Origin of the sequence: Neomicrococcus aestuarii (genome assembly GCF_014201135.1) — a bacterium.
Classification (GTDB): Bacteria; Actinomycetota; Actinomycetes; order Actinomycetales; family Micrococcaceae; genus Neomicrococcus; species Neomicrococcus aestuarii.
In genome coordinates this window covers 1,496,494-1,554,164 of the sequence record NZ_JACHDR010000001.1, presented here as the reverse complement: position 1 = coordinate 1,554,164, position 57,671 = coordinate 1,496,494, and the positions used below count along the sequence as shown (strand labels likewise).

The window sequence follows — 57,671 nt, the reverse complement described above, 5'->3', positions numbered from 1 at the left end:
AGTAACGACTTCCCCGCTGTCTCAACCATGAACTCGGCGAAATTGCAGTACGAGTAAAGATGCTCGTTACGCGCAGCAGGACGGAAAGACCCCGAGACCTTCACTATAGTTTGGTATTGGTGTTCGGTGCGGTTTGTGTAGGATAGGTGGGAGACTGTGAAGCGGGCACGCTAGTGCTCGTGGAGTCATCGTTGAAATACCACTCTGACCGTACCGGATTCCTAACTTCGGCCCATCATCTGGGTCAGGGACAGTGCCTGATGGGTAGTTTAACTGGGGCGGTTGCCTCCTAAAGAGTAACGGAGGCGCCCAAAGGTTCCCTCAGCCTGGTTGGCAATCAGGTGTCGAGTGTAAGTGCACAAGGGAGCTTGACTGTGAGAGAGACATCTCGAGCAGGGACGAAAGTCGGGACTAGTGATCCGGCGGCACGTTGTGGAACGGCCGTCGCTCAACGGATAAAAGGTACCTCGGGGATAACAGGCTGATCTTGCCCAAGAGTCCATATCGACGGCATGGTTTGGCACCTCGATGTCGGCTCGTCGCATCCTGGGGCTGGAGTAGGTCCCAAGGGTTGGGCTGTTCGCCCATTAAAGCGGTACGCGAGCTGGGTTTAGAACGTCGTGAGACAGTTCGGTCCCTATCCGCTGCGCGCGTAGGAAATTTGAGAAGAGCTGTCCTTAGTACGAGAGGACCGGGACGGACGAACCTCTGGTGTGTCAGTTGTACTGCCAAGTGCACCGCTGATTAGCTACGTTCGGACAGGATAACCGCTGAAAGCATCTAAGCGGGAAGCCTCCTTCAAGATAAGATTTCCATACACCTAGAGTGTTGAAGGCCCCCAGCTAGACCACTGGGTTGATAGGCAGGATGTGGAAGCGAGAACTAAAGACTCGTGAAGCTGACCTGTACTAATAGGCCAACAACTTACAACACACCCCAAACACCACACACCAGTGTGGACCAAGATTTGGGGGAGAACATTCCAGCAGAAAAGCTGCCGCGTCCACCATACAGCACCGAAACAACAAACCACCCCCACCCCCAAACACACACGTGTGTGTGAACGGGAACCGTGCAAACGATTCAGTGAGGGGTAGACACCACACCATGTGTGAATACTTGAACCCAACACCACAACATGTGGAACGTTGCTGGTTCGCCAAAGTTACGGCGGCCATAGCGTGGGGGAAACGCCCGGACCCATCCCGAACCCGGAAGCTAAGACCCACAGCGCCAATGGTACTGCACCCGGGAGGGTGTGGGAGAGTAGGACACCGCCGGACAACCCTTACAGGAAGACCCCCACAACGACGTGAGGGTCTTCCACACTTTAACAACCAAAACAAGAATCCCGCCGGCCCAACAGCCAGCGGGATTTTTGCGTTCCCAGGATTTCACTGTTCCAGTAGTCCGTCCTCATTCCTCCCTACTGCAGCCCGATGCTGGTAGCCGAATGCGCGCCGTCGTACTGGAAAGTGGGGTTTCTCCTTCAAATCGAGCGGTTCTATAATCTGCCGCAACCCAGACGATCTGGCTCGAAGGTGCGTTTGTTACGAAACTACAATGTTTCTAGTAGGCAAATTTTCGCGGGATTCCAAGGATCTGACCAACTAGGCATTCTGCGGGGTGCCGCATCCTTCATTTGAGACGACAGTTCTTCCCGATGTTCTTCAAACGTATGGAGGATCGGAGGTTCAATGTTGAGGATTCCTCGACATGCCGCGGTTATCGCTAGGTGATCGAACCAGTGTCCATTCTCCACAGTGTTTCTTTCATATCAATCCTCCTGAGTTATCGACGGCGGTTTCGTCCAAGGGGAGTGAAGGAGGGCTTCTTTTTCGGCGCGCAGTGGGGTAGCTGCTGGATAATCAAGCTGGTATTCGGGCTATTGATCGCAGTTTTCGCCAACAAAGCGGTTTTGATGTGATCTTTCTTGCGTAGTATGCACGCACATGGCCATACCCGTGATCGGTGAAAACGTGGTCCTGTCATCGTCAATACCGTCTGTTTCGCTTCACGATTTTGCTTCTCTGGTGCACTCAGGAAGTTTCCGTCGAGTGAACTACGTAAGGAGGGACCACATGAGTCCTATGCAAACCGCGGTTGGTGAATCAACCGACATTCTGGCAGTAGCTAATGCTCCTGTCTTGTGGGCGCTGGCACTGGGCGTTTTCCTGGTGATCATCATCCAGTCTGTGATCTACATCAAGGCTGCTCGCAAAGCTGCGGAGTCGGCTGAGATTACCCAGACTGAACTCAACACCGCTTTCAAGACTGGCGCTATCGCGGCAATCGGCCCTTCTTTGGCCGTTGTTATTGTCGCCATTGCACTTCTAGCACTCTTCGGCACCCCGGCCACGCTCGTGCGCATTGGCCTCATCGGCTCGGTGTCCTATGAAACTGGTGCGGCGAATATCGCCTCGGCCACCATGGGCGCCACCCTTGGCGGTCCCACCTACACTCAGAACGTTTTCGCCGTCGCCTTCTTCGCGATGAGCCTTGGCGGCGCTATGTGGATGCTCGCTACCTTGATCCTGACCCCGCTCCTTCAGCGCGGCGAGCACAAGCTCAAGAAGGTCAACCCGGCCATCATGAGCGTGATCCCGGCCGCAGCGTTGCTTGCTGCCTTCATCTCCCTGGGCATTGCTGAAGTCCCAAAGAGCGCGGTGCACATCGTGACCTTGCTAGCGGCAGGTATCACCATGGGCGTCTGTGTCTTCCTTGCGCAGAAGTTCAAGAAGGATTGGCTCAAGGAATGGGGCCTCGGTATTGCGATTGTGGTGGGCCTCATTGTCGCCTACATCGCGCATTTCTCTTCGATTGGGCCGGCAGCCTAACCGGCGGCTGAGAAAGGACGAATAACTATGGAACAGTCTTCAGCTCCTACGGCTGTCAACGCCGGAATGCAGTAATTCGAGCGCACCACCTCCCGTTGGGGTCGCCTGACGATGATCGCCGGCTTGATTATTTCTCTCGCCGGCCCCATTTACCTCCTCATGTCAGGGTCAATCCAGTTTGAGCAGTCGCAATTGTGGGGCGCGTTCCTCGCAGTTGCCGGCACGTTCTTCTTGATCTGGATCATTGAACCCATCACGTACTTCCCGATTTTGGGCCCTGCGTCCATGTATCAGGCGTTCATGATCGGCAACATCTCCAACAAGTTGCTGCCTGCAGCGATGATCGCGCAGGCCAAGATCGATGCAAAGCCTGGCACCTCGCGCGGTAGCTTGGCGGCAGTCATGGCGATTTCCGGCGCAGCATCCGTTCACTTGGTGTCTTTGCTTTTGTTCGTGGGCTTCTTGGGAACCTGGCTCTTGAGCGTGGTCCCCGCTGAAGTCATCACCGTTGTCCGCTTGTACGTGTTCCCGGCCGTCATCGGCGCCGTGATTGTTCAGGCGATCTTCGCGCTCCGTCAGTACCGTCCAACGATCATCGCGTTCGCGGTGGCTTTGGTAGTGCAGTTCGGCCTGGTTCCGCTCTTCCCGAAGTTGAGCATGGCGACCACCGCTATCTGCGTGATTCTCACGATTCTTGTGGCATGGTTTGCGCGTAAGCGCGCTTAGCGCTTCAGAAGCGAGTCCCGTCCACTGCAGTTGAGTGGGCGGGACTCACTTTTTTGGCGGGGTTTTCAGTACGACGCCGCAGCTCACCACCGGTGGGCAACGTCGATGACCAGCCGGGTTGTGGTGGCATCCTTGATGACGAAGGTTCGGAACGGAAGCCGCGCCCGAACGCCGAGACCAAAGCTGGTCTGTCCCTCGAAGCTGCCCAGATATGCGGCTTGGCGGAACGTGGTGTAGCCGGCCAGATTCACGATGTTGTTCCGGTTGACCGGATTGTAGGTGGAGGCGCCGGTGTTGATGTTGTACGCGGGAGCGTTCACCACAATCTGCAGGTCAGCGGCCCCCAAGAGCGGAACCCGCCGGCCCTCTCCTTCGGTATAGACCGCGGAAACATAGCGGACATCGTATCCACGAAGGTTTCCTCTGATATCGATCACGAGGCGGTCGTAGCACGTGTGTTGTCCGGCGCGGACGTTGCGCACAGTGGCGGAAGAGTAAGCAAAAGTGGTGCGGTCGGCGAGCGAGCCCCACGTGATGCCGCAGTAGGGCGCTGCTTGAGCGCTCGAAGGCACTGCAACGAGCGTCGTGGCAGCCATTGCCACTCCCGCCAGAGCGGTGAGTACCTTTTTCATGGTGGTGTTGCCTTTCGGAGCGTTGCTACGTGGCTCGTAGCAAGCGATGACTCATGGTGCGCCCGCAATCACCCACATACAAGACTTGTTATTCAATCTTGGTGAAATATCCACAGGTGTCTCAATTGGGTCACAGGGTGCACGCCGAGAGCGAATAATGGATATTGCAGATCACCCGAACTGAGACGAACTTTTAGGCTGAAAACATGACGCAATCAATCCGCCCACAAGATGATTTGTTCCGTTCCCTCAATGGCGCCTGGATGAGTTCTGCAACGATCCCCGCTGACAGGGGAACTTACGGATCCTTCGAAGAGCTCCGTGAAAAGGCAGAGGCCAACGTTCACGCCATCATTGAGGAGTCAACGGCCTCCGGAGACCACGCCAATGACCCGAAAGCGCGGCGAATCTCGGATCTTTTTGCATCCTTCATGGACATTGACGGCATTGAAGCCCGTGGCGCCGAACCCATCAAGGCGTACCTCGAAGAGATTGACACGATCTCCACCATTGACGAACTTTTCACCGTCTTGGGGCGTTATCAGCGCGAAGGAATCAGTGGCATCTACGGTGTGGGAGCCTCCAACGATCCGGGCCAGCCGGATCGCAACCTCTTGACCTTCCTGCAATCGGGTCTGGGTCTTCCGGATGAGTCGTACTACCGCGAAGAGCAGTTCGCAGAACTCAAAGGCCAGTATCAGGAGCACCTCGTTCGTCTCTTGAGCCTGGCCGGACGCAACGATGCTGCGGAAGCGAGTGCCGGCGTCGTCGTGCTGGAAGAATCTCTCGCGAGCCACCACTGGGATCGAGTGAAGTCCCGCGACGCCCAAGCCCGCTATAACCTCACTACTGCGGCTGAGCTTTTTGCCTTGCACCCATTGATCGAGAAGTGGCTGGCTGGCGCCGGAATCGAGTCGAAGTACTTCGCTGAAGTGAACCTCTGGCAGCCCAGCTTCCTCGAAGGTGTGGAAAAGGAAGCCCGCGAGCGTCCGCTGGGGCAGTGGAAGAGCTGGCTCATGGTGCAGGTGGTGCGCTCGTTCGCACCGTACCTGTCCGAAGCGTTCGTGAACGAGGGCTTCGAGTTCTACCAAAAGAAGCTCGCCGGCGTGGAGCAGCTCAAGGAACGTTGGAAGCGCGGCGTCGCCTTTGTTGAGGGAGGCGTGGGCGAAGACGTCGGGCAGCTTTACGTTGCCAAGCACTTCCCGCCAAGTGACAAAGCCACCATGGAGGAGCTCGTTGAGCGACTCGTAGACGCCTACCGTGAATCCATTCAGCAATTGCCGTGGATGACGGACGCTACGAAGGAAAAAGCACTCGAAAAGCTGGGATCCTTCCGCACGAAGATCGGCTACCCGGACCAGTGGATCGACTACTCCAGTATCGAAACCACTCCGAACGACGTCATTCAGAACGCCGCGAACGTCAACGAATTCGAATTCAAGCGCGAGCTGCAAAAGATCGACGACGGCGTGGACCGCGAGCTGTGGTTCATGTTCCCGCAGACCGTCAACGCGTACTACCACCCGCTGTTGAACGAGATCGCGTTCCCGGCCGCCATCCTGCAATTGCCGTTCTTCGATGCTGAGCGTGACACCGCCTCCAACTTCGGTTCGATCGGCGCAGTGATTGGCCACGAGATCGGCCACGGCTTCGACGATCAAGGCTCCCAGTTCGATGGCACCGGACAGTTGAATAACTGGTGGACCGATGAGGACCGCGCGGCCTTCGAAGCACTGACAGGCAAGTTGGTGGCGCAGTTCGACGAGCTCGAGCCACCGGAAACCCCTGGCAATAAGGTCAACGGCAAGCTCACTTTGGGTGAAAACATTGGCGACTTGGGCGGCCTGGGCATTGCGTACAAGGCGTACAAGCTGGAGCTTCAAAAGCTTGGTGTTGACGAAGATGAGGTGATTGACGGTCGCACCGGCGATCAGCGTTTCTTCGGTGCCTGGGCGGAGAGCTGGCGCTCGATCACGCGTTCCGAGACAATGCTGACTCGTCTCAAGACGGATCCGCACTCACCCAACGAGTTCCGCTGCAACCAGATCGTCAAGAACCTGGAAGCCTTCCATCAGGCGTACCAGACGCGGCCCGGTGATGGCATGTGGCTTGACCCTGAAGACCGCGTGGTCATCTGGTAGCGACGTCTGATGTCGGCGGCTGATGTCTACGTCTTACATCGACCGCCGGTAGTAAGCGGCTATTACTTGGTGGATTGCCCAGCGGGTTGCTCGGTGAAGTACTCGGCGATGTCGTCAATGAGTTCTTTCATCGCGGCCGGGACCGCTCCGTGCCACAGCTTGGGCGACTCCTCGTAGGTGGATCCTGATACCACCGTGTGGAGTCGCTGCGCTGTCACCCGGAAATACTCGGGGCTGAGAGAGCCAGCCATAAAACGCGTACCCTCGGGGAGGCTTGCGAAATCTTCAGCGTGATCCTCCTCAGTAAGAGCGGCCGAAAGTTCCCCCACGCCTGTTGGTAAAAGAGTCTTGATCCGCTTGCCGAAAGGTGTGGGGCGCGTCAGCAGGACCAGCGCTGCCAGAATTGGTTCGGGCACCTTGGACAACGTGGGCAGAGTCTTCATGTCCCGCTGTACGTGAGCAACCGCGTGATGCCACTTGCCGTCCGCCGCCGCGCTCTGAACCTGAGTCAACCACCCAGAATCGAGCGAACCGTCAATGTTTAACGCCGCGTCGTAGACCGCGAGCTTCGCCGGGATGAGGGTCGGATCCTCGAACGAATCCCCAAAAGCGGCCTTTCCGCCCGGAACCGTCTTCGGCGAGGCCGTCCCGTGGCCGGTAAAGGACTGCACTGCGTTCAGGACCACGGATCCACCGAGCGAATGCCCAAAGAGATTTCGTGCACCGGTCGCCCGCATCATGGTCGCGAGATCTGAGATCTCAAGGTCCAGATTGTAATAAGAGGGCTGCTCGGTAGAACCTCCGCGGCCTCGCCGATCATAGACGTCCACGCCCCATTCCTTACCCAACCGAACGGCTAGCGACTGCGCGAAGGGTCGGTAAATCAAGGCGGTGATGAACGCCCCGCCCACCACTAACACTCGATGATTCCCATCGGCATGCGCATTTCCGTAGCTCGCGAGCGCCAAAACACCTCCATCGGGCGTGACAACGTCGCGTTCAACAACGGGAATACGACGAACGTCTGAAAGGCGCCGAAATACGGTATTGAGGGATTTTCTCATCATGAATAGTTTAGATTTCCCGAAAAGAATTGTGCGTATCGGCGCAACAGCCACCCACCGCCACGAATTGGACCATCGTGCCAATAGCCCGGAGCCACGAGCGTCCGAGTGCTCGGTTCCAGCGCTGAGGCGACCTCGGCACTCCTCCGAAAATACGCCGGACTGAACTGGCCAGTGACCATGAAAACATTGCGTGGAATCGTGAACCTGGGTGCGTCCACAATGGCTTGGACTTCGCGAACCGACGCCGGAACCAGCGCGCGCATGACCTGCCCAGGCGGTGTCTTAGACGTCAACGCCGACAACAGCTCTAGATGACTTTGCGGCGCTTTCGACAGCACGCTCGCGGTCCCCAACCCGCGCACCAGCATGGCCCACGCTTTGCCCGTGTGTCCTTGCGCCGCAACCTCCGGCAAGGTGGGATCCCACAGTTCGTGAAGGCCGGTATCAAAGGGAAGCGCGGCATCGAACGTTGCGATTCTGTTCACGTTGACGCCCGAGTCCTCAGCGATCGCCCCCACCATGAGCGCCACTGAACCGCCAAAACTGTGCCCCAAAATGTTGCGCGCACCCGTTGTCGACAACACTTTGAGCGCATCGCGAGCCTCGGACTCGAGGGACAGCTCGGCGCCTTGTGGGCTCGACCCGCCCCGCCCGCGCCGGTTATAGACGTGCACCGGCGCCTGCAAAAGGTTCGCAAGTCGCAGCGCGGCACGCAGATACACGCGCGCCGTGACCATGGTTCCGTGGATCAGTACGACGCCGCCACTGGGGTCGCGCTGACCAGCTCGCCACCGCTGCCCGCTGGGATGGGCGGTGAAGATCTCAAGGCGAGCTGCGTCGTCGTACTCAAGAACTGACGTAATTCCCCGCATAACTGCCCAATCTAGCGGGGACGTGCGCCAACAGAAGAACGGTAGAATAGCTGATCGTGACTGCCAAAAATTCCACTGCCCCCTCAAATTCCACGATCAACATGAATGATCAGCGTGCCGTTCGCTCAGCGAAACGCGAGGAACTGCTCTCTTCTGGGCGGGAAGCGTACCCCGTTGGCGTGCCACGCACGCACAGCCTCACCGAGATCCGCGCCCAGTACGCGCACCTCGAAGCTGGCGAGGAAACGCAAGACGTTGTCAGCATCGCCGGCCGCATCGTATTCATGCGCAATACCGGCAAGCTCTGCTTCGCAACCCTCCAAGAAGGTGGCCTCAAGGGTGAAGGCGTGCGCTTGCAGGTCATGCTCTCGCTCGCGGAGGTCGGCGAAGAATCGCTCGCTGAGTGGAAGCACCTCGTTGACTTGGGCGATCACGTCTCCATCACCGGTCGCGTGATTTCTTCGCGCCGCGGCGAGCTGTCCATCATGGCGCAGTCCTGGCAGATGGCCTCCAAGGCGCTTCGCCCCTTGCCAGTCCTGCACGCGGACTTGAACGAGGAAACCCGCGTACGCCAGCGCTACGCGGACCTGATTGTGCGCGATGAAGCGCGCGAAATGATCTACAAGCGCGCTGCGATCACGCGCGCTATCCGTCAGACGCTTGAAGCTCACGACTACGTTGAGGCCGAGACGCCAATGCTTCAGCTGGTCCACGGCGGCGCAGCAGCCCGTCCGTTCCACACGCACTTGAACGCGTTCGACCAGCCCATGACCATGCGTATTGCGCTCGAGCTTTACTTGAAGCGTGCTGTGGTGGGTGGCGTTGACCGCGTCTACGAAATTGGACGCATCTTCCGCAACGAAGGCGTGGACTCCACGCACTCGCCAGAATTCACCATGCTGGAGTGCTACGAAGCCTACGCAGACCAGTTTGTGATGGCCGATCGTCTCAAGGAAGTCATCCTGGCCGCGGCCGACGCTGTTGGTGCGAGCCGTCAGATCGAGACGGACAAGGGTGTCATTGACCTCGATGGCGAATGGCGCTGGCTGGGTGTGTACCCGGGATTGTCTGAGGCCGTCGGCGTAGAAATCACGCCGGAGACCCCACTCGAGACGTTGCTCGAGATCGCTGAAAAGCACGAAGTGAAGCTGCAGCCTTCATGGGGCGCCGAGAAGGTCGTCATTGAACTCTTCGGCGAAATTGTCGAGCCGACGCTCTTGAACCCCACGTTCGTTTACGACTACCCGCCGGCAGCTCAGCCGTTGGCCCGTCCGCACCGCTCCGAGCCTGGCCTGATTGAAGCGTGGGACCTCATCATCGGCGGCATGGAACGCGGCACCGCGTTCTCCGAACTCATTGACCCCGTGATTCAGCGCGAGCGTTTGACGGAACAGTCACGTTTGGCCGCCGGAGGAGACGACGAAGCCATGCAGCTCGACGAAGATTTCTTGCGTGCGCTCGAATACGGTGCACCTCCAATGGGTGGCATCGGGCTGGGCATTGACCGATTGGTCATGCTCTTCACCGGCGCTGGTATTCGCGAAACCATTCTCTTCCCGTTCTTGAAGCCCGAGGCCTAAGCATGGAGTACGTAGAAGTTCTACTGCCCACGATTTTTGTTTCCATCATTTTCTTCTTTGTGATTCGCGCATTGTTTAACGCGGACCGCAAAGAACGCGAAGCACAAGCGGAGTCATTAGAGCGCTATGACGGCGAGAATACTTCGGTTTCCAACATAGAAAGAGTTTCTGAAACGGAATCTGAAGATGGTTCTTCAAATACGGCAGACAGAGCAAAGGGCGAATAGCGTTCATATTTGCTCAAAAGCCGCTGTAAACATTCCAAAATCTAGCGACAAACATAAGTTATCAGCGTAGACTTCCCAACGGTTCGGATGAATAAAATCGACTCGGGGGTCGAAGGCGTTCATTTATTATGTGAATTGATTCATCCGAATTTTTGACAACAAATTCCTGGGTGGAAGGTATTCCAAATGGCACGCAAGGTTGAAATTCGCCTCGTGGATGATCTCGATGGGTCGCAAAATGCTGAAACAGTTCATTTTGGGCTTAACGGAATTCATTACGAGATTGACCTCAGTGCGGCTAACCGCACCGAGCTGAAGAAGGCACTCGACAAGTACATCAAGGTAGCGCGTCGCACTCGTGCGCACTCTGCCGAAGATGCGTCTGAGATCCGTTCATGGGCTCGCCGTAAGGGTTACGAAGTCAACAAGCGTGGACGTCTTCAGCAAGAACTCATCGACGCTTACCGCAAGGAAAACGCATAAGTACTGCGTGAGATCTCAGCGCCGCCTCTCGCTCGAGAAAACTGGTGTCTTACCTCGTAAGAGGTGAGGCGCCAGTTTTGCGATTGTGATCGTTATCCCCGTGGCGAACATTCCCCAAAAGCGCTCTCAAGGTGCGTAGCATCGAATCCAAGCGTTAGCGAGGAGTGTTCTCATGTTTGAACGATTTACAGATCGGGCCCGAAGGGTTGTTGTGCTTGCCCAAGAAGAGGCACGCATGCTCAACCACAACTACATTGGCACCGAGCACATTCTTCTTGGCCTCATTCACGAAGGTGAAGGAGTTGCCGCCAAGGCCCTTGAGGCCATGAGCATCTCCTTGGGCGCCGTTCGTGAACAGGTTCAGGAAACCATTGGCCAGGGGCAGCAGGCCCCATCCGGCCACATCCCATTCACGCCGCGCGCTAAGAAGGTTCTTGAACTTTCCTTGCGCGAAGCGTTGCAGTTGGGTCACAACTACATTGGCACCGAGCACATCCTTCTGGGCCTCATTCGTGAGGGCGAAGGAGTGGCCGCACAGGTTCTCGTGAACCTCGGGGCAGACTTGGGCCGTGTTCGCCAGCAGGTCATCCAGTTGCTCTCGGGCTACCAGGGCGGCAAGGAATCCGCAGGAGCTGCAGTCTCCAGCGGTGGACAGGCTGAGGGAACCCCGGCCGGCTCCGCAGTGTTGGACCAGTTTGGTCGCAACCTGACGGCTGCCGCCCGCGAAGGCAAGCTCGACCCCGTGATTGGTCGCGAGTTTGAGATGGAACGCGTCATGCAGGTTCTTTCTCGCCGCACCAAGAACAACCCAGTGCTTATTGGTGAACCTGGCGTCGGTAAGACCGCCGTTGTCGAAGGCCTCGCGCAGTCGATTGTCCGCGGCGACGTCCCAGAGACCCTCAAGGACAAGCAGCTTTACACCTTGGACCTCGGTTCGCTCGTGGCTGGCTCGCGCTACCGCGGTGACTTTGAAGAACGCCTCAAGAAGGTGCTCAAGGAAATCCGCACGCGTGGCGACATCATCTTGTTCATCGATGAGATCCACACCCTCGTGGGTGCGGGCGCCGCAGAAGGCGCTATCGATGCTGCAAGCATCTTGAAGCCGATGCTTGCTCGTGGCGAGCTCCAGACCATTGGTGCCACCACGCTCGATGAGTACCGCAAGCACATCGAGAAGGATGCTGCTCTCGAACGTCGTTTCCAGCCTATTCAGGTCAAGGAACCGTCCGTTGAGCACACCACTGAGATTCTTCGCGGACTGCGCGATCGCTACGAGGCTCACCACCGCGTGTCCATCACCGATGGCGCTCTCGCAGCGGCAGCCCAGTTGGCGCACCGTTACATCTCTGATCGCTTCTTGCCAGATAAGGCCATTGACCTCATCGACGAAGCCGGAGCTCGCTTGCGCATTCGTCGCATGACGGCCCCACCAGTTTTGAAGGAAATGGACGAGCAGATCGCGAACGTGCGTCGCGATAAGGAATCCGCCATTGACGCTCAAGACTTCGAGGGTGCAGCGAATCTCCGTGACAAGGAGAAGAAGCTTCAGGACGCTCGTGCAGAGAAGGAACGCGCCTGGAAGGGTGGCGACCTCGATGAGATCGCGGAGGTCAACGAAGAGTTGATCGCCGAAGTTCTCGCCAACTCCACCGGCATCCCCGTTGTTCAGCTCACCGAGGAAGAGTCCTCGCGACTCATCCACATGGAAGACGAGCTTCACAAGCGCGTTATTGGTCAGGATCAGGCCATCAAGTCCATCTCGCAGGCTATCCGCCGTACGCGAGCCGGACTCAAAGACCCCAACCGTCCGGGTGGCTCGTTCATCTTCGCCGGTCCTACCGGTGTTGGTAAGACTGAGCTCGCGAAGGCTCTGGCCGAGTTCCTCTTCGGCGACGAAGAAGCGCTCATCACCTTGGACATGTCCGAGTACTCCGAGAAGCACACGGTGTCTCGACTCTTCGGTGCTCCTCCGGGATACGTCGGCTACGAAGAAGGCGGACAGCTCACCGAAAAGGTACGCCGTCGTCCGTTCTCCGTAGTCCTCTTCGACGAAGTCGAGAAGGCTCACGCTGACTTGTTCAACTCCCTCTTGCAGATCCTGGAAGACGGACGTTTGACGGACAGCCAGGGGCGCGTGGTGGACTTCAAGAACACGGTCATCATCATGACCACCAACTTGGGTACCCGCGATATCTCGAAGGGTGTCATGACCGGCTTCCAGTCGGCCACGGACACCAAGACCGGCTACGACCGCATGCAGGCAAAGGTTCAGGAAGAGCTTCGTCAGCACTTCCGTCCCGAGTTCCTCAACCGCGTCGATGACGTTGTGGTCTTCCCACAGCTCACCCAGGAAGAGATTGTTCAGATCGTGGATCTGTTCATCACTCGCTTGCAGAAGCGCCTGGACGATCGCGGCATGAAGATCGAACTCACCCCGGCCGCCAAGGTGTTGCTGGCAACGCGAGGCTACGACCCAGCCATGGGTGCTCGTCCGCTGCGCCGCACCATCCAGCGCGAGATCGAGGACCAGCTGTCAGAGAAGATTCTCTTCGGAGAAATCCACTCGGGTCAGACGGTCTTCGTGGACGTCGATGGCGAAGGCGATACTGCAAAGTTCACCTTCCGCGGTGAAGACGGACCGGGTGCGCTCGAGGGCAAGCCTGAGCCGGTGGCCATCGAAAGCTAGTCTTTCGAACCGCGGGTTCGAAAACCACTCCTAAGTAACTGAAGGCTCCTGTCGCAGAAATGCGGTAGGAGCCTTCAGTGCGTCAAGATCAGGGCAGGAGCGGACCAGAAGGCGCGCGTGAAGACCAGAGGGCGTCAAGGGACCAGATCGCCCGCAAGTGGGCCGATTCGAAACAACCTAAGATGGAACCTATGCCACATGACTTTGAGATCCGCCGGGCCACCACCGCTGATGTTCCGGGAATCCGATCCCTCGTCAAGCCTTATGCCGAGGCGCGCATCCTCCTTGAGAAGGAAGCAGTGGCTTATTACGAGTCCTTGCAGGAGTTCCGCGTTGCCGACAACGCGGCCGGCGAACTTGTAGGTTGCGGTGCCGTTCATGTGATGTGGGAAGACATCGCTGAAGTGCGCACGCTGGCGGTTTCCTCGACCGTTCGAGGCTTGGGAGTGGGCCACGCGCTGCTAGAACGCTTGGTGGAGGACGCTCGCGCGCTGGGAGTAAAGCGTGTTTTCTGCCTGACCTTTGAGGTTGAGTTCTTCGAACGTCACGGTTTTTCCGTGATGGAAGATCAATCTGCCGTGGATCCCGCGGTCCTCCAAGAACTCTTGCGTTCTACTGACGAAGGCGTCGCAGAGTTCCTTGACTTGGCACGAGTAAAGCAAAATACGCTAGGTAATACCCGTATGATCTTGAACTTCTAGCTGTCTAAGAGCTTTCATTCAGGATACTCCTAGGTAGTTTTCGCTGGACTATCCACGCAAAGCATGCGTACCGTGAAGTAACGGCACGGCCTTGACGGGCCAACGCTGTGAAAGGTCTGACTGAAGTATTTCGGCAGACGAATCAACGTGAAAAGAGGAACGCAATGGGATTCGCAGATAACCTCGGCGGACTTGGCGAACAGGTTAACAACCTCACCAACGAGCACGGCGATCAGATCAACGAAGCAGTCGATAACCTCCAGGAGCAGCACTCGGACAAGTTGGGCGAGCACGCAGGTGCCGCTAACGACTTCGTCGACAACGCTCAGACCCAGCACCTGGGCGATCAGCAGGCAGAACAGCCAGCTGAAGAGCAGGCTCCATAACAAGACTTTTTATAACGCGGCGTCCCCTGAGATTACTCAAGGAGCGCCGCGTTTTTCGTTAGCTGCCTATTGTTAGCGAGTGGGCCTCGTCTGGGGCTAGCCGTGCAGGCTGATCCGCCCATCCGATTCAAACGCCAGCCCGTCCCGGAGCAGCCCTTCGAGGCAACTTTCTCGCTGCTTCTTATCGGCCGTCAGGGCAGAGAGCTTCTTCCACGCTTCCACAACCCGCCGTTCGGCGAGCTCGCCGATGCTCTCCGGAGCTAAAGCGGGTTCAAAGTGCTCGCCGAGCAGCACTTCGGGTACGGCTTGTCCGTTCGAATGCACCAGATCCATTCGCGGAACGCTCACGGGCGCCTCCCGCAGGACGCCCATGATGGCCCCGCGCACTTGGCGATCGGTCCCGTGCCAGGCTTGGCCCTTCGGCGTGTAATGCGGTTCAGGTTTTCCGGCAGCCACCCACGAGCACAGATCTTGAACGGGACAATCCATGCACTGCGGTGATCGTGCGGTGCAGATCAGCGCACCAAGCTCCATGACGGCGGCATTCCAGATATTGGCTTGCTCCGGATCCGCGGGCATGAGGTCCGCGGCCAACGCGTTCTCGGCGGCAGTAAGCGCAGGCTCGGGCAGCGCGTTGCCGGTGAAGAGTCGGGCGTGAACGCGCCGTATGTTCGTATCCACCACCACCGCCGGAATGCGGAAAGCGAACGATGAAATCGCGGCAGCGGTGTAGCCTCCCACGCCCGGCAGGGACAGGAGGGCTTCGGGGGAGCCGGGGACGGCGCCGTCGTACTCCTCAACGATTGTCACAGCAGCGGCATGCAGGCGTAGCGCTCGCCGCGGGTAGCCGAGCCGCCCCCACGCGCGCACGGCCTCGCCGGACGGTTCTGCGGCCAGTAGGGCGGGGGTGGGCCAGCGGCGCATCCACTCATGCCACACTGGAAGCACCCGCACTACGGGCGTCTGCTGGAGCATAAATTCGCTCACCATGATGCCCCACGGGGTTGCGTCGGGGCGGCGCCACGGCAGATCGCGCGCGGCTTCGGAGAACCAGCCGTTGATGCGTTGGTGCGCTTGAGCGATGCTTGAAGTGTCCACGAATTCCTTACCTTTGTGCATGAATACTGTAGCCGTCCGGCGTGGACGCTCGTGCTGAGAAACCTGCCGGTTTACTCTGTAACGCAAGTAAGTCACGGCAAGAGAGGTTCCCTTGAGTCCTACAAGGCCAGTTAGTCCGGAAGTGTACGCACGACGCCGCTGGGTCGCGCTGATCGCCGCGGTCCTTGTTATTGCTGTGATTATTTGGGGAATTAGCGCGCTGATTGGCTCGCTTTTCCAGCCTAAGAAGGATGCTACTTCCGCTTCTTCTAGTACGACGGCGCCTGCTTCCGTCGCGCCGTCAACTTCGGCTTCCTCGTCGGTTTCGTCTTCAGCTTCGAGCGCGCCTGCCTCTTCTTCCGCAAGTGGTTCGGCCTCCGGGTCTTCCGGTGCTTCCACAAGCGCGTCCGGAAGTGCTTCGGGCTCGGCGTCGACGAGTGCATCAGGTTCAGCTTCGACGAGCGCCTCTGCACCAGCTGCCGCGCAAGAGTGCTTGCCCTCCAATATTCGGGTGTTGAGCAGCACGGACAAGAAGAACTACGCCTCGGGGGAGAAGCCCGTCCTGACCTTGACGGTCACGAACGCGGGAACCGTGCCGTGCGTCTTGAACGTGGGTACTAGCCAGCAAGAGTTCACCGTGACCTCGGGTAACGACCGTGTCTTCTCAACGACCGACTGCTTAGCAAAGCCCTCCGACGTCAACCTCGAGATCGCAGCCGGCAAGTCCGAGACCGCAAAGTTCACGTGGGACAGGGTTCGCTCCACGCCGGGCTGCTCTCCCGTGAACGCCAAGCCGTCGCCGGGAACCTACGTGTTCACTGCGAAGCTGGGCGATGTTGAATCGAACCGATCGGTCTTTGACCTCGACTAGTTCGTGCGCCCAACAATCAGCTGAGCCCGCACTTTAGTTAATGCCCGGGAACGCTGCGGCGAGGGCCTCAACCACGGACTGGACCTCTTTGATAGTGAAGCCTTCGGGCACTTTGCTTTTTGGCAATCCGGTGGCTGGCACGATGGCCTGTCGGAATCCCAAACGGTGCGCTTCCATGATGCGGCGTTGAATATCAGGGACGGGACGGACTTCGCCGGCTAGCCCGACTTCACCGAACGCCACGAGGTCGCGGGGGAGCGCCTTATTCAACGCGGATCCCGTAATGGCGAGGGCTGCGGTGAGATCGGTGGCTGGCTCGGTGAGCCGAACACCGCCGACCGTAGCGAGGTAGCAATCCACCGAGGAAAGATCCACCTTCGCCCGAGCTTGAAGCACGGCCAGAAGCATGGCTGCCCTCGAAGAATCCAGGCCGCTAGTAGTTCGGCGCGGCTGAGCATTGTTGGTTTTTGCGAGCAGAGCCTGAACTTCGGCGACGAGTGGACGCCTACCTTCAATCGTCACCGTGATGCAGGTTCCCGAAACCGGCTGGTTAGTGCGAGTCATGAAGAGACTGCTGGGATCCTCGAGGCCGATGATGCCGTCCTCATTGAGGTCAAAACAGCCCACCTCATCCGTTGACCCGTAGCGGTTCTTGACCGCGCGAAGCAACCGCAGCCGCGAGTGCCGATCGCCTTCAAACTGGCACACCACGTCCACTAGGTGCTCGAGTAAGCGGGGTCCAGCAATGGAACCGTCCTTGGTCACGTGACCCACCAGCAATGTGGAGATGGCACGCTTTTTGGCAACGTTGATGATGGAGGCGGCGACCTCCTTGACCTGGGTGACGCCTCCCGCGGATCCTTCTACTTCTGACGAAGAGAGAGTTTGCACGGAGTCGACAATCAATAGCTGCGGCTCGATGGCATCGATTTGGCCTAACGCAATGGAAAGGTCCGTCTCTGCGGTGACGTGAAGCTGCGGGTGGAGCGCGTTGATACGCTCGGCGCGGCGCTTGACCTGAGCGGCGGACTCTTCGCCGGTGATGTAGAGAACCTTGATGCCCGTTCCAGCCGACTTCGCGGCAACGTCCAAGAGCAACGTGGACTTACCCACGCCGGGCTCGCCGGCCAACAAAATCACGGCCCCTGGAACTAAGCCGCCGCCCAAGACGCGGTCAAACTCGCCAACGCCCGATGAGCGGTGGGAAGCGTCGGTGGAATCGACCTCGGTGATGGAGAGCGCAGGCTGAGCGACGGTGGTGGCTGCAGTGGTCTTAGCGACCACCTGATTGGCTTCGACAACAGAGCCCCATGCCTGACATTCACCGCACCGGCCCACCCATTTGACCGTGCTCCAACCACACTCCGTGCATTTGTATGCCGGAGTGCTCTTCGTTTTCGATGAACGTGCGGTGCTAACTGCCATAACTCGAGACTACTCACCGCCACGGACACTTAGAAAAGGATGGGGACAACGCTACTGGAGGGGCACTGCCTAAAGCTTCGGCAAGTACCGAACCGCTTCGTCGTGCTCAATGCCAGCAGCGCTCATCAAATCGACGAGGAACGGACGCAACAACAGGACTAAGCCTTCGCCTTCCACACCGCTGAGGTGGAATTTCTCGGGCAGCAGCTTACCGGCGGCCAACGTCAAACCTTCGCGGGCCTTATGTTCGGCCCTCATGCGGGCTGGAATGGTGCGCTCGGAGATCGAGCGGTTGATGAGGTTCACTTCTTCCGCCACTTGCTCCAGATACGCGGCCAGAAGCTCGGCGGACTCGTGAGAGATAGCGTCGTGAGAAATCACCGAGGCCATGCGACGAGTGAAGACGCGGGTGTTACGGACGGCAAGGTCTATGCCCTCGGAGACTCGGCGCAAACGGTTTATCTCATTGCGTCGGTTCCGGTACACCGGATTGATGGTGGCGAGTTCAAGAGCGGCCCGCAGCGCTGCCGGAATCTTGTTCATGGTGGGCTGAGTAGCGCGGGCACGAACGAGAGCGTGCCAGCATCCGGTGGAATCCAAGCGTGCGAGCGCCGCGGCGGAGTCCTGCAGCGTGCCGCTGAGCTCGCGAAGGAGCTTCTGGAGCTCTTGAACTGGCTCATGGCGGGGATCTCGGGGGCTCAACGCCACGATGATCAGGGCGAAGACGCCACCGATGATCGCATCGATACTGCGACCGAAGACGCCGTCCGCGTTGGGAGGAAGAAGTACCACCAGCAGTGCCTGAAGGCCCAGCTGCGTGGAGAAGATGGTGCCGCGATCTAGGAAGCGAGCCAGCATAAGAGAAATGAACAACACCACGCCGGCTTGCCACAGGCCTTGGCCGAAGATCGTGAGCAAAATATCGCCCACAGCAATGCCGAGGGTGCAGCCGATAGCGACTTCCATGGTGCGGCGAAGGTGAGTGTCAGAGCCAAATCCTAGGGCGATCAAGGCACTCGTTGCGGCGAAGATGGGGCCTTCGTGGCCAAGCAGCACCTCGGCAAACCAGAAAGCGCCGACGGCACAAATGGTCGCCTGAACAATTTTTGGAAGAGAGTTGCGCACCCGCAGCAATCCCGCGCGCGTGCGGCGCCATGTAAAGCCTTTCGCCTTACCAAGCGCGTTCTCAATTTCCATAAGCCCATCTTTCCATTAGGAGCGGATTTTTACGGTGAGCTAGATGACACGTTGGCGACTTTGTAGTGTCATACAAGATTTACACTGTTCTGCTCGGTATTCCGGTTCAACTCTCTCGGGTGTGATGCATTACTCAGGCCTGATTTGTAACTTTTTTCAGGCTCCGGCTTTTAGTGCCAATGAGGCCCGAATTTTCGTGGATTTTCGCGGTTTCTCGAGTGGAGTCCAGGTCGATGCTTTGAGTCTTGGAACGTTAAGTACCGTTGCCGTTAACCCTCCGTTAACCTTCATAGCGCTAACTCTTCACTTGAACCCCATAACTTCGGGAATGCAGAGGTTAGAAGTCTGACCTCTAAAGCCCGGGCACACGTGTGCACGGCACTCGTCACCTGGGGTGAAACCCCCTCAAAATCTGTGAAAGAGGCTACCTATGAAGGCTCTACGCATCGGCCAGTCGGCCGCCGTTCTCTCCGTTGCCGCACTTGCATTGACCGCTTGCGGTGGCTCCAACACCCCAGCTGCTAGCTCCACTTCCGGTGCTTCCAGCTCCGCAGCTTCCACTCTTGAAGGCACCCTCACCGGCGGTGGCGCTTCTTCGCAGGAATCCGCAATGACCGCTTGGGTTGACGGCTTCCAGACCGCAAACCCAGACGTCAAGGTTCAGTACAACCCAGTCGGCTCCGGCGCCGGCCGTAAGGGCTTCTTGGCTGAGCAGTACCAGTTCGCTGGCTCCGACTCCGCAATGGACGAAGAAGAGCAGGCAGATGCCGCAAAGGTTTGCGGCACCGACGGCGCAGTCCAGGTTCCTGGCTACATCTCCCCAATCGCAGTTGCTTTCAACCTTCCAGGTGTAGAGCACGTGAACATGGATGCAGACACCATCGCTCAGGTCTTCACCGGCAAGATCAAGAAGTGGAACGACGAGAAGATCGCTTCCCAGAACGAGGGCGTCGAGCTTCCTGACACCGCCATCACGGTTGTTCACCGCGCTGACGAGTCCGGCACCACCAAGAACTTCCAGGACTACTTGGACGCAGCAGCTCCAAAGACCTGGACCTACGGCGTTGAAGAGAAGTGGCCTTCCGCTATCACCGCTGAGAACGCACAGGGCACCTCCGGTGTTGTGAAGCTTGCAACCGAGACCGAAGGCTCCATCGTTTACGCTGACGCTTCCCAGATCGGAACGCTCGGCACCGTAGCCGTCAAGGTTGGCGAAGAGTACGTCGCTTACTCCCCAGAGGCTGCAGCAAAGACGGTTGAGACCTCTGAGAAGGTTTCCGATTCCGAGACCGACCTCGCCATCGAGCTTGACCGCACCTCCACCGAGGCTGGCACTTACCCAATCGTTTTGGTTTCGTACCACATCTACTGCTCCACCTACAAGGATCAGGCAACCGTGGACTTGATCAAGGCATTCGGTAAGTACGCCGTCTCCGCTGAGGGCCAGCAGGTTGCTGCTGACTCCGCTGGTAACGCTCCTTTGTCTGAGGCCACCATCGCCGAAGCTCAGAAGGCTATCGACTCCATCACGGTTGCGAAGTAAGTTACTACTCAACTGAGTCAATAAATAAGACTGACCGCCGGGCCGCTGAGCGCGGTTCGGCGGTCAGTCTTATGACCGGTACATCAAAGCGTCCCCTATGGTGGGGAGTAGCGAATGTACCCTCATACATCGCTCGCCGCTCTTAAGGAGTATCCGCGTGACAGAGACCACGACGTCAAACGCGTTGTTTGACAAGAGTTCATCCGCCGGCAGAGCTGGAGACAAAGTCTTCTCCACTCTTGCTCTTGTCGCCGGCATCCTTATTTTGGCCGTCTTGGCCCTCGTTGCCGCCTTCTTGGTGACCGAGTCGATTCCCGCCTTGACCGCTGGTGAAGAAGAGCTCTCCGGTGAGCACGGCAACTTCTGGACGTACGTTCTGCCACTCATGGGCGGAACCATCATCGCGTCTGCGATTGCACTCCTCCTGGCTACTCCAGTAGCCGTCGGCGTTGCACTCTTTATCTCTCACTACGCGCCACGCAAACTGTCGCAGCTGATCGGCTACGTCATTGACTTGCTGGCCGCTATTCCATCGGTCGTCTACGGCGCATGGGGTATGGCGACGCTTGGCCCACTCATGGTGCCTCTCTACGAATGGTTGCAGACCTACCTCGGATGGATTCCGCTGTTCTCCGGACCAGCCTCCACCACGGGCCGCACCATCTTGACTGCGGGCGTTGTCCTCTCCGTCATGGTTCTTCCGATCATCACGTCCATGTGTCGCGAAATCTTCGTTCAGACTCCAAAGCTGCACGAAGAGGCTGCTCTTGCTCTTGGCGCTACGCGCTGGGAAATGGTCAAGATGTCTGTGTTCCCGTTCGCTCGTGCTGGCATCATCTCGGCCATCATGCTGGGCTTGGGCCGCGCGCTTGGCGAGACCATGGCAGTGACCCTCGTGCTGTCTCCAGGTGGATTCACCTGGAACTTGATCGGCGCTGGCAACCAAACCATTCCGTCTGAAATTGCGCTTAACTTCCCAGAAGCGTTCGGCATGCGCCAGAGCGAACTGATCGCGGCCGGCCTGGTGCTCTTCGTGATCACACTCGCTGTGAACATGATCGCCCGCTGGATTGTTAACCGCCACAAGGAATTCTCGGGAGCTAACTAATGTCACATAGCATCGAAAACACTATTAGTGACGACCGCAGCTCGCTCGAGAACCGCGGAAAGTCACGCTTGACGCAAGGCCAGAAGCCTCGCTGGACGTGGATTGCTGTCCTCGTTGGTGCACTCGTTGTTGGTGCAGCCGTCACGGCTCTCTTGGGTGGATCTAACGCCTTCAGCATCGGTGGATGGCTAGTTCTTTCCTTCATCTTCTTTGTTGTTGCCATGTACATCGTCACTCGAGTCATGGAAAACGGTCGCAAGGCTACGGATGGCCTGTGGCGGAACCTAATCTACGGCGCCTTCTTGTTGGCACTGTTGCCGTTGATCTCCGTGATCTGGACCGTTCTGTCTCAGGGCATCCCGGGAATCTTGAACCCAGGCTTCTTCGCCTCGGACATGAACGGCGTTACGGGTGCGGTTGACCTGCGTACCGCCCGCGAAGAAACCGACCCACTCGGCGGCATCAAGCACGCTGTGACCGGTTCTGTTCTCATCACGCTCATGGCAACCGCGATTTCCGTTCCCATTGGTTTGCTCACCTCGATCTACTTGGTGGAGTACGCCAAGGATGGGTGGCTTTCCAAGGCCATCACGTTCTTCGTGGACGTGATGACGGGTATTCCTTCCATCGTTGCCGGTCTCTTCGCAGCCGGTGCCATGGCAATGTTGGTGGGTCGTGGCGCAAACGTCATGGGCTTCACCGCAGCCATCGCGCTCTCCGTGCTGATGATCCCAGTGGTGGTTCGTTCAACCGAAGAAATGCTCCGCGTTGTTCCAAACGAACTCCGCGAAGCGTCCTATGCACTCGGTGTTCGTAAGTGGCGCACCATCCTCAAGGTGGTTATCCCTACGGCAATCTCGGGTATCGCTTCTGGCGTGACGCTTGCTATCGCTCGCGTTATCGGCGAAACCGCCCCAATCCTCGTGACGGCGGGCGTGGCGCTTTCTACCAACTGGAACCTGTTCAAGGACTGGATGATGTCACTTCCGGTGTACATCTACCGCCAACTCATGAACCCCACGGCACCAGGTGCTCCAGACATTTCCTCTGAGCGCGCTTGGGGCGCCGCATTGGTCTTGATCCTCATCGTGATGATCTTGAACTTGATCGCCCGTATCATCGCTAAGGCGTTCGCGCCGAAGAAAACCGGACGCTAGTCCTCGGAATTAGGTAAAGGAACATTCATGTCAAAGCGAATCGACGCGATTGACCTTAACGTTTACTACGGCAACTTCCTTGCTGTAGAAGGCGTCAACATCAACATTGAGCCTAAGACCGTGACTGCGTTCATCGGTCCTTCCGGCTGTGGCAAGACCACCTTCTTGCGCACCATCAACCGCATGCACGAGGTTCTTCCCGGTGCACGCGCAGAGGGCAAGCTGCTCCTCGACGGTGACGACATTTACGGTCCAGGCGTGGATCCGGTAACGGTCCGCACCATGGTGGGCATGGTTTTCCAGCGCCCGAACCCGTTCCCAACGATGTCCATCCGTGACAACGTTCTGGCCGGCATCAAGCTCAACGGCAAGAGCATGTCCAAGTCTGACGCTGATGACGTCGTGGAGCGCTCCCTCAAGGGCGCAAACCTCTGGAACGAAGTCAAGGATCGTCTTGACCGCCCAGGCTCCGGTCTTTCCGGTGGCCAGCAGCAGCGTCTGTGCATCGCTCGCACCATCGCAGTGAAGCCAGATGTGATCCTCATGGACGAGCCTTGCTCTGCCCTTGACCCGATCTCCACGCTCGCAGTTGAGGACCTCATCAACGAGTTGAAGGACGAGTACACCGTTGTCATCGTGACGCACAACATGCAGCAGGCTGCACGTGTGTCTGACAAGACGGCCTTCTTCAACATCGCGGGCACCGGCAAGCCAGGCAAGCTCATCGAATACGCACCAACGCAGGAAATCTTCAACAATCCAAAGGAAAAGTCCACTGAGGACTACGTCTCCGGACGCTTCGGATAAAGATTTCCTCCGCACAGAATTCCCGCCACATGTGGCTGGGAGGCCCTGGGACTAGTCCTGGGGGATCTTGAGGGGGATCGCAGCGGTGACGCAGGCAGTCAATGCCAGCGTCACCGCTGTTCCCTTTTAAGCCGGCTTTCAGGCAAGGTGCTGCCTTGCACGGCGAGGCGAGGGTTCACCTCGGGCGGTCGCAGGCTAGTGCGGAAGGTTGCAGGTAGTGTCTGACGCTTTGGCGCCAGTACTTAGTGCTTCGGAAGCAGCGGCGAAATGGCCAGGAACAAAATCAGTGAAGCCAGCGTGCAGATGACTGGGGTAGCGAGCCAATACCGCGCGATGCGTAAAACGGTGGGCCACTGCACGTACGCACGCCGATTGATCAAGCTGGTGCCCACAATAGCGCTCGTGACACTCTGCGTGGAGGAGATGGGCATGTGAAGTGCAAAAGAGCCAATGTAGAGGAGCAACGCGGACGAAGCATGGGACGTCGCTCCAATAATCGGCGTAATCCGCGCCAGCTTTGAAGACAACGTGTGGGTGATGCGCCAACCGCCACAGAGGATGCCGAAGGCCATCAAGAGTGCCACCAAGACCTGCACCCACAGCACAAAATCATTGCGGGAAGCGTGACCGGCAATGGACAATGCAATGACAATCGTCAAGGCGTTTCGCTGGCCGTCCTGCATGCCATGCGCGAAGGCGAGCAGCGCCGTCGTAATGGACTGCACAATGCGGCCCGTAGCGCTCGCCTCGTTATCCGTGCGATGCCGCATCAACCAGCTCACCGGAACAAACACAATCGTCGCCAATAGCACTGAAGCGATCGGCGTCACTACCAACGGCACAACGATCCCCAACAGTGCATAAGGGACCAGGTCTTCAGGGTTGTAGTGGCCGGTCATGACAGAAGCAGTTAGAGCTCCCAGAATGCCTGCCAAAAGAGCCTGAGTCGAGGATGAAGGGACCTTTCGCCACCACGTCCAAAGAGACCACAGCCCCGCGGCGATCAGTGCGCACAATAACGCAGCAAGCCCATCTATCCCGTGCGGAAATTCGGGAGCGCGAGTGATCAGCCGGGACCCCATGAGGCCGCCGGCAATAGTTCCAAAGGCAGTGCAGATCGATACCAGAACAAGAGCAACGCGCGGAGTCAGGGCATGCGTCTTGACGGAAGCGGCGATGGAGTTCGAGGCGTCGTGGAAGCCGTTCAACCACGAATAGCCGCACGCTGCAACTATGACAACGATCAGCAGGATGGTCACCGTGATTAGGACTCTCTGACCAGAATCAGACCCAAATGATCCGCAATGGCCCGGAAGCACAGCATTGCCTCATGCAACTGGTCCGCGAAAGCGAGATCGCGCGCATAGCTGCCAACGCGCTGATAAGAGCTCAACTCGGTCAACCACACTTGGTGAGCACGGCTCATGCGCTTGGACAAGCGCAGCATGTCCAGCCACTTGAGCTCTAGCTGACCCAAATTATCGAGACGGCGAATGATGTCCGCGAAGAGCTCGGACTGCCGGTCCAATACCTCGAGCTGATCGGACACCACCCTAGGAAGGCGGTCGATCGGCATGTGAGATAGCGCCTTCGCGGCACCTGCAAGGTGGCTCGTAGCGTCGTGAAGATACAGCGAGAACTGATACAGGTCTTCGCGAGGGATAGGGCTGACATAGGAACTGCGCAAGTGGGTCAGCAACGCGTGATGGTGATCCGTGCTGCGATTCTCTGCGCGTTCGCAGTCCAAAGCCAATTGCACGCGTTCTTCGGTAGCGGCCCCCAAGCTCTGAGACAGCGCAGAAATGCATTCGCGAACATCGCTGGACACATTGAGCAACAGCGCAAGACCCCGATGCTCAGTGGGGAACAGCGAAAGCTTCACAAGAGACCGCCAGAGGGAGGACGACAGAACAGCAACAGTGTACTGAGAAAAGAATAGGTAAACCCAAAATGTCTACAAGGTTAATTCGTCATACTCAGGCTTTTAATCGACGCCGGACCGGGAACGCCTCTCGGCGGAAGGCCGCTCTAGGCGGCTAAATGTTGGAGCCCGGGGTTACCGCGGCCCGACGTCGGCCATAAGTCTGCTCCGCGGACGCGGCTGAGTCAAGCTTAAGAGCGCGTAACGTGACGCTAATCAAGTTCACCGCGTCGCCAGAGTCGGGCAGCCGCTTCCAACTGTTCTGCAGTCTTGATGAGACGTGCCGAATTCTTGGTGAAATCGGCGGCTCGTTGTGCTGAAGTGACCTCAGCAGCGTCAGCGTGGTGAGTCTGACCGATCGCCACCACACGGCAAAAAGCGGCCGCCCGTTCCAGGGCAACATCGAAGTCGCCGTTGAATGCCCCAGAGAGCACCGAGTCGGCCATTTTCACAAGCTCCACGGCGGTCGGCGGCTCGGCAACGCCCGCAACTGCGGTAGCAACGGGAGCTGAAGCGCGGCCATCGCGGAACAGCGCCGACGCTCGCTCGGGATCGGAAGTAATAGAACTGCGCAAGGCATAGAGGCGCCACAACGCGCCAGGTAACGTCACTGCCGGGCTTTCGGCCCACAGCTCGGCGATAGCTTCGAGGCCTTCGCGCTCGGTCAGGGTCACGAGGCGCTCATGCACTTCGGCGCTCTCAGACTCACGGCCTCCGCGAACCAGCGCGGCCGCGGAAAGATGAGCGGCCTCGGACGTGCGAGCGGGATCTGTCCCGCCCTCAAAGGGTTCAAAAGCGCGCGGTTCAAAGGGCACCGGTCGGCGGGGCCGAACGCCAGAAACGTGATGGTTGTGCCGAGAACTCATGCAGTGAAGAATACCCCCGCCATCTGAACCCCAAGGAAACGGAAGGGGCCAGCGGGAGGTGAGCTGCGTCGTCGTCCTTAATCTCTGATTCTAAGGAATCAACGGGATGTACTACCATGGAACCTGACCTTTCGAGGTCTGGGCCTTTAGCTCAGATGGTAGAGCATCGGACTTTTAATCCGCTGGTCGCGGGTTCGATCCCCGCAGGGCCCACCACGTCAGAGGGTGTTCAATCTCGCGATTTTCGCGGACTTGAACACCCTCTCGTGTTTAACGCTTAGCCCTACTGCTCCGCCGGTGCGGTCCGCGCAATGGTGGAATCGAGCCCGGCGCGGATGCTCTTCATGGTGTCCGTGAACGCCTCATCGATGTCGATCTCAAGCTTGTCCGCGAGCACAAACACCCACCACAGCGTCTCGGCCAGCTTGTGCTTGAGCTCAGCGTCCGCGTCACCGTCGATGTTCCACGTGCCATCATGCGCCAGGAGAAGACGGCCAATGTAGCCAACATCGTTGGAGAAGCCGATCATGAGCTCGTGGAGTGACCACGTTTTACCGTTGAAGCGCTCTTCCAAGATTTCGTAAAGCTTGCGAACTTCGAGGGCTTCATCGCGGGCTGGCGACAGAGTGGTGACAGAGGGTGCCGAAGTGGGGTGCCGCGTGAGAACGCACTAACATGAGCGGCATGGCTAAGCAGGGCACCGCTCCCGTTCCGGGCACGTATCAAATCGACACGGGCACGGCGTCCCTTGAGCGCGATCACTACGGGGAATCCTCGTGGCTGCTACGGGTTAACGGCGTGCAGAGTTCTCACGTTGATCTCAACGATCCGTTGCGCCTGGAATTTGAGTACATGCGGTGGATGGCCGCGGCGATCAATCAGTGGCCGGCCGGTCCGGCGCCGTATCGCAGGGTGTTGCACTTGGGCGGCGGCGCGTGCTCGATGGCGCGCTGGTTCACGGCGAAGTACCCGACGAGCCGCCAAGTGGTGGTGGAGTTGGATGGGAAGCTCGCCAATTATGTGCGGGAGTGGTTTGATCTGCCGAAAGCGCCGCTGTTGCGGTTGCGTGTGGGCGATGCCGCCAAGGTCACTCCGACCCTCACGGAGAACACGCGGGACATCATTATTCGCGACGTGTTTGCGGGCAATAAGACGCCGGCGAGTGTGTCGAGCAAGGAATTTGCGGAGCAGATCAAGCGGGTTTTGGATGTGGGCGGGCTCTACCTGGCCAATTGCGGGGACAATTCCAAACTCGAGGAGGTCCGGCGCGAATCCCAGATTCTGAGCGAGGTGTTTGAGCACGTCGCGATGATTTCCGATCCCGCGATGTTCAAGGGGCGCCGGAGCGGGAACGTGGTGTTTGCCGCGTCGCAGGTCCCTTTTGAGAACCTCACGGCGCTTGAGCGGGACTTGCGAATGGACGCGCTGCCCGCTCAATTCAAGGCCGTTTAGTAGCCAGTACGACGACGCCTGCGCGCCTTCCGTAGTTACGTTTAGGTTGCGATTGGCTAACATTTCGGCGGACCTCTTCCGCTGGGGGTTACCGGTGGGTAAATTGAAACGGTGCTTTCATGGTCCGCCTCGACCTACGCTGCAGCGCTTCTAGCCGCCAGCGTATTAGCGTTCCATGCCCCGCCCGCGAACTCGGATCACTTGAGTCCCGCCAGTTCTGCGGCTGTATCGTCTGCAGCGGCGGAAACAGCGTCAACTGCCCCGAACGCCAGCGGCGCCGCGCAAGCTTCTGAAGCCACGGCTTCGGTAAGCGCCGCTAGTGAAGCGCCGTCCACCTCCTCAGGAAGTAGTTCTGTGTCCGCAGCGTCCATTCGTTTCGCCACGTTCAACGTCTCCATGTTTCGCTCCTCCGAGGGCGCGCTCGCAGACGAGCTAAATAGCGGCGCTAGTGAGCAGGCAGCCGCGGTTGCGAAGATCATTCAGCGCACGCGCCCGGACGTAGTGCTGTTGAACGAATTTGATTACGACGCCGAAGCCGCCGCCGCCGCGGCGTTCGAGCGGAACTTCTTAGGAATCTCTCAAGGCAACGAGAAAGCGATCTTCTACCCGTTCGTCTATGTGGCGCCGTCCAACACTGGCGTGCAGAGCGGTGCCGACCTAGACGGCGACGGCAGTGTTGGGGGAGCGGGTGACGCTTATGGGTTTGGTGAGTTCCCGGGCCAGTACGGCATGGTGTTGTTCTCCAAGTACCCCATTGACTCCACGAACGTCCGTACTTTCCAAGAGCTTAAATGGTCTTCGATGCCGAACAATCTCATGCCGGCGGATTTCTACGGCGAGCTGGCGTCGAAATCTTTGCGGCTTCCGAGTAAGTCGCTGTGGGATGTTCCCCTGTTGGTCCATGGGGAAACGGTGCATGTCATCGCGTCCCATCCCACGCCGCCGGCCTTTGACGGCGAAGAGCAACGGAACGTGCGCCGCAATCATGATGAAGTCCGCTTGGTCAAGGACTATGTCAGCGGCGGGGAAGCCGCGGAGTACATCGTGGATGACTCCGGCGAAAAGGGTGGCCTGAAAGCGGGAGCGAGTTTTGTGATCCTCGGGGATCTGAATGCGCAGGCAGGTTCTTCCACCGCCATCGACGATTTGCGAGCGTTGGACCAAGTCCAAGATCCCATGCCAACTTCGAAGGGTGGGCTTTTGTCCGCTGGGCCAGGAATTCTGGCCGGGGATTTCCTCAATCCGGCAAAGTCCAACGCCTTGATTTCCCTCTCGCGAGCGGCCACCAACACCGCGCAGTTCTCTCAAGGTCCTATGCGAGTGGACTACGTGCTCCCCTCCAAGGATGCGCAGATTGAGGGCTCAGGCGTGTTTTGGCCGGAGCCGGCGAACGCCAGCGCGGAGCTCTTGAGCGCCGAAAGCGGTGCCGACGTGTCCGATCATCATTTGGTCTGGGTGGATATCGCGCTACCGTTTGGTACGTGAGCACTGAACTCAAGGCCATCTATTCGCGGCCTCGCCATGAGCGCGAGGGCACGGACCTGGTGATGTTTTTTCACGGCTACGGATCCAGCGAACAGCGCATGGCGGAACTCTTTGACGCGGTTCCCGCAAACGCCACCGCCGTTGCTTTGCGCGGCGGGTTGGAGATTGGCGAGGACTACGGGTGGTTCTTGCTGGACTATTTTCTGACGCATGATTTCAGCGAAGTGCTTTCGGCGACGCAGCGGGTGTATCACTGGATCGACACCGAAGCGCAAGGCTATAAGAGCATCTCCTTAGTGGGCTTTTCGCAAGGTATGGCGATGGCCTCGACGCTCCAACGGCTTCGGCCCCAACAGTTCACGTGCGTGGCGGGACTTAGCGGATTCGTGCTCTCTAACGAGCTGCTCGCGATGACCGAGGACGCCCCGCACGAGGACCCCGCCCAGCGACCGCCCTACTTTTGGGGCCGGGACGTTGATGATGTGGTGATCAACCCGGACGCCGTCGAGCACTCACGGTCCTGGCTTGAGGAGCACACACGCCTCACTGCGAGGACGTATCCCTACATGGGTCACCGCGTGGGCGTCGATGAGAAGGTTGACCTCAAGGTGTTCTTGAGCCATTACGTCAAGGCCGCCGCGACCTGAGCATTCAGTCCTCACAGCGTGCGGAATTTTCCTTACACTGTTAACAAAGTTGGTGCGCCGTGGGCGAATCACCGCCCGGCGCGGTAGTAAATCAAACCTCGGACAACATACGGTGGAGTTATGAAGAACTTTCTAGCCAATAAAGTTGTTGATGCCAACGGCAAGCCAGCCAAGGGCATCCAGAAGGCCATCATCCAGGCCGTCGGGCTCCAGCGTCCCTTCGTCATTGGCCACTTGAACTACTTGCGTAAGAAGCACCCGGATGCCACGGCTGCGCAGCTCGCAAAAGAAGTTGAGAAAGAGTACATGCTGGCGGTGACCGCAACCGGTGCGGGAGTTGGCGCAACCGCGGCCGTCCCGGGCATTGGTACGGTCACGTCGATTGGCCTCTCCGCCGTCGCCACCGTGGGATTCCTTGAGGCCAGTGCGCTCTACGCGCAGTCTTTGGCCGAACTCCACGGCATCTCCACTGAGGACCCAGAGAAGTCACGCGCTCTCGTCATGGCGATCCTCATGGGCGATGAAGGCTCCTCCATGATTTCCGCGCTCACGCGTCAGGCCGCCGGTAAGGGCGCAGGCCCGATGGCCGGCTGGGGCGCCGCGTTCAGTCAGGGCACCACCGGAAAGGGTGGTCTGTGGGACGTTGCCGCGAAGCAGATTCAGAAGCGCTTCCTTCAGCGCATGCTCGCTACCCAAGGTGCATCGATGTTGGGGCGTGCGATCCCGTTCGGCATCGGCGCTGCCGTGGGCGGCGTGGGTAACCGCATTCTGGGTAAGAAGGTCGTTGAGACCGCGCAGCTCGCGTTCGGGCCCCTGCCAACCGTCATCCCTGGTGAAATCACGACGAACGGCTACGAGGAGTACCGTCACGAAGTGGATGCTGCCAAGGAAGCCAAACGCGAAGCCGAACATCAGGATGACGCCAAGGGCGGCAACAAGTTCGCCGAAATTGCACGCGTTATCGCGCCGGTGTCCACTATTTTTTCTCGAAAGCACGACGACGCAGCCTCGCCTTCCGCAGGCACCGCTTCGTCAGGCGATGATCACCGCACGGACGCTGAGCGTTCGCAAGCAGAGCGTGCCGTAGAGGAAGAAATCGAAGCCGAGCGGCGTCGTCGTACTCAAAATTCCTAATGGAAGAGTGCTGAAGCCAGCGCGTAAATAGCGAGCCCCGCGAGGGAGCCCACCACGGTGCCGTTGATGCGGATGAACTGGAGGTCGCGGCCCACCTGGAGCTCGATCTTGCGGCTGGTTTCCTCGCCGTCCCACAGTGCCACCGTCTCCGTGATCAGGCTTGCCGCCTGGTGACGGTAGGTGGTGGCCACGTAAATCGCAGCGTTGCGGACCCACGCGTCCACCTTGCGGGCCAGCGTTTGGTCCTCCTGGAGGCGTCGACCGAGGTCCGCGACGGCGCGAACAAAGGACTTGCGCAGCTCGGACTCGGGGTTTTCCACCGCGTCCAGTAGGGCCGCCTTGATGGAAGACCAGCTCGTAGCCGCCAGCTCGCGCAGCTGCGGATCGCCCAACAGTGAGTGCTTGAGGCGCTCCACCTTGGCGATCGTTGCAGGATCCTTCTGCATATCCTGTGCCACTTGGTGCAACCACTCCGTGATGCTGCGTCGCACCATGTGGTCCTTGTCCCGGTTCACATCGCTCAAGAACTTCACGATCTCGAGGTAAACCTTCTCGCCCAAGAACATGTCCACGGACCGCGGAACCCAGGAGGGGGAGCGGGAAGAGAGCATCGCGGTGACGCGCTCGGGGTGGGCTTGCACCCATTCGTAGGTCTTGGTGACCAGCAAATCCACGAGCTGCGCATGGTGGTTATCCCGGACGATCGTCTCCAGCACACGGCCCAGCGTGGAGGACCACTCCGGAGCCAACATGTGTTTCTTGGCGAGCGTCTCTACGAGGCGCAGGACGTCCTCGTCCTCCACCACTTCAAGGACGCCGCGGATAACCGTGGCGCCTTCTTTCGCAACGCGCTCGCTATTGGCGGGTTCGGAAAGCCACGCGCCAGCAGGAACCGCGACGTTCAGCTTGCCGAGTTTTTCCTTGAGGACCTCATCAGAGAGGAAGTTTTCCTCGACGAAACCGCCGAGCGTCTCGCCGATCTGGTCCTTCTTGCGCGGAATGATGGCGGTGTGGGGGATTTTGAGGCCCATCGGATGTTTGAAAAGAGCCGTCACCGCGAACCAGTCCGCGAGAGCACCCACCATGCCGCCCTCGGCCGCGGCGCGCACGTAGCCGAGCCACGGATACTGATCCTGCAGCGCGAACGCCACGCAGAAAATCACCGCCAACACCACGAGGAGTCCCGTGGCCACGGCCTTCATCTTGCGCAGGGCTTGAGCGCGTGTGACATCATCCACAATGAGCTCCTTTTTCTGAACCGTGGCACCGAGTTAACACGATAGATCAATTACGTTTAACGCATGCGGACACTGTTCTTTGCACACCGCGGTTCGTCCGCAACTTACGCCGAAAATACGCGCGCGGCGTACTTGCACGCCATCGCCGAGGGCGCGGACGGCGTGGAGTGCGACGTCCACTTGAGCGAAGACCAAGAAGTGGTGTGCCACCACGACTTCGAACTGGGGCGAACCTCCGACGGCGCGGGTGCTATTTCCTCGCGAACCCTGGAGGAGCTGCGCGGCTTCGACTACTCCTCATGGAAGGGCAAGCGCATTCCCGACGCGTACGGCGCGCGGTCCGCCCAGCTCGTGACGCTATCCGAGCTGATTGAACTGTGCGTTGCTGCCGGGCGACCCTTGGGGCTCGCGATTGAGCTGAAGCATCCTTCTCCTTATGGGCGGCGGCTGGAAGAGCGCGTCTTGGAAGTGCTCATGAAGAACGGCTGGGACCCCGAGTCTTCCCGGATTGGTGAAGTGCGGGTGAGCTTGATGAGCTTTGATCCGGACTCGATGCTGTACTTGCGCGAGAGCGTGCCGAGCGAGTTCTTGTGCCAACTCGTGGCCGACGTGACCGAGGAAGCAGTCGAGGAAGTACTGGCCTTCGGTCAGCTGGGCCGCACCGCCGTCACCAATGTGCTGACCGGGGCGTTGAACCGGGGGATCGAGAACATCGGGACTGGCGTGGTAGGAATTGCCGGGCCGGGCAAAGAATTTGTGCGCGAACATCCTGAGCAAGTCTCCTCGTGGATTTCTTCGGGGCGCGTGCTGCGCGTGTGGACCGTGGACGCGCTCGCAGACGCTACCTATTTGACCGGTCTCGGCGTCCAACAACTGACCAGCAACCGGCCCGCCGCGTTACGTGCTGAGACAGGGATTTGAGCCTGTTTTCAGGGGTTCTGCGGTGCGCTGTTAAGGTGAAGTGATGTCTTCCGTGCCTTCCACCGCGGCTTCTTCCCTGTTGACCCCGGCCACCAAGATTGGGCTCTCCGTGTCCTTGGCGACCGGGCTCTACGGGATCTCTTTTGGGGCATTGTCCGTGGCGTCCGGCTTGAGCTTTTGGCAGACCATGGCGTTGGGGCTGCTCATGTTTACCGGCGGCTCGCAATTCGCTTTCGTGGGCGTCATTGCTGGCGGAGGCGCGGGTGCCTCTGCTTTTGGAGCGGCAACGCTGCTGGGCTTACGGAACTTGCTGTACGGCATGCAAATGAACGCGCTCATGCGCCCGCACGGCTTCACCAAAGTCCTCATGGCGCATGTGACCATCGACGAATCCCTTGCCACGGCATCCGGCCAGACCACCGACAGCGAAATGCGGCGCGGTTTCTGGGTTGCCGGCGTCGGCGTTTTCGTGTTGTGGAATCTGTTCATCGTTGCAGGTGCTCTGCTGGGCGACGCGCTGGGGGATCCGCGCCAGTGGGGCCTCGACGGAGCCGCCGTGGCTGCGTTTCTGGCGTTGTTGTGGCCGCGATTGACGGCCCGCCAACCGGTGGCCATCGCCGTCGTCTGCGCCCTCGCAACCGTTATTGCAGTGCCGTTTGCGCCGCCCGGAATCCCCATCCTGATCGCCGCACTGATCGCGGGATTGTGGGGATGGTTCGGTCGCGGGCGCCGCGGTCAGGGGCTCGAGCCGGAAATGAACCCCTACGATGAGCCGAACGCGGGCACCTCGCGGAAGCAGGCGTCGTCGTCCTCTCCTACAAAGAACGACGGCGCGGCCCCGGAACCGTCGCTGCCCCCAACTACCTCGCCTACACAGAACGACGGCGCGGCCCCGGAACCGTCGCTGCCCCCAACTACCTCGCCTACACAGAACGACGGCGCGGCCCCGGAAGGAGGGCACTAAATGGACCTCTGGGGTTGGATTCTGATTTCTTGCGCCGCCGCTTTTGGATTGAAGTTTGCGGGATACCTGATTCCGGCGCGGTTTTTGCAGGATGAGCGGATTCTCCGGGTGGCGGGCATGATTACCATCGGACTGCTTGCTTCTCTCACCATCGTGAACACTGTTGCGAGTGGTCAGACGCTAGTTCTAGATGCTCGTGTTGGCGCGTTGCTGGTGGCTGGAGTGGCGCTGTACTTCAAGGCTTCATTCTTAGTAGTGGTGATTGCGGGTGCTCTGACGGCCGCGCTTCTGCGGCTGGCCGGGATGCCATAGCCCCCTTCTTGAACTCGGCCTCGGGGGTTAGAGAAAGTTTTCCTGTTGGTAACAAAAGTGAGTGATTAACGCGTTCTTTTTCGCGTACGATATCCCCATCTGTGGTGCTCATCACTGCCTCAGATCTTGCTCGCACCAATTGAAGAATGGAATTCACATGTTTTGGACAAACGTGGAGGAATTCCTAGGAGAAATCGGAAGCTTTGTTTGGGGACCTTTCTTCCTCATTCCGCTCCTCCTAGGAACCGGCATCTACCTGACCATCCGTCTTGGCGGCATTCAATTTATCCGGCTTTGGGCTGGACTCGATCTCGGTATTCTCCGCCGCAAGGACAAGGGTTCTGAAGGCGATATCTCCCAGTTCCAGGCACTTACTACGGCGCTTGCCGCAACAGTTGGTACGGGTAACATCGTCGGCGTGGCAACGGCCATCGGCATCGGTGGACCGGGCGCTCTCTTCTGGATGTGGGTTACCGGCGTTTTGGGTATGGCATCCAAGTACACCGAGGCATACCTCGGTGTGCGCTACCGCACCACGGACGAAGCCGGCGAAAAGTCCGGTGGTCCTCAGGTCTACTTGCAGCGCGGTATCAAGGGACCCGTTGGCAAGATCCTCGGCCTAGCTTTCGCAATCTTCGCAGTTCTTGCGTGTTTCGGTATTGGAAACATGACGCAGGGTAACTCCATCGCTGTGAACCTCGAGCACTCCTTCAGCATCCCAACGTGGATCACCGGCGTAGTTCTTGCCGGCGCTACTCTGATTGTTCTGGTGGGCGGCATCAAGTCCATCGGTAAGGTCACCGCAGGCTTCGTGCCCATCATGATCATCTTCTACGTGCTCGGCGCTCTCTACATCTTGATCGCCAACATTGGCGCTGTTCCTGCGGCTTTCGCTCAGATCTTCAGCGAGGCATTCACGGGCACGTCTGCCGTCGGCGGCTTTGCTGGCTCCGCGATTATCATCGCCGTTCAGTACGGTGTTGCTCGCGGTATCTTCTCTAACGAATCCGGCATGGGTTCTGCAGCTATCGCTGCCGCAGCCGCTCAGACCACCCACCCTGTTCGCCAGGGCTTGGTATCGATGACTCAGACCTTCATTGACACCATTATTGTGGTTTCTTGCACCGGCTTGGTCATCATCACTACCGGCGTTTGGTCGCAGGTTGATGAGTCCGGCAAGCAGATCTCCGCCGCCATCATGACCGGCGAGGCCTTCACGCACGGTCTTCCAGGAACCTGGGGCCACTGGATTGTGACCATCGGTCTGGTCATGTTCGCCTACTCCACCATTCTGGGTTGGGCCTACTATGGCGAACGTAACGTTGAGCGCCTCTTCGGTCGCGGCGCGGTTATGCCGTTCCGTGTGCTCTTCTCACTCGTTGTCTTCGTTGGCTGCACGGTTCAGTTGGGTGTCGTCTGGAACTTCTCCGACGTCATGAACGGCCTCATGGCCTTCCCGAACCTCATTGGTTTGCTCATCATGTCTGGCATGGTGGCCCGCGAAACGCGCCACTACCTCAAGCATGATCCAAAGCTGACCGCCAGCAAGGAAGAGATCGAGGCCTTCATGGGCGGTCGCGAAGGCTGGCAGGACTGGAAGGACGGAGACGTTCTGGGCTCCTCCTCTACTCTGCGTAAGCACACTTCTGAACGAATCTAAGTTCGCGTAATTCTGTAAGCGTTCCCGCTTGCATTGAGGCCGCCGGCCGCTGCTCCTTCTGGGAGGGCGGTCGGCGGTCTCTTTATTTTTCGGCTGTATTCCCTTTTGTTCCGCAGTTACCTCTTGGCTGTTTACTCGTGGTTTTCTTTTTCTCCGGCGCGTTTCTGGCTCGCGTTAAATATTTGTGAACGTTTGCTTTCAAATGCGTACATTTTGCGTGACCCACACCACATATCAGGGTAGGCTTCCCGGAAGTGAAAAGGTTATTTCATCTTTTCGCGTCACTCGACCAAAGGGAATTCGTCATGTCTCTGAAATTCAGCAAAGGCGCTCTCTCCTCCGCCGCCATGCTGGCTGTGGGAGCTCTCGTTTTGAGCGGCTGCGTTCAATCGCAACGCGACAACACCAGTAGCTCTTCCGGCTCCGCCGATAGTTCCGTCAACTCCACGTTCGTCTTCGCTGCGTCTTCAGATCCGAAGTCTTTGGATCCGGCATACGCTTCTGACGGTGAATCTTTCCGTATTTCCCGGCAGATTTTTGAGGGCCTAGTGGGTGTGAAGCAGGGATCGGCTGATCCCGAGCCGCTCTTGGCTGAGTCCTGGACTGCCTCCGAAGATGGCATGACGTATGACTTCAAGCTCAAAACAGGTGTGAAGTTCCAAGACGGCACTGAATTCAATGCTGAGGCCGTCTGCTTCAACTTTGACCGCTGGTACAACTTCAAGGGCCTCCAGCAAGCCGAGTCCGTGGGCTACTACTACGCGTCGCTGTTCAAGGGCTACGCAGACAAGCCGGCGAACGCGGTTTACAAGTCTTGCGAAGCGACCTCTGACTCCGAAGCCAAGGTCACCTTGGCCAAGCCTTTTGCTGGCTTCATCGCGGCTCTCTCACTCCCCGCCTTCGCCATGCAGTCGCCAAAGGCTCTTGAGGAGTTCAAGGCTGATGAAGTGACTGGTACTGCCGAGTCGCCAGTGCTTTCCGAGTACGCGAAGGGTCATCCGGTAGGCACCGGCCCCTTCAAATTCGATTCGTGGAGCCCAGGACAGGAAATCAATCTCTCCGCCAACCCTGACTACTGGGGTGAAAAGGGACAGATCGAAAAGATCATCTTCCGTGTCATCGATGAGCCAACGGCTCGCCGCCAGGCACTCGAAGCCGGCACCATTGACGGTTATGACTTGGTTTCGCCCTCCGATACTCAGTCTTTGAAGGACGCCGGCTTCAACATTGTTGCCCGCGAACCATTCACCATTCTCTACTTGGGCATCAACCAGACCGTCAAGGAACTCAAGGATCTCAAGGTGCGTCAAGCGATTGCTTACGCGATCGACAAGGATGCGCTTATCAAGCAGACCTTGCCCGAGGGCACCAAAAAGGCCATCGAGTTCATTCCGGAAGTAGTCAACGGCTACACCGAGGATGTTGAGAAGTACGATTACGATCCGGAGAAGGCCAAGCAGCTCCTCGCCGAAGCCGGATACCCAGACGGCTTCACCGTGAAGTTCAACTACCCAACGGGTGTTTCCCGGCCGTACATGCCGACGCCAGAACAGGTATTCACCAACATTTCAGCGCAGCTGGAAGAAGTTGGCATCAAGGTCAGCGCGCAGCCAAACAAGTGGTCGCCTGACTACCTGGATCGCATTCAGTCCTCCGAAGACCACGGCATTCACTTGCTGGGTTGGACGGGCGACTACAACGACACGGACAACTTCGTTGGCGTGTTCTTCGGCCGTGAGAAGCCGGAGTTTGGATTCAAGGACGCTGACCTGTTTGAGAAGCTCGATGAAGCTCGCGAAGAGCCCAAGCTTGAAGCTCAGACCCCGCTCTATGAGGCCATCAACAAGCAGGTCTCCGAGCTTGTACCGGCAGTTCCACTCGCGCACCCAGCCCCATCGCTGGCCTTCGCGGAGCGCGTGGAGTCCTACCCTTCGAGCCCAGTCAATGACGAGAGCTTCAACCTGATCAAGCTCACCAAGTAGTTCTCGTTATTCCTAAGTGAGAGTGCGGTGCGTGCGTCCGATGCGCCGCACTCTCACATGAGCGGAAGGTAACCATGCTCAAAGTCATCGGTAAGCGCATCGCGCTGCTGATCCCCACGCTTGTGGGGCTATCTATTCTGCTTTTCCTCTGGGTTCGATCCTTGCCCGGCGGTCCGGCCACAGCACTTTTGGGGGACAAGGCCACCCCCGACGCCGTTGCCCGTATCAATGAAGCGTATGGCTTTAACAAGCCGCTCATTGAGCAGTACTTCACGTACATCGGAAAGATGCTCAGCGGGGACTTCGGTACGTCTTTGCAGACCAACCGCCCAGTTCTGGAAGAGTTTGCGACGCGTTTCCCCGCGACTCTTGAGCTCACGGTTGTTGCGCTCATCTTTGCTATTGGCATTGGTATTCCGTTGGGCTATTGGGCTGCCACGCATGTGAATAAGTGGCAGGACAACTTCTCCGTGTTCTTATCCCTCTTCGGCGTCGTCATCCCCGTCTTCTTTCTCGCGTTCATCCTCAAGTGGATTTTTGCCATCAAGATCCCTCTGTTCCCCACGGACGGTCGGCAGAACCCTCGGATCGACGCCACTCATGTCACCGACTTCTACGTGCTTGACGGAATCCTGACGGCAGAATGGGACGCCGCATGGGATGCCATCATGCACTTGATCCTGCCGGGAATTGCGCTAGGAACCATCCCGCTAGCGATCATCGTCCGCATCACGCGCGCTTCGGTTCTGGAAGTTCAGAACGCGGACTTCGTGCGCACCGCTAAAGCGAAGGGCCTTACGCCCGGGCTGATCCGAAACCGCTTCGTCCTCCGCAATGCCATGCTTCCCGTGTCCACGACCATCGGTCTGCAAACGGGCTTGCTGATCTCGGGCGCTGTCCTGACGGAGACGGTGTTCGCCTTCAACGGCATTGGACGATTCTTGCGAGACGCCATCTTCAACCTTGATTACCCCGTTCTCCAAGGGTTCATTATTTTCATCGCGATCCTGTATTCCATGATCAACCTGCTGGTTGATATCTCATACGGATTCATTGATCCAAGGGTGCGTGTGCAATGAGCATCAACGAAGCATCAATTACCACGGCTGATCCAACGCCTGAGCCTGGCATCGTCAGCGGAAGCGTGTGGAAAGACGCCTTTCACAGGCTTCGCCGCAATCCGGCCGCGATCGTTGGCGCCATCATTGTGGCTGCATTCATCCTGGTGGCCTTGTTAGCGCCGGTCTTAGCCCCGTACGGTGGCGACGCCTTGCCGGGCCGACGCGAGATCACCCCCACGCATATCCCTGGTCCTGGCGAAATTTCGGCGTACCCGCTGGGCCTTGACCGGTTCGGCGGAGACGTTCTCTCCAAGCTGTTGTGGGGTGCGCAAGCGTCTTTGATGATCGGCATTGTTTCGACCGCGCTGGGTCTCGTGGGCGGCATGATCCTTGGCCTTCTGGCCGGAGGTTTTGGCGGCTGGGTAGATGCTGTGGTGATGCGATTGGTGGACATTCTGCTGTCCGTTCCGAACTTGCTGCTCGCGGTGTCTATCGCTGCGGTGCTGGGTCAAGGGCAGTATGCCGTCATGATCGCTATCGGCGCTTCTCAAGTGCCCATCTTTGCCCGACTGCTCCGTTCGAGCATGCTCCAGCAAAAGGGTGCGGACTACATTTTGGCGGCCCAGACCTTGGGATTGAGCCGACGCACCATCACCATGAGCCACTTGCTTCCAAACTCGGTGGGTCCGGTTATTGTGCAGGCCACGCTGACTCTGGCTACAGCGGTCATCGATGCCGCGGCCTTGTCCTTCTTGGGATTGGGTGGCGGTCTCCCGCAGACGGCTGAATGGGGTCGCATGCTCACGTACGCGCAGACCGAGCTGGGAATTGCTCCGCAGCTCGCTTTCCTTCCCGGCATTTGCATCGCCATTACGGCACTTGGATTCACGCTGCTGGGTGAGTCCTTGCGCGAAGCGTTGGATCCGAAGTCTCGCCGGCGGTAGGTCATAGCGGTTAGCTCGCGAAGCGCAGTCAGTAACTGTCCGCAATCGAATAGCCCGCGCACCTTGGAACGTCGAGGATGCGCGGGCTATTCGTTTAACCGTCTCTTTAGGCCGCGTCTGGATCCATGGCGATGTTGAGCTCGTTTCCGGGAATGGAAGCGAGAAGCTGACGAGTGTAGGGATGTCGCGGATTGGTGAAAATCTCTTCCGACGTCGCAGCCTCCACAACCTCACCGTCCTTCATGACACATACGAAGTCCGAAATCAGTCGGACTACCGCGAGGTCATGGGAGATGAACAGATAGGACAGCCCAAACTCCTGCTGGAGCTTCCCCAAGAGCTTGAGGATCTGAGACTGCACCAGAACGTCGAGGGCGGAGACGGGTTCGTCGCACACCATCAAGTCCGGCTGGAGCGCTAGGGCGCGCGCAATCGCGACACGTTGGCGCTGGCCGCCCGACAGCTCCGAGGGGTATCTGCTGGCCATCTCCGGAGGCAACGACACCTCTTTGAGTAGCTCGGCCACTCGAACACGGCGCTCTTTGACCGTGCCACGCTTGTAAGTATCGAGCGGCTCCTGAATGATCCGCCCCACCGTGAACATGGGGTTGAGCGAAGAATATGGATCTTGAAACACGGGCTGCACACGTTGGCGGAATGCTCGAAGCTGAGCTTTATCCAACGTCGCAATATCTTGCCCGTCGAAAGTCATGGTTCCCGAGCTCGGTTCAATGAGCTTCAGCAACATGCGTGCCGTCGTCGTCTTGCCTGAACCGGATTCACCCACAATCGCGACCGTCGAACCCCGAGGCACGTCGAAACTGACATTCTTTGCCGCGTAAAAATCTTCTTTCGAGCCGCGCACCGGGTAAATCTTGGTGAGATCGCGGACCTCCACAAGATTCGGGGCGGGCTGGGACTGCACGGAGGCGTCGTCGTGCTGGGTGGTTGAGTCGCTTTCAGAGGACGACGACGCAGCTGAAGTTCCCGAGTACGCACCGGGCCGTAGTCGGGCGGCTGCCACAGACGGTGCGGCGGCCACGAGGGATTGTGTGTAGGGGTGCTGCGGATTGGTGAGGATTTCTTTGGCTGGTCCGGTTTCTACCACCTTGCCGCGGTGCATGACCACGAGCTCTGACGCACGTTCGGCAGCGAGTCCGAGGTCATGGGTGATGAGAAGGACTGCGGTTCCGAGCTCAGCTGTCATCTTCTGAATCTGATCCAGGATGGTCTGCTGCACCGTCACGTCGAGTGCTGAGGTGGGTTCATCTGCGATGAGCAAGCGCGGCTGGCAGGCCAAGCCAATAGCAATGAGTGCGCGTTGGCGCAGACCGCCTGAGAGTTCGTGCGGGTACTGGTCTGCGCGTTTCTCTGGATTTGGAACGCCGGCGGACCGCAGCGTTTCCAGGACCTTTTCTTTGACGTTCTTAGGTGTCGCCATTTTGTGCACCAAGAGCGTCTCGGCGATCTGGCTGCCGATCTTCGTTACCGGATTCAGGTTGGACATGGGATCTTGAGGCACCATGCCGATATCTCGGCCACGGATGCTGCGTAGTTTCGATTCAGGAAGCGTGGTGAGCTCTTGGCCATCGAGCTTGATGGACCCGACGGTAATGCGGCCGGAACCCGCTAACAGTCCGATGGCCGCCATGGCAGTGGTGGATTTTCCAGAGCCGGATTCGCCCACGATCGCCACTGTCTGCCCCTTGCGCACGGTCAGGGATGCGCCCTGCACGGCAGCAACATCCCCGTAGTTCGTGGAGAAGCTGACGTCGAGGTTCTGAATCTCCAGCAAGGGTGGCGTCTCTACTGAGGCGTCATTCGGTGTGCTCGATACGTCATTTCCCGAAGTGGTCATTTCACTATTCTGCCTGACTTTGAGTCTTTTGGGTGATGCGCATCACGAGTACCTCCCGATTTCCCGACTTATCCGACTTTGGTGCGGCGCCTAGGTCGATGGATCTCGTTCCACCGAGGATGTTCCCGCTCGTTTACTGTATGTCGAATATCTGTTCTATGCAAGGGTGCGGAGCAGGTCTACTGGACTCATCTCATCACCCGATGTTTCCCACGCTCCGCGCTATGCCGGATTTGTACACTAATTCTGTGGATCTCGGGCTCTCGCTTGCGAAGCGACACGGTTATTCACATTTACTCTTATCTCTTCTATTTATCGTAGATAGTTACTATGCTGGATTCATGAACGCTTCATGTTCTGTCCAAGCGTCAGCGGCACTCGCTGATTCCTACGATGCGACCGAGCAATCGGTATCGAGGCTTCTTGAAGACACTCGTCTCATGCAAAGCCAACTGGCCTCCCATGCGGAAGCGCTCACGCTAATTCCCACATCGTTGTCAGAACTTGAAACACTTGCGCGGAATCTTCAGTTGCTGACGCACCACGTCGATCGCGCTAAGGTCGCGCTGGCATCCCGCATGGAAGCCGATATTGCAGCGCTGCAAGCCGGAAAGATCTCGACGTCTCGTACTCGGTTTCGGAGTGTGGAAGAGCGGCTCTCTCAGGTGATGCATATTTCACCAGCCGAGGTTCGGCGGTGGCTGACCGTCGCGAGGGCGATCACCCCGGTGGAAAGCGTTGACGGTGATGTGGCGATTGCACATCCGTTTGTCAGGGATGCATTTCAGAGCGGCGCAGTTGGCGTGGACGCCGCGGCGCGGATCATTACTTCGTTGGGGAACTTGCAGGCTCCTATCAAGCAAATTAGTGAGAACGACGACGAAGCAGCCGTGATGACGGATCGCATCGAGTCCGGACTCATTAAGACTGCCGAAACAGGTACGCCGGCGGCCGTTTGTCGCGCAATCAAAGTCTGGGAAGCTCGCATTCATTCGATGGGAGTGCTCCCGTCGGAAGAAGTTCGGCAGCAGTATCAGGGAGCTTTCTATCAGGGCAAAAAGTTTGGCTTTCATCAGTGGCTGATGCGCGTGGATGATTTGCAACACGAGGTCCTTCTGACCGCCATTGCTCCGGAAGTCAATCCGCGCACGAAGAACCATGAGCTCAAGGACGCTGCCGTTGGCGATGAACCTTTAGAGCCTGCGGCAACGGCGCGTGATGAGAACGGGAAAGCGGTGGAACCACCGAAAGACAAACGTTCGTTGGGTCAGAAGCGGCTAGACGGCGCGATTCACGCGCTCACCGTCGGGCTTCAGACCGGAAAGTTCTCTATTCACGGCGGCTACCAACCGCAGGTCATGGTGAACATTGATCACGAGAGCCTCGAGAGGGACCTCAAAGCTTCGGACCGGTTGTTTCGTTCGGATGCAGTCCACTCTGGCCCTATTAATCCTCGGGTGATCCGGCAGCTTGCGTGTAACGCCGACCTGTTGCCGGTCGTTTTAGGATCAGGGTCCCAAGTGGTTGACGCCGGTAACCGGGCGCGCCTCTTCAGCGCAGAACAACGCAAGATTCTCTATGCCCGGGATAGGGGATGCACCTTTCCTGGATGTCAGACGGGAATGGATAAATGCCAAGCCCACCATGTGCACGAATACTCTCGCGGGGGAGTAACGACTCTCGAGAATGCCGCACTAGTTTGCTCGTTCCACCACCACGTGGTGCACGAAACTGAGTGGACGATCGACATGCGCTCGGGTGTTCCCTTCTGGAAGCCACCTCTTGCAGTGGACCCAAACCAGCGACTGTTGAGGAACGTGTTTTTCCATCCGGAGAAGCCGGAGCAGTTAGCGCTCACCGTCTGACCAGCCATCTTTGTCGAAGCGCGGCGCAGGGGTGGGGAGGGCTATGACTTGTGCGGTGCGTCTAAAAGGTTGCTGACACGATCGCGGATTGAAAACTGAAAAGAGAGACGAGAGATAAGAGCAAGGAAAAACGCGGCGCCATCTTCATGTGGGAGCGATGGCGCCGCACGCGGTGTTAGCCGCGGATGAGCTTTTCTGCTGCCCGAGCGATAGCAGATTCTTCGTTCGTTGGGGCTACCAGCACGGTAATTGCGGAGTCTTCGGTGGAGATTCGTCGAACTTCGCCTGAGCGGACAGCATTGAGCTCGGGATCGAGCCGAACACCCAAAACTTCCAACGGAGCGCAGACGCGCTCGCGGAAGACAATGGAGTTTTCGCCAATTCCCGCCGTGAAAACGATCGCTTGAGCGCCACCTACGGCCACGTGATAACCGGCAATGTACTTAGATAATCGGTAAGAGGCCGAGGTGAGCGCCAGTTCGGCGTGCTCGTCTCCGGCTGCGGCGCCTTCCGTAACCGCACGCATGTCTGCATCGCCAGCTAACGCCAAGAGACCGGACTGCTTGTTCAGGATGGTGTCCAGTTCCGCCGCCGTGAAAGCCCCACGCATGACCAGCTGGGTCACGATAGACGGGTCAAGGTCTCCTGAACGGGTCCCCATGACGAGCCCTTCAAGAGGCGTGTACCCCATGGAAGTGTCCACGGACTCGCCGTTCTTGATGGCCGTAGCGGACGCACCGTTTCCGAGATGGCAAATGACGGCGTTGAAGTTTTGGCGATCGATACCCAGGTAGTCGGCGGCCAGCCCGGTGACAAGGTCATGGCTAGTGCCATGGAATCCGTATCGGCGGACGCCATAGCGCGAGTACAGCTCGTCGGGAACCGCGTAACGCCAGACGTGTTCGGGCATTGTGCGGTGGAAGGCGGTGTCGAAGACAGCAACCTGCGGCAAGTGCGGCCACTTAGCGGTGATTGCCCGAATGCCTAGGACCGCGGCCGGATTATGCAGCGGTGCAAGGGGAGCTAGACGTTCGATGGCTCGCGTGATTTCGGGATTTATCAGCACTGGCTTGGAGAAGCGTTCGCCGCCGTGAACAACGCGGTGCCCAACGCCATCGATCTCACGATCGCCCAAGATCTCGCTCACGCTTTCCGCGACCAGGTCAAGTGCCTGGCCGTGATCCTTGATCTCGGAAGCGCCGATGCGTTCCACGAGTCCGGACGTCAGAACCTCGTCTGTAGCAGTGTCCAGAACCTGATACTTCAGGGAAGACGAACCGGAATTGATGACCAGAATGAGCATTAGGACTCCTGAGCTTGGATAGCCGTGATGGCAACGGTGTTGACGATGTCCTCCACGGTGCAGCCGCGCGAGAGATCATTAACGGCCTTGTTGAGGCCCTGCAAGATCGGGCCAACAGCCACGGCGCCAGCAGACTGCTGGACCGCCTTGTAGGTGTTGTTGCCAGTGTTCAGATCGGGGAACACAAACACGGTGGCTTGTCCCGCGACGGAGGAACCCGGCAACTTAGACGCACCGATCGACGCATCCACAGCGGCGTCGTACTGAATAGGACCATCCACCGCCAAATCCGGGGCCAAATCACGCACCAGTTCGGTCGCCGCGCGCACGTCATCCACCGCACCTCCGGAACCAGAAGTACCGGTGGAGTAGGACAGCATCGCTACACGAGGCTCCACCCCGAACTGGCGTGCTGTGGCAGCGGAAGCCACCGCGATGTCAGCAAGCTGCTCGGCATTCGGTTCCGGGTTCACAGCGCAGTCACCGTAGACCAACACTCGGTCCTCAAGCAGCATCAGGAATACGGACGACACGATCTTCACGCCGGGGCGCGTCTTGATGAACTCAAGGGACGGTCGAATGGTGTTCGCAGTGGTGTGGGCCGCGCCTGACACCATGCCATCCGCGAGTCCCAAGTGAACCATCATGGTGCCGAAGTAGGAACGTTCGAGCATGCGCTCACGAGCCTGCTCGATGCTGACTCCCTTATGGGCTCGCAGTCGGGCGTACTCTTGAGCGAAGTTTTCGAGGTGCTCGCTCTTGGACGGATCGATAATCTCGATACCGGACAGGTCGAAGCCGTGCTGGTTGGAGAGTTCGCGGACCTGCTTGAGATCGCCCAAGATCACGAGCTCGCAAATGCCGCGGCGGTGAATGATTTCGGCGGCCTCAAGAATGCGCACATCCTCGCTCTCGGGCAACACGATGCGCTGTTGAGCCTTACGGGCACGCTCGATCAGCCCGTGCAGGAAGCGTAACGGAGTCATGGTGGTGGGTGCGGGCAAGTGCATGCGTTCGAGCAGTTCAGCTTCGTCGATGGATTTGTACCACTGGCCCAACGCGGCCGCTACCTTGCGCGGCTGTCCGCTCGACAGCTCGCCTCGCACGTCCCACACCTTGTGCGCGCTCGTGTAGGTGTCCTCGACGGAAGTGAACACCGGGAACGGCGCCTCCGCGAGGAGTGGCAGCACGGAGTCTTCCACGGGGCGCGGGCCGGTGAGCAGGATGCCGGACGTTGCAGGGAACGACGGCGTCCGCGAGGTTGCGATAGCGGTGGTGAGGATGTCAGATCGGTCTGCCGGGGTAATGATGAACGCTTCATCTCGCAGGCGTTCCAAGAAGTAGCCCACATTCATCGCCGCAACCAGCACATGCTTGACCTCGCGATCCAGCAGGGGGGCGCCGGCAATGAGCTGGGCATCGAGAGTGGACGCGATCTCACCAACGGTGGGGTTGACGATCTCCTCAATCTCGGGGATCACGTACACCTTGCGGTTGTGCAGACCTGGCCGAGCTTTTTCCTGAAGTGCTGCAGCTTCCGAAGCGTTCGCACGGTTCACGATCATGGACAGCAGCGAGACTTTTTCGTCGTAGAAGGAGGAGCGTGCGACGTCGATAGCATCCACAGCTTCATCAACCGTGAGTCCGTGCGCGTTCACGACGCCCACCACGTGGCAACCCAGATGATTGGCCAAGCGGGCGTTTAGATCAAATTCCACCGCGAAGTCGTGGCCCGTGAGGTCGGTGCCCTCAACAATGACAACATCGCACTCTTCGGCGATGGACTCAAAAACCTCAAGAGAGCGCGAGTAGATCTCATCCGTTTGACCGGACACGATCAACTCGCGGCTCTCCGTGCGCGTCATGCCAGCGCGGGCTCGAGTGATCGGAAGCTCAAAGGCGGATGCCACCATGCGGACAATGGGATCTTCGTCGAGGTTCGCCGCCTCCGTGATGGGGCGGAAGAAACCGATCTTGTCCGCATGGCGGTGCAAAAGATCCGCGAGGCCCAGAGAAATCAGAGACTTTCCAGAAGGGGACGTTGTTGCACTGATGTAAATTCCGCGGGCCATTCGAATCCTTACCGACTACTCATAAGAGGTGATTACTCGGGACGCGAGTCCTGACGGTCCAGCGTCTTCTTTTCATCCTGCCACTCCAGCGGCTCCAACTCGACTCGTTGACGTGCGGATTTCGGAAGCCAGAAGAAGTACGCCAACGTCAGCAGAGCCATCCACGACAAGCCCACAATGAGGGCCGTGCGACCCGCTGCGGAGAACGCAAGGATCACCATGACGCCCACCATGAAGGCGATCGCGATGTAGTTGAGGTAAGGCCATCCTGGGAGCTGGAAAGACGTGCTGGCGGCACCGGCAGCCTGAAGTTCTCGACGCATGCGGTGGTGAGAAATCAGGATCATGATCCACGTGGTCACGGTGGCGAAGGTGGCGATCGAGGCCACCACCAAGAACAACGCGTCCGGGATGATGAAGTAGGCGACCAGGCCCAAGGCGATGACAGCGACGATGATGAAGACCGGAACCAACGGAATGCCGTCGCGAGTGGTGTGTAAGAAGGACTTAGGTGCCTGGCCCTGCTCGGCAAGACCGTACATGGTGCGCGTTCCGGCGTAGAAAATGGCGTTCATCGCGGACAGCGCGGCGGTTAGAACCACGCCGTTCATGACGTGCTCGGCGGCGGGCAACCCCAGCTGTCCGAAGACCTGAACGAACGGCGAACCGTCAACGCCAATCTGGTTCCAAGGAATCAGGCACAACATGACGCCGATCGACAGAACATAGAACACCAGAATGCGGACGGGCACGGTGTTAACAGCCTTCGGGATGGCGCGCTCGGGATCGTCGGCCTCGCCCGCGGTCATGCCGAGGGTTTCCATGCCGCCGAAGGAGAACACCACAATGCCAAGGCTCATGATGATGCCCCAGACGCCGAACGGTGCGAAACCATCGTGGGCCACAAGGTTCTCAACGCCGGTCTGGTGACCACCAATGTTGATACCGAAGACAATCAGGTACAGGCCACCAATAATCATGGCAACGATGGCAGTGATCTTGATGGAAGTGAACCAGAACTCGAGTTCGCCGAAGACGCTCACGCGCAACAGGTTGAGGGCTGCGATGATCAGCAACGCTGCAACCATCCAGATCCAGCCCGGAGTATCCGGGTACCAGAAGCCCATGTACTTGCCCACCGCGGTCATATCCGCGACGGCCACCACCATCATCTCGAACGTAAACGTCCAGCCCGTGATGAATCCCCAGTACGGTCCAATGAAACGGTCTGCGTAGTTCGCGAAGGAACCGGCAACCGGGTGTCGAACAGCCATCTCACCGAGCGCGCGCATGACAATCCAGACGGCGAATCCGGCGATGATGTAAGAGATCAGCACCGCTGGACCAGCGGCCTGAATGGTCTCAGAAGAACCGTAAAAGAGTCCGGTTCCAATGGCGGTGCCCAGCGCAATGAATCGAATGTGCCGGAGCTTGAGGCGCCGTTGGAGGTGATCCTCAGAAGTTGGGGTGGTCATGAGCCTGTTTTCCGTGCGAGGCGGGTGCGAGCGCACTGATGAGGGGTAGAAGTGATGCTGACTAACGATGATGCAAAAGCCGTATAGAAGGCCAGTCTTACGAGTGTCACATACGCGGGCCGTAGCGATTTTTCCACTAACTTGCGGCTTACGCCACTTTTCGAGCACGAACTTCGGTGTCACGCGGTTCATTCACGGCACCCGGAAGTGCCATGCTGGGGGAATGATTGTTGCTTTCTCAGTTGCCCCCAGTACCTCTGATGCGGACGGTTCAGTGCACGACGCCGTCGCTGCCGCGGTTCGCGTTGTCCGCGATTCCGGGTTGCCGAACCGCACTTCGTCCATGTTCACCGAGATCGAAGGGGAATGGGATGAGGTGATGGATGTGGTCAAGCGTGCGACCGAAGCCGTGGGCCGTTACTCGGGAAGAGTGTCATTGGTGCTCAAGGCTGATATCCGTCCGGGCCACACCGGCGAGCTCGATGGAAAGATCGAGCGACTCGAGAAGGCGCTCGGCGAGCAGCTTTGAACCGGTCTCCTGTGAGCTAGGGACACTGAGAGCTTCGGAGCGTCTCACCATTCAATATTTGAGACTCGCATTGTTAGGCGGCTTTTGAAACAGTGTGAAGATTTCGATCCCGATGGAAAGATGAGTGCATGTCTAACTCCTCACGCGCAGAGCTGAACTCTGACGACGGCTCCGAAATCGACGCCAAGACTCCGACTGCCGAGGATATAGCTGACGTTGAGCGGGAGCGGGACAGTATTCGCGAGTTTGTGGCAGGCCTCAACTTCGTGGACATCAAGAATGGCAATTGGTTTCCAAGGCTGCTTGCTACGTCACTGACAAGTTACGCGGAAAAGGTCGACGCGAAATACTTCCAAGACAAGTATCAGGGTGTACCGCCCGACGCGATAGTCGACCAACGGATCAAGATGGCGGCCAGATACGCCGCCATTGAAGGTGGGCTCTCTGCGAGCGCGTACACGGCGACCGTCGCGGCAACGATTGGGACGGTCGGCGGTTCCTCGCCAGCGACCGTGCCTATGGGAATTGCCACAGTCATGGTCGACATCGCATATCTATCGCAGCTGCAGCTCAAACTTGCCTACGACATCGCCGTGCTCTACGGCGTACCGCTGGACGTTGACGATCCCGAGGATCTCTGGAAACTCATTCGCGTAGCCTTTACCGTCAAGAGTGGCGAGTTCGTTCGCGAAGGCGTTAATAAGGCAGTGCCTGCCTTAATGCGGCCGCTGATCAAGCGATTCTATTCTGGGGCCGTTCTCAACGCGGCCAGGGGCCTTCCGGTGGTCGGGAAGTTCTTGCTACAGCGGAATCTCATCAAGATTGGCATCCCAGTTGTCGGAATTCCTCTCGCTGTGGTCCTGAACCGCGGGACAACGGTGGTTGCGGGAAAGCATGCTCAGTCGGTCTTTCGCAACGAAGCTCGCGTTCTAGAGGTAGCGAAGCGCCTAATGGATCGCAGCCGCCACCCGCAGTTGCTACTCTGGGTTGCCTGGCTCGTCATCAATGCAGACGGTCGGATATCCGACGACGAGGCGCTTCTGATACGGCACCTAATCCGCTTCGCGCGGGAGCGCCACGAGATCGCCGACGAGCGGCTTACGAGTGTTGTTGACCTCGATCCGGACGATGTCTGGTTGCTCCTTTCCGAAACCGACGGTGAGATTTCCGACGTCCTGGACGCATCGGTTGTCATTGCCGAGATTGACGGGGGCATCAACTCGAAGGAGCGGAAAGTGATAGATGAATTGAGCGGCCGATCCTCCGGACGCCAAGCGACCTGATCCTTCGAGGAGTCGCAACTGAGTGTTCAGGCCAGGGAATGACTTGCGAGCTGAAATTCACCGTGGAGTTAGGAACGGATTAGGACCTTCGCCGCGCAGAAACGGTTGCGCTTGTTTCACTGACTCCCGAATAGCGTTCACCACCGCGGCGACCGCGGGCTGTTGCAGATTCTCGGGCCGCACCACTAGCCAATAGGTGAGTCTTTGCTGTACTTCCGGCAGGAGCCGGACCAGGTCCGGATGCTCGGTCGCCATGAACGTGGGCAGGAAGCCAATTCCTGCTCCGGCTCGAGTGGCATAGACGTGGACAAACACGTTGGTGGAGGTCACGGAATCGCGCATGCCCGGGAGGATCTTGCGGGGCGTATCAAGGTCATCGACCTGCAGCATGGAATCGATGAAGTACACGAGCGGGGAGCGCAGCACATCCTCAAGCTGTCTGGGGGCCTCGTTCTGTTCAAGCCACCCGCGGGAGGCAAAGAGGCCAAGTTCGTACTCGCCGAGTTCAATGACCTCGGCCCGCTGCACTTGCGGTTCGCCCACGACGATCTCGAGATCCAATCCCGTGCGAATCTGGGAGGCACGTCGCGTGGTGGCCACGATCTCCACGTTCAGATCAGGATTCGCCTTCCGCAGCTCGGCAACCGCCGGGGCGATGACATAGGCGCTAATGCCGTCGGTTGCGGATAGGCGCACCACTCCGGAGATGCCGCGATCGGCGTGGGATTCGCTCGTGAGGGTCGCCACGGCTTCGGCTACCCGGTCGCCAGCGGCAACGGCTCGACGCCCCAAATCCGTGAGCTGCCAGCCACCTGAGGTGCGCACCAGCACGTGAGACCCCAGAATCTTCTCGAGAGCATCGATGCGACGGGAAATGGTGGTGTGGTTCAGATCCAGCTCTTTGGCGGCTTCGGAAAAGTATCCAGTCTTCGCAACGGCACGCAGGATGAGAAGGTCTTGAGCACTGGGAATAGCGCTGGGAAGAGCACTGGGAAGAGCACCCGGAAGAGCACTGCCGCCGTCGAAGGAATCGTCTCGAGGGGAGCCGCCTCCGGTCTCCCGAGGGGACAAATCGCTCACGAACACCTCAACAATTCTGCACGGCATGTTTCATACTCACCTGCGCATCTGCAGAATTGCAGGTACCGTCTGCATTCTTGACCATTGCCGTGCGGAAATCAACAGGGCATAGTAGAGCCGATCACTCATGTGATACGCATCACTACACCTCAGGAGATTCCATGAGCGCACCTTCTAGCGCCCCCAGCCAGCAGACGGGCCTCAAGCGCATTGTCAGCGCCTCGATGGCCGGCACCGTCGTTGAATGGTATGACTTCTTTCTCTACGCCTCTGCCGCAGCCTTGGTCTTCGGCACCCAATTCTTCCCCCAAACCGGAAACGCCCTCGACGGAGTCATCGCTGCCTTCGTTACCTACGCGGTGGGCTTCGTCGCCCGTCCGCTCGGCGGCATCATCTTCGGGCACATCGGCGACCGGCTCGGCCGCAAGTTCACGCTCCAGCTGACCATCGTGATGATCGGCGTCGCGACGGTCCTCATGGGCTGCTTGCCGACCATCAACCAGATCGGCTACTGGGCGCCAGCGCTCTTGGTCTTCCTCCGCTTCGTCCAGGGCATGGCGCTTGGCGGCGAATGGGGTGGCGCAGTCCTGCTCGTAGCAGAGCACTCACCGAACGAAAGCCGCGGATTCTGGGCATCGTGGCCGCAGGCCGCCGTTCCGCTCGGCAACTTGCTCGCCACCGTGGTCCTCTTCGTCATGCGCAGCGTGCTGGATAACGCAGCCTTCCTCGCCTGGGGCTGGCGCGTAGCGTTCTGGCTCTCCGCTGTAGTGGTGGTCGTGGGTTATATCATTCGTAAGCACGTTCAAGACGCCCCGATCTTCGAAGAAGCCAAGGCCGAAGTAGAACAGACTAAGGCCATCTCCTACGGCGTTGGCGAAGTTATCAAGAAGTACCCGCGCGGCATCCTTACCGCCATGGGCCTTCGCTTCGCGGAGAACATCCTCTACTACATTGTGGTGTCCTTCTCGATCGTCTACCTCGGCTCCCTGAAGGTGGATACGGCCGCGATCCTGGGCTTGCTAGCGATCGCGCACGTCTTCCACTTCATCTTCGTACCGATCGTCGGCTACTTCTCTGACAAGGTGGGCCGTCGCCCGCTCTACATCGCCGGCGCCATTTTGGGCGGCACGTGGGGCTTCTTCGCCTTCCCGATGTTCAACACCAAGGACAACTTCATCATTGTCCTGGCGATCATCATTGGACTGGCCTTCCACGCGCTCATGTATGCAGGTCAGCCGTCCATCATGGCGGAAATGTTCCCCACGCGCATGCGTTACTCGGGCGTCTCGTTGGGCTACCAAGTCACCTCGATCGTGGCGGGCTCCCTCGCGCCGATCATCGCCACCACCATCCTCAAGGAGACCGGCGGCTACATGGGTGTGAACATTTACCTGTTGATCGCCAGCGTTGTCACGCTCATCGCAGCGCTCAGCCTGCGCGAAACCAAGGGCGCTTCCCTCCACGAGATCGACGCCGAAGAGCGCGCATCTCGCGAACGCGCGGTACCTACGGTCTAGCAAGTAACTCTCCACGCAAGATTTTTGCGAAACCCACGTGGCGTCGTCGTACTTAATTTCCAGTACGACGACGCCACTCGCGTGAGTGCCGCACCCCCGGACTGCGGGGCGAGGCTCATAATGGGGCCATGGCTTCTGAACAGAAATTGCCGTTCGCGGAGCAAGTGTTGCCCCGCGCCATCATCTCTTTGGTGCTGGCCGTGGTGGCGGCAACGCTCGCGCACGCGCTCGTGACCCGGTCCGTCTGGATCTTCACCGTGGTGTTGGGATGGTCCGTGTTCTCGCTGGTGTTCGCGGGATGGACGTGGCGCGTGATCTCAGGCTTGGACGCCGAGGAAACGCGGCGCCACGCGGTCGCTGAAGACCCGGCCCGCGGCTTGATGGACACCATCTTGCTGGTGGCGAGCCTTGGATCCATCGCGGGGGTGGCCGCGTTGTTGGTTGGATCGGCCAGCGGAGGGACCTCAGAAGTTATTCCGTGGGAGGGGCTGCTGGGAATCGCGTCGGTGGCAGGGTCCTGGATCTTGGTGCACGTGATGTTCGTGGTCCGCTATGCGGATCTGTACTATTCGGAGCTCTTGCGGGCCGGAATTGTGGATCTTTCCGCCGCCAACGCCGAAGAGGTGGGCGGAGTGAGCTTCAATCAGAAGGATTTTCCGAGCTATCGGGACTTCGCGTACTTGTCCTTCACGCTGGGCATGACGTACCAGGTGTCGGACACCAACATTTCATCCTCCGCCATTCGGCATGAAGCGTTTCGGCACGGCCTGGTCTCCTACATCCTCGGAGCGGTGGTGCTGGCGGTGTCCGTCAACCTCGTGGTTTCGCTCGCGCAGGGCGCGGGCTAGTCCTCAGCCCAAGAACTTCTCAGGCGGTCCAACTCGCGACGATCCTTCTTGGTGGGCCGGCCGGCGCCGCGATCTCGAGCAGCAACTTGGGGAATGGCGATGCGGGGCCGCTCGGGCGTGTGGTCGATGTACGCCCTTTGCGCGGCCTCCGCACCCACTCGTTTCTGAATCACTTGAAGCACTTCAAAGGTGCGCTCCCAACCGGATTGCCGGACACGAACGGTGTCGCCCGGAACAATAGTCTGGGCGGCCTTCGTGGGGTTTCCGTTGAGGCGGACATGGCCCGCGCGGCATGCCGCGGTGGCGGCCGATCGCGTCTTATAGACGCGGATCGACCACAACCACGCATCAATTCGGTCACTCATGCAGTGCTTTCAGTGCTTCTCTTTACTAGACCTGCAGCGCGTTTTCGATCACACCGATGCCGAAGAACAGCACAAACGCAGCGGCGACAACCCACATGAGCGGGTGAACTTCCTTGGCACGGCCCTGAACGGCGCGGATGAAGACGTACGCGATGAAGCCAGCGCCAATGCCGTTGGCGATCGAGTACGTGAACGGCATCATCACGAAGGTCAAGAACGCTGGAATGGCGATTCCGACGTCGTTCCAATCGATCCGGGTGACTTGGGAAATCATCAAGAAGCCCACCGTGACAAGCGCTGGGGCAACGGCTTCGAACGGAACAAGGTTGATGAGCGGCGTTAGGAACATCGCGAGCAAGAACAGCACACCCGTGACGATCGATGCGAGGCCCGTGCGGGCGCCTTCACCAATGCCTGCGCCGGACTCTACGAAGACCTGGTTGGAGGAGATGCCGGAGCCGCCACCTGCAACGGCGCCCAGAGCATCCACCATCAGGACGCGGTCAACGTTGGGGATGTTTCCGTCCTTATCAACGGTGCCGGCTTCGTTGGACAAGCCCACAATGGTGCCCATGGCGTCGAAGAAGACGGACAAGAGGATCACGAACGCCAGCAGTGCAGCCGCGGTGACTCCTAGCTGACCAAACGCGCCAAAGACGTCTACGTTGCCAATGAGGGAGAGATCAGGAAGCGACCAGCCTTGGAGCTGGGGAACCACCAAGGACCAGCCTTCGGGGTTCGGGGTGCCGTCCGCATTGAAGGATGGGCCGATCTTGAAGACGGCCTCGAGAATGTTGGCGAGCACCGTGGCAATGACGATGCCGATCAGGATGGCGCCCTTGACCTTGCGGACCATGAGAGCAATGGTGGCGAGCAAGCCCACGATGAACACGAGGGTTGGCCAGCCGGTCAGCTCGCCGCCGTGGCCCAAGCCCACGGGGACGGTGGTGCCGGCGGCGTCGGGGAGGCGGCGGACGAAGCCCGAGTTCACGAAGCCGATCAGCGAAATGAACATGCCGATACCCACCACGATGGCGGTCTTGAGCGATGCGGGGACTGCGTTGAACACGGCGGTCCGGAAACCGGTGAGCACCAAGACGAACATGGTGACGCCTGCGAGCAGGACCAAGCCCATCATGGATTGCCACGAGAGCTCGGGGTTGGTGGCCACGGTGATGGCACAGAAAGCGTTGACGCCGAGGGCGGTGGCCATTGCGAATGGGTGCTTACCCCAAGCGCCCATCAGGATGGTCATGATGCCCGCTACGAGGGCCGTAGCGGCCGCGACGCGTCCGAGGCCGAGTACTTGTCCAGAACCGTCTGCTCCAGACAGGATCAGGGGGTTTAGGACCACTATGTAGCTCATGGCGAAGAAGGTGGCCAGGCCGCCGCGGATCTCGCGGCTGTAGTTTGATCCTCGTTCGGTGATTTTGAAGTAGCGATCCACGGCCCCAAGCGTGGTGTTGCTTGGGGGAGTGGTCCCAGCAGGTGCGGTGCGGTTTTCCATGTGCATAGCTTAAGCCGCGCAATGCCCCAGTGGGTTACGCCGAGGTTTCGTCACGTTTTCTACAAGCTGTAAAAAACTTTCGATTTTCCCTAGCTGGACGGGGAAAGTAGGTGTTCAATAGAGGTATCTCGAATCAGTGCACACAGTGAGGAGTCACTCATGAACGAGACACCACAGGCCCACGATTCCGACTCTGGACGCGTTCACGGTGAGTCCGCTCAGGCGGCCACAGCGAATGGCGTGACGGTTGGCGTGGACGGCTCCGAACAATCGTTGAACGCCCTCGACTTCGCGGCGCAAGAGGCCATTGATCACAAGGTGCCATTGAATATTGTCACCGCTTACAGCATCCCCGTTTTTGCCGCTTCCAGCATGGACGCTGGGTACGCGAGCATGGACGACGACGCCTTCCGTGCGGGCGCGCTTGAAACCGTTCAGGACGCTGCCACTCACGTGCGCAGTTTCGTTGAGCAGGGACTCGAGGTGCGCACTTTTGTAGAGTCCGGCGACGCCGCCGGCGTGCTCTTGGACTTTTCTGAAGAGGCCGACCTCATGGTGGTGGGCCGTCGCGGTCGCGGAGGATTTATGGGCCGACTCTTGGGTTCCGTCTCCGCGGCGATCCCAGCGCACTCCAAGTGCCCCACCCTGGTGGTGCCGTTGACGGCCAAGGACCGCACCGAGGTTCGAGACGTCATTGTGGTGGGTGTTGATGGGTCCGAGCGCGCTCGCCTCGCTGTCCTCAAGGCCGCCGACCGGGCTATTGCAGAAGACGTGACCTTGCGCGTGATCTGCGCGATTCCACCGCTCGGTGGATCTCTCGCGTGGGTTCCGGCAACTATCGATCAAGAGGCGGTGTTCCGCGACCTCCGGACGCAATTGGACGCAGGGGAGCGGTGGCTCAAGAGCTACTACCCGAATCTGAAGTTCGAATCTGATGTTGTTGAGGGTTCGCCGGTGGAAGTCCTCATTGATGAGTCGCGAACCGCGAAGCTGCTGGTGACGGGTTCGCGCGGTCGCGGCGGATTCGCCGGAATGCTGTTGGGTTCCACGAGCCAGGGCGTGCTGTTCCATGCAAACGGCCCGGTCATGGTGGTTCCGGACGGAGAAGATTCACGCCTCGAAGAGCGCAAGAACTTCAACTAAAGAACGATCTTAAAAAAGCAGTGGGAGGGCCTGGCTGAAAAATCAGCTGGGCCCTCCCACTGTCATGACTAGCGGTTTTTAGTAACGCACACCGTAACGGTAGATGTTCGTCATGCCGGCGTAGTTCATCTTGGTGACGGAGATTCCCGTAGTTGGGTTACGTGCGTGCACGATGTTTCCGCTGCCGATGTACATGGCCACGTGGTAGAAGCTGCTACCGCCGTTAGAGGTCCAGAAGATCAGATCGCCGATGCGCAGGTTGCTCAAGGAAACCTTGGTGCGGGATCCGGCGTACTGCATGGAAGAAGTACGTGGGATCGAGATCTGAGACTTGGACATCGCGGTCTTCGTGAAGCCGGAGCAGTCGAAGTAGCGTGGGCCAACGTAGCCGTAGCGGTACAAGTAGTAGTTGTTGCGAGCAACCGTGGTGGCCCAGCTCTTAGCGTAGGACTTCGTCAACGCGGCCGAAACGGCGGTGCTGATGGTGGCCGTGCTACCCAAAGAAGCGGCCGAAGCGCCCTGAGCGCCAGCAACGGTGGTGTCCGTGCCGAACGGGTCAGCAAGTGGTGAAATTGCGGTGTCCGGAGCAACTGGTGCTTCCGTCGTGGCAAGAGCTAGCTCGGCGTCTGCCGCAGCTGAGAGGCGTGCTTCCGAGCGCTTCTGCTCGGTGGCTGCCGTGGTGCCGTTTACTTCGG

Annotated in this window: 50 protein-coding genes, 1 tRNA gene, 2 rRNA genes and 1 pseudogene (2 of these 54 only partly in view); 34 read left to right on the top strand and 20 right to left on the bottom strand. The window is 58.8% G+C overall.

The annotated features are described in order from the left end of the window. The 4 genes from HD598_RS06940 to HD598_RS06925 all read left to right on the top strand — a co-directional run. Positions 1–932: ribosomal RNA gene (locus tag HD598_RS06940) — 23S ribosomal RNA — on the top strand (it extends 2,170 nt beyond the left edge of the window). 234 nt (positions 933–1,166) lie between these two features. Further along, positions 1,167–1,283: ribosomal RNA gene (gene rrf / locus HD598_RS06935) — 5S ribosomal RNA — on the top strand. Between the two features lie 798 nt (positions 1,284–2,081). Then, on the top strand, positions 2,082–2,837 hold the full coding sequence (locus HD598_RS06930; protein ID WP_409366177.1) for a DUF5058 family protein: 756 nt from the start codon (positions 2,082–2,084) through the stop codon (positions 2,835–2,837). A gap of 123 nt (positions 2,838–2,960) precedes the next feature. Next, on the top strand, positions 2,961–3,563 hold the full coding sequence (locus HD598_RS06925) for a hypothetical protein (protein WP_260170509.1): 603 nt from the start codon (positions 2,961–2,963) through the stop codon (positions 3,561–3,563). Positions 3,564–3,646: 83 nt separating this feature from the next. Here the strand turns inward: HD598_RS06925 and HD598_RS06920 are convergent, their stop codons facing one another. Beyond that, a complete protein-coding gene (locus tag HD598_RS06920; RefSeq protein ID WP_183664765.1) occupies positions 3,647–4,195 on the bottom strand; it encodes an AMIN-like domain-containing (lipo)protein in 549 nt (182 codons plus the stop codon). A gap of 206 nt (positions 4,196–4,401) precedes the next feature. Here HD598_RS06920 and HD598_RS06915 point away from each other — a divergent pair, with 206 nt between their 5' ends. After that, positions 4,402–6,336, top strand: a complete 1,935-nt coding sequence (locus tag HD598_RS06915) for a M13 family metallopeptidase (RefSeq protein ID WP_183664763.1) — start codon at positions 4,402–4,404, stop codon at positions 6,334–6,336. A 62-nt stretch (positions 6,337–6,398) separates the two neighbouring features. Here HD598_RS06915 and HD598_RS06910 read toward each other — a convergent pair whose 3' ends face one another. Next, positions 6,399–7,403 (bottom strand): alpha/beta hydrolase, encoded by a 1,005-nt coding sequence (locus HD598_RS06910; protein ID WP_260170508.1) that lies wholly within the window; start codon positions 7,401–7,403, stop codon positions 6,399–6,401. Next, entirely contained in the window at positions 7,400–8,275 is an 876-nt protein-coding gene (locus HD598_RS06905; protein WP_183664760.1) for an alpha/beta hydrolase, read from the bottom strand. The genes HD598_RS06910 and HD598_RS06905 overlap by 4 nt, the downstream gene beginning before the upstream one ends. Before the next feature lie 101 nt (positions 8,276–8,376). Between HD598_RS06905 and lysS the strand changes: the two genes are divergently transcribed. From lysS to HD598_RS06875, 6 genes are all read left to right on the top strand, one after another. Beyond that, the gene (lysS, locus tag HD598_RS06900; RefSeq protein ID WP_221244770.1) at positions 8,377–9,855 is read left to right on the top strand and encodes a lysine--tRNA ligase; all 1,479 of its coding nucleotides are present in this window, start codon (positions 8,377–8,379) and stop codon (positions 9,853–9,855) included. Positions 9,856–9,857: 2 nt separating this feature from the next. After that, complete coding sequence (locus tag HD598_RS06895; RefSeq protein WP_183664757.1) at positions 9,858–10,082, top strand: hypothetical protein; 225 nt, start codon at positions 9,858–9,860, stop codon at positions 10,080–10,082. A 186-nt stretch (positions 10,083–10,268) separates the two neighbouring features. Continuing rightward, the gene (locus tag HD598_RS06890) at positions 10,269–10,565 is read left to right on the top strand and encodes a histone-like nucleoid-structuring protein Lsr2 (RefSeq protein ID WP_071894388.1); all 297 of its coding nucleotides are present in this window, start codon (positions 10,269–10,271) and stop codon (positions 10,563–10,565) included. Positions 10,566–10,737: 172 nt separating this feature from the next. Beyond that, positions 10,738–13,251: an ATP-dependent Clp protease ATP-binding subunit gene (locus HD598_RS06885; protein ID WP_183664755.1), complete on the top strand. Its 2,514-nt coding sequence runs from the start codon at positions 10,738–10,740 to the stop codon at positions 13,249–13,251. A gap of 191 nt (positions 13,252–13,442) precedes the next feature. Beyond that, positions 13,443–13,952: an amino-acid N-acetyltransferase gene (locus HD598_RS06880; protein WP_183664753.1), complete on the top strand. Its 510-nt coding sequence runs from the start codon at positions 13,443–13,445 to the stop codon at positions 13,950–13,952. A 164-nt stretch (positions 13,953–14,116) separates the two neighbouring features. After that, complete coding sequence (locus tag HD598_RS06875; RefSeq protein ID WP_071894385.1) at positions 14,117–14,338, top strand: hypothetical protein; 222 nt, start codon at positions 14,117–14,119, stop codon at positions 14,336–14,338. Between the two features lie 96 nt (positions 14,339–14,434). On the opposite strand, the gene HD598_RS06870 is transcribed toward HD598_RS06875, so the two are convergent. Then, the gene (locus HD598_RS06870; RefSeq protein ID WP_183666692.1) at positions 14,435–15,457 is read right to left on the bottom strand and encodes an A/G-specific adenine glycosylase; all 1,023 of its coding nucleotides are present in this window, start codon (positions 15,455–15,457) and stop codon (positions 14,435–14,437) included. Positions 15,458–15,947: 490 nt separating this feature from the next. Between HD598_RS06870 and HD598_RS06865 the strand changes: the two genes are divergently transcribed. Further along, the gene (locus HD598_RS06865) at positions 15,948–16,307 is read left to right on the top strand and encodes a hypothetical protein (protein WP_084637159.1); all 360 of its coding nucleotides are present in this window, start codon (positions 15,948–15,950) and stop codon (positions 16,305–16,307) included. Between the two features lie 33 nt (positions 16,308–16,340). Here HD598_RS06865 and radA read toward each other — a convergent pair whose 3' ends face one another. Both radA and HD598_RS06855 read right to left on the bottom strand, forming a co-directional pair. After that, on the bottom strand, positions 16,341–17,732 hold the full coding sequence (gene radA / locus HD598_RS06860; protein ID WP_183664751.1) for a DNA repair protein RadA: 1,392 nt from the start codon (positions 17,730–17,732) through the stop codon (positions 16,341–16,343). A 69-nt stretch (positions 17,733–17,801) separates the two neighbouring features. After that, positions 17,802–18,929: an FUSC family protein gene (locus HD598_RS06855; RefSeq protein ID WP_183664748.1), complete on the bottom strand. Its 1,128-nt coding sequence runs from the start codon at positions 18,927–18,929 to the stop codon at positions 17,802–17,804. A 430-nt stretch (positions 18,930–19,359) separates the two neighbouring features. On the opposite strand from HD598_RS06855, the gene pstS reads away from it, so the two are divergent. The 4 genes from pstS (at position 19,360) to pstB (ending at position 23,544) form a co-directional block, all read left to right on the top strand. Beyond that, entirely contained in the window at positions 19,360–20,472 is a 1,113-nt protein-coding gene (gene pstS / locus HD598_RS06850; RefSeq protein ID WP_183664746.1) for a phosphate ABC transporter substrate-binding protein PstS, read from the top strand. A 157-nt stretch (positions 20,473–20,629) separates the two neighbouring features. Then, positions 20,630–21,580, top strand: coding sequence for a phosphate ABC transporter permease subunit PstC (pstC, locus tag HD598_RS06845; protein ID WP_232317973.1), 951 nt, complete (start codon positions 20,630–20,632; stop codon positions 21,578–21,580). Further along, positions 21,580–22,737, top strand: coding sequence for a phosphate ABC transporter permease PstA (gene pstA / locus HD598_RS06840; protein ID WP_183664742.1), 1,158 nt, complete (start codon positions 21,580–21,582; stop codon positions 22,735–22,737). Before pstC ends, pstA begins: the two co-directional genes overlap by 1 nt. A gap of 27 nt (positions 22,738–22,764) precedes the next feature. After that, on the top strand, positions 22,765–23,544 hold the full coding sequence (pstB, locus tag HD598_RS06835) for a phosphate ABC transporter ATP-binding protein PstB (protein ID WP_071894380.1): 780 nt from the start codon (positions 22,765–22,767) through the stop codon (positions 23,542–23,544). Between the two features lie 242 nt (positions 23,545–23,786). On the opposite strand, the gene HD598_RS06830 is transcribed toward pstB, so the two are convergent. The 3 genes from HD598_RS06830 to HD598_RS06820 form a co-directional block, all read right to left on the bottom strand. Then, positions 23,787–24,803 carry an inorganic phosphate transporter gene (locus HD598_RS06830; protein WP_183664740.1) on the bottom strand — a complete coding sequence of 339 codons (1,017 nt, stop codon included), beginning with the start codon at positions 24,801–24,803 and terminating at the stop codon, positions 23,787–23,789. Between the two features lie 5 nt (positions 24,804–24,808). Continuing rightward, entirely contained in the window at positions 24,809–25,426 is a 618-nt protein-coding gene (locus tag HD598_RS06825) for a hypothetical protein (protein WP_183664738.1), read from the bottom strand. 251 nt (positions 25,427–25,677) lie between these two features. Further along, positions 25,678–26,331: a hypothetical protein gene (locus tag HD598_RS06820; protein ID WP_183664736.1), complete on the bottom strand. Its 654-nt coding sequence runs from the start codon at positions 26,329–26,331 to the stop codon at positions 25,678–25,680. Positions 26,332–26,471: 140 nt separating this feature from the next. On the opposite strand from HD598_RS06820, the gene HD598_RS06815 reads away from it, so the two are divergent. After that, positions 26,472–26,547: transfer RNA gene (locus HD598_RS06815), tRNA-Lys, on the top strand. 67 nt (positions 26,548–26,614) lie between these two features. On the opposite strand, the gene HD598_RS06810 is transcribed toward HD598_RS06815, so the two are convergent. Beyond that, complete coding sequence (locus tag HD598_RS06810; RefSeq protein ID WP_260170507.1) at positions 26,615–26,905, bottom strand: nucleoside triphosphate pyrophosphohydrolase family protein; 291 nt, start codon at positions 26,903–26,905, stop codon at positions 26,615–26,617. A 110-nt stretch (positions 26,906–27,015) separates the two neighbouring features. Here HD598_RS06810 and HD598_RS06805 point away from each other — a divergent pair, with 110 nt between their 5' ends. After that, positions 27,016–27,783: a spermidine synthase gene (locus HD598_RS06805; protein ID WP_260170506.1), complete on the top strand. Its 768-nt coding sequence runs from the start codon at positions 27,016–27,018 to the stop codon at positions 27,781–27,783. Positions 27,784–27,980: 197 nt separating this feature from the next. Here the strand turns inward: HD598_RS06805 and HD598_RS06800 are convergent, their stop codons facing one another. After that, positions 27,981–28,181 carry a hypothetical protein gene (locus HD598_RS06800; RefSeq protein WP_183664732.1) on the bottom strand — a complete coding sequence of 67 codons (201 nt, stop codon included), beginning with the start codon at positions 28,179–28,181 and terminating at the stop codon, positions 27,981–27,983. Here HD598_RS06800 and HD598_RS06795 point away from each other — a divergent pair. From HD598_RS06795 to HD598_RS06785, 3 genes are all read left to right on the top strand, one after another. Beyond that, a complete protein-coding gene (locus tag HD598_RS06795; RefSeq protein WP_183664730.1) occupies positions 28,180–29,268 on the top strand; it encodes an endonuclease/exonuclease/phosphatase family protein in 1,089 nt (362 codons plus the stop codon). The genes HD598_RS06800 and HD598_RS06795 overlap by 2 nt on opposite strands. Continuing rightward, positions 29,265–29,915, top strand: coding sequence for an alpha/beta hydrolase (locus tag HD598_RS06790; RefSeq protein WP_311538979.1), 651 nt, complete (start codon positions 29,265–29,267; stop codon positions 29,913–29,915). The genes HD598_RS06795 and HD598_RS06790 overlap by 4 nt, the downstream gene beginning before the upstream one ends. A 120-nt stretch (positions 29,916–30,035) precedes the next feature. Beyond that, positions 30,036–31,049, top strand: a complete 1,014-nt coding sequence (locus tag HD598_RS06785; protein WP_260170505.1) for a hypothetical protein — start codon at positions 30,036–30,038, stop codon at positions 31,047–31,049. Here the strand turns inward: HD598_RS06785 and HD598_RS06780 are convergent. Beyond that, the gene (locus tag HD598_RS06780) at positions 31,046–32,287 is read right to left on the bottom strand and encodes a DUF445 domain-containing protein (RefSeq protein ID WP_311538978.1); all 1,242 of its coding nucleotides are present in this window, start codon (positions 32,285–32,287) and stop codon (positions 31,046–31,048) included. The two genes, HD598_RS06785 and HD598_RS06780, sit on opposite strands and share 4 nt — an antisense overlap. Before the next feature lie 63 nt (positions 32,288–32,350). Here HD598_RS06780 and HD598_RS06775 point away from each other — a divergent pair, with 63 nt between their 5' ends. The 7 genes and pseudogenes from HD598_RS06775 to HD598_RS06745 all read left to right on the top strand — a co-directional run bounded on the left by HD598_RS06775 (position 32,351) and on the right by HD598_RS06745 (position 40,131). Beyond that, the gene (locus tag HD598_RS06775) at positions 32,351–33,208 is read left to right on the top strand and encodes a glycerophosphodiester phosphodiesterase (protein WP_183664728.1); all 858 of its coding nucleotides are present in this window, start codon (positions 32,351–32,353) and stop codon (positions 33,206–33,208) included. A 43-nt stretch (positions 33,209–33,251) separates the two neighbouring features. Then, positions 33,252–33,980, top strand: a pseudogene (locus HD598_RS06770) (AzlC family ABC transporter permease); the annotation flags it as partial. 192 nt (positions 33,981–34,172) lie between these two features. Then, positions 34,173–34,484 carry an AzlD domain-containing protein gene (locus HD598_RS06765; RefSeq protein WP_183664724.1) on the top strand — a complete coding sequence of 104 codons (312 nt, stop codon included), beginning with the start codon at positions 34,173–34,175 and terminating at the stop codon, positions 34,482–34,484. Between the two features lie 157 nt (positions 34,485–34,641). After that, the gene (locus tag HD598_RS06760; protein WP_183664723.1) at positions 34,642–36,144 is read left to right on the top strand and encodes an alanine/glycine:cation symporter family protein; all 1,503 of its coding nucleotides are present in this window, start codon (positions 34,642–34,644) and stop codon (positions 36,142–36,144) included. Positions 36,145–36,449: 305 nt separating this feature from the next. After that, positions 36,450–38,126 carry an ABC transporter substrate-binding protein gene (locus HD598_RS06755; RefSeq protein WP_183664721.1) on the top strand — a complete coding sequence of 559 codons (1,677 nt, stop codon included), beginning with the start codon at positions 36,450–36,452 and terminating at the stop codon, positions 38,124–38,126. A gap of 74 nt (positions 38,127–38,200) precedes the next feature. After that, positions 38,201–39,205, top strand: coding sequence for an ABC transporter permease (locus HD598_RS06750; protein WP_183664719.1), 1,005 nt, complete (start codon positions 38,201–38,203; stop codon positions 39,203–39,205). Next, positions 39,202–40,131: an ABC transporter permease gene (locus HD598_RS06745; RefSeq protein ID WP_183664717.1), complete on the top strand. Its 930-nt coding sequence runs from the start codon at positions 39,202–39,204 to the stop codon at positions 40,129–40,131. Before HD598_RS06750 ends, HD598_RS06745 begins: the two co-directional genes overlap by 4 nt. Before the next feature lie 106 nt (positions 40,132–40,237). On the opposite strand, the gene HD598_RS06740 is transcribed toward HD598_RS06745, so the two are convergent. After that, a complete protein-coding gene (locus HD598_RS06740) occupies positions 40,238–41,989 on the bottom strand; it encodes an ABC transporter ATP-binding protein (protein ID WP_183664715.1) in 1,752 nt (583 codons plus the stop codon). A 341-nt stretch (positions 41,990–42,330) separates the two neighbouring features. On the opposite strand from HD598_RS06740, the gene HD598_RS06735 reads away from it, so the two are divergent. Beyond that, the gene (locus tag HD598_RS06735) at positions 42,331–43,854 is read left to right on the top strand and encodes an HNH endonuclease signature motif containing protein (protein ID WP_183664713.1); all 1,524 of its coding nucleotides are present in this window, start codon (positions 42,331–42,333) and stop codon (positions 43,852–43,854) included. Between the two features lie 175 nt (positions 43,855–44,029). Here HD598_RS06735 and HD598_RS06730 read toward each other — a convergent pair whose 3' ends face one another. The 3 genes from HD598_RS06730 to HD598_RS06720 are packed head-to-tail and all read right to left on the bottom strand — an operon-like array spanning position 44,030 to position 48,704. Then, positions 44,030–45,157 carry an acetate/propionate family kinase gene (locus HD598_RS06730; RefSeq protein WP_183664711.1) on the bottom strand — a complete coding sequence of 376 codons (1,128 nt, stop codon included), beginning with the start codon at positions 45,155–45,157 and terminating at the stop codon, positions 44,030–44,032. Further along, positions 45,157–47,229, bottom strand: coding sequence for a phosphate acetyltransferase (gene pta, locus HD598_RS06725; protein ID WP_183664709.1), 2,073 nt, complete (start codon positions 47,227–47,229; stop codon positions 45,157–45,159). Before pta ends, HD598_RS06730 begins: the two co-directional genes overlap by 1 nt. 32 nt (positions 47,230–47,261) lie before the next feature. Then, a complete protein-coding gene (locus HD598_RS06720) occupies positions 47,262–48,704 on the bottom strand; it encodes an amino acid permease (protein ID WP_183664707.1) in 1,443 nt (480 codons plus the stop codon). A 223-nt stretch (positions 48,705–48,927) separates the two neighbouring features. Between HD598_RS06720 and HD598_RS06715 the strand changes: the two genes are divergently transcribed. Together HD598_RS06715 and HD598_RS13310 are read left to right on the top strand one after the other, a co-directional pair. Continuing rightward, entirely contained in the window at positions 48,928–49,233 is a 306-nt protein-coding gene (locus HD598_RS06715; RefSeq protein ID WP_183664705.1) for a thiamine-binding protein, read from the top strand. A 128-nt stretch (positions 49,234–49,361) separates the two neighbouring features. After that, positions 49,362–50,516 carry a hypothetical protein gene (locus HD598_RS13310; protein WP_221244612.1) on the top strand — a complete coding sequence of 385 codons (1,155 nt, stop codon included), beginning with the start codon at positions 49,362–49,364 and terminating at the stop codon, positions 50,514–50,516. 57 nt (positions 50,517–50,573) lie between these two features. Here HD598_RS13310 and HD598_RS06705 read toward each other — a convergent pair whose 3' ends face one another. Continuing rightward, positions 50,574–51,596 (bottom strand): LysR family transcriptional regulator, encoded by a 1,023-nt coding sequence (locus HD598_RS06705; protein WP_311538977.1) that lies wholly within the window; start codon positions 51,594–51,596, stop codon positions 50,574–50,576. A gap of 161 nt (positions 51,597–51,757) precedes the next feature. Between HD598_RS06705 and HD598_RS06700 the strand changes: the two genes are divergently transcribed. Both HD598_RS06700 and HD598_RS06695 read left to right on the top strand, forming a co-directional pair. Then, entirely contained in the window at positions 51,758–53,113 is a 1,356-nt protein-coding gene (locus HD598_RS06700) for an MFS transporter (protein ID WP_183664701.1), read from the top strand. A gap of 128 nt (positions 53,114–53,241) precedes the next feature. Next, the gene (locus tag HD598_RS06695; RefSeq protein WP_071894357.1) at positions 53,242–53,961 is read left to right on the top strand and encodes a DUF1345 domain-containing protein; all 720 of its coding nucleotides are present in this window, start codon (positions 53,242–53,244) and stop codon (positions 53,959–53,961) included. On the opposite strand, the gene HD598_RS06690 is transcribed toward HD598_RS06695, so the two are convergent. Continuing rightward, entirely contained in the window at positions 53,958–54,326 is a 369-nt protein-coding gene (locus HD598_RS06690; protein ID WP_071894356.1) for an RNA-binding S4 domain-containing protein, read from the bottom strand. The two genes, HD598_RS06695 and HD598_RS06690, sit on opposite strands and share 4 nt — an antisense overlap. 25 nt (positions 54,327–54,351) lie before the next feature. Next, a complete protein-coding gene (locus HD598_RS06685; RefSeq protein WP_260170504.1) occupies positions 54,352–55,833 on the bottom strand; it encodes an NCS2 family permease in 1,482 nt (493 codons plus the stop codon). A 159-nt stretch (positions 55,834–55,992) separates the two neighbouring features. Here HD598_RS06685 and HD598_RS06680 point away from each other — a divergent pair, with 159 nt between their 5' ends. Then, a complete protein-coding gene (locus tag HD598_RS06680; RefSeq protein ID WP_084637151.1) occupies positions 55,993–56,976 on the top strand; it encodes a universal stress protein in 984 nt (327 codons plus the stop codon). Positions 56,977–57,054: 78 nt separating this feature from the next. On the opposite strand, the gene HD598_RS06675 is transcribed toward HD598_RS06680, so the two are convergent. Further along, a protein-coding gene (locus tag HD598_RS06675; protein WP_183664697.1) for a C40 family peptidase crosses the window boundary here: on the bottom strand, positions 57,055–57,671 show its 3' portion. It continues 430 nt past the right edge of the window; 617 of the gene's 1,047 nt are visible here — the last part of the coding sequence; the start codon falls outside the window, past its right edge; it ends in the stop codon at positions 57,055–57,057.

Bases quoted from the DNA above. Each gene is read 5' to 3' on its own strand.
- HD598_RS06745 (WP_183664717.1), top strand. From the start codon at position 39,202: ATGAGCATCAACGAAGCATCAATTACCACGGCTGATCCAACGCCTGAG.
- HD598_RS06910 (WP_260170508.1), bottom strand. From the start codon at position 7,403: ATGATGAGAAAATCCCTCAATACCGTATTTCGGCGCCTTTCAGACGTT.
- HD598_RS06800 (WP_183664732.1), bottom strand. From the start codon at position 28,181: ATGGAGACGTTGAACGTGGCGAAACGAATGGACGCTGCGGACACAGAA.
- HD598_RS06700 (WP_183664701.1), top strand. From the start codon at position 51,758: ATGAGCGCACCTTCTAGCGCCCCCAGCCAGCAGACGGGCCTCAAGCGC.
- HD598_RS06760 (WP_183664723.1), top strand. From the start codon at position 34,642: ATGTTTTGGACAAACGTGGAGGAATTCCTAGGAGAAATCGGAAGCTTT.
- HD598_RS06730 (WP_183664711.1), bottom strand. From the start codon at position 45,157: ATGCTCATTCTGGTCATCAATTCCGGTTCGTCTTCCCTGAAGTATCAG.
- HD598_RS06750 (WP_183664719.1), top strand. From the start codon at position 38,201: ATGCTCAAAGTCATCGGTAAGCGCATCGCGCTGCTGATCCCCACGCTT.
- HD598_RS06915 (WP_183664763.1), top strand. From the start codon at position 4,402: ATGACGCAATCAATCCGCCCACAAGATGATTTGTTCCGTTCCCTCAAT.
- HD598_RS06685 (WP_260170504.1), bottom strand. From the start codon at position 55,833: ATGGAAAACCGCACCGCACCTGCTGGGACCACTCCCCCAAGCAACACC.
- lysS (WP_221244770.1), top strand. From the start codon at position 8,377: ATGAATGATCAGCGTGCCGTTCGCTCAGCGAAACGCGAGGAACTGCTC.
- HD598_RS06795 (WP_183664730.1), top strand. From the start codon at position 28,180: ATGTTTCGCTCCTCCGAGGGCGCGCTCGCAGACGAGCTAAATAGCGGC.
- HD598_RS06930 (WP_409366177.1), top strand. From the start codon at position 2,082: ATGAGTCCTATGCAAACCGCGGTTGGTGAATCAACCGACATTCTGGCA.
- pstB (WP_071894380.1), top strand. From the start codon at position 22,765: ATGTCAAAGCGAATCGACGCGATTGACCTTAACGTTTACTACGGCAAC.
- HD598_RS06720 (WP_183664707.1), bottom strand. From the start codon at position 48,704: ATGACCACCCCAACTTCTGAGGATCACCTCCAACGGCGCCTCAAGCTC.
- HD598_RS06785 (WP_260170505.1), top strand. From the start codon at position 30,036: ATGAAGAACTTTCTAGCCAATAAAGTTGTTGATGCCAACGGCAAGCCA.
- HD598_RS06735 (WP_183664713.1), top strand. From the start codon at position 42,331: ATGAACGCTTCATGTTCTGTCCAAGCGTCAGCGGCACTCGCTGATTCC.
- HD598_RS06765 (WP_183664724.1), top strand. From the start codon at position 34,173: ATGGACCTCTGGGGTTGGATTCTGATTTCTTGCGCCGCCGCTTTTGGA.
- radA (WP_183664751.1), bottom strand. From the start codon at position 17,732: ATGGCAGTTAGCACCGCACGTTCATCGAAAACGAAGAGCACTCCGGCA.
- HD598_RS06880 (WP_183664753.1), top strand. From the start codon at position 13,443: ATGCCACATGACTTTGAGATCCGCCGGGCCACCACCGCTGATGTTCCG.
- HD598_RS06755 (WP_183664721.1), top strand. From the start codon at position 36,450: ATGTCTCTGAAATTCAGCAAAGGCGCTCTCTCCTCCGCCGCCATGCTG.
- HD598_RS06805 (WP_260170506.1), top strand. From the start codon at position 27,016: ATGGCTAAGCAGGGCACCGCTCCCGTTCCGGGCACGTATCAAATCGAC.
- HD598_RS06890 (WP_071894388.1), top strand. From the start codon at position 10,269: ATGGCACGCAAGGTTGAAATTCGCCTCGTGGATGATCTCGATGGGTCG.
- HD598_RS06905 (WP_183664760.1), bottom strand. From the start codon at position 8,275: ATGCGGGGAATTACGTCAGTTCTTGAGTACGACGACGCAGCTCGCCTT.
- HD598_RS06885 (WP_183664755.1), top strand. From the start codon at position 10,738: ATGTTTGAACGATTTACAGATCGGGCCCGAAGGGTTGTTGTGCTTGCC.
- HD598_RS06870 (WP_183666692.1), bottom strand. From the start codon at position 15,457: ATGCACAAAGGTAAGGAATTCGTGGACACTTCAAGCATCGCTCAAGCG.
- HD598_RS06775 (WP_183664728.1), top strand. From the start codon at position 32,351: ATGCGGACACTGTTCTTTGCACACCGCGGTTCGTCCGCAACTTACGCC.
- HD598_RS06740 (WP_183664715.1), bottom strand. From the start codon at position 41,989: ATGACCACTTCGGGAAATGACGTATCGAGCACACCGAATGACGCCTCA.
- pstA (WP_183664742.1), top strand. From the start codon at position 21,580: ATGTCACATAGCATCGAAAACACTATTAGTGACGACCGCAGCTCGCTC.
- HD598_RS06855 (WP_183664748.1), bottom strand. From the start codon at position 18,929: ATGGAAATTGAGAACGCGCTTGGTAAGGCGAAAGGCTTTACATGGCGC.
- HD598_RS06895 (WP_183664757.1), top strand. From the start codon at position 9,858: ATGGAGTACGTAGAAGTTCTACTGCCCACGATTTTTGTTTCCATCATT.
- HD598_RS06715 (WP_183664705.1), top strand. From the start codon at position 48,928: ATGATTGTTGCTTTCTCAGTTGCCCCCAGTACCTCTGATGCGGACGGT.
- HD598_RS06690 (WP_071894356.1), bottom strand. From the start codon at position 54,326: ATGAGTGACCGAATTGATGCGTGGTTGTGGTCGATCCGCGTCTATAAG.
- HD598_RS06680 (WP_084637151.1), top strand. From the start codon at position 55,993: ATGAACGAGACACCACAGGCCCACGATTCCGACTCTGGACGCGTTCAC.
- pta (WP_183664709.1), bottom strand. From the start codon at position 47,229: ATGGCCCGCGGAATTTACATCAGTGCAACAACGTCCCCTTCTGGAAAG.
- pstS (WP_183664746.1), top strand. From the start codon at position 19,360: ATGAAGGCTCTACGCATCGGCCAGTCGGCCGCCGTTCTCTCCGTTGCC.
- HD598_RS06820 (WP_183664736.1), bottom strand. From the start codon at position 26,331: ATGAGTTCTCGGCACAACCATCACGTTTCTGGCGTTCGGCCCCGCCGA.
- HD598_RS06695 (WP_071894357.1), top strand. From the start codon at position 53,242: ATGGCTTCTGAACAGAAATTGCCGTTCGCGGAGCAAGTGTTGCCCCGC.
- HD598_RS06920 (WP_183664765.1), bottom strand. From the start codon at position 4,195: ATGAAAAAGGTACTCACCGCTCTGGCGGGAGTGGCAATGGCTGCCACG.
- HD598_RS06875 (WP_071894385.1), top strand. From the start codon at position 14,117: ATGGGATTCGCAGATAACCTCGGCGGACTTGGCGAACAGGTTAACAAC.
- HD598_RS13310 (WP_221244612.1), top strand. From the start codon at position 49,362: ATGTCTAACTCCTCACGCGCAGAGCTGAACTCTGACGACGGCTCCGAA.